Origin of the sequence: Mycobacterium malmoense (assembly GCF_019645855.1) — a bacterium.
Lineage (GTDB): Bacteria > Actinomycetota > Actinomycetes > Mycobacteriales > Mycobacteriaceae > Mycobacterium > Mycobacterium malmoense.
Map to the genome: position 1 here is coordinate 1,254,851 of NZ_CP080999.1, position 55,452 is coordinate 1,310,302.

General features: G+C 68.9%; 57 protein-coding genes and 2 pseudogenes (2 of these 59 only partly in view). 29 read left to right on the forward strand and 30 right to left on the reverse strand.

From position 1 onward, the window contains the following. A protein-coding gene (locus K3U93_RS05910) for an Rv3235 family protein (protein WP_083012344.1) crosses the window boundary here: on the reverse strand, positions 1-292 show its 5' portion. Its footprint begins 203 nt before the window's first position; only the first 292 of its 495 coding nucleotides appear in the window; it begins with the start codon at positions 290-292; its stop codon lies beyond the left edge, outside the window. 249 nt (positions 293-541) lie between these two features. Here K3U93_RS05910 and K3U93_RS05915 point away from each other — a divergent pair, with 249 nt between their 5' ends. From K3U93_RS05915 to K3U93_RS05940, 6 genes are all read left to right on the forward strand, one after another. Beyond that, on the forward strand, positions 542-1,948 hold the full coding sequence (locus K3U93_RS05915) for a WS/DGAT/MGAT family O-acyltransferase (protein ID WP_083012310.1): 1,407 nt from the start codon (positions 542-544) through the stop codon (positions 1,946-1,948). Between the two features lie 43 nt (positions 1,949-1,991). Further along, complete coding sequence (ppk2, locus tag K3U93_RS05920) at positions 1,992-2,858, forward strand: polyphosphate kinase 2 (protein ID WP_083012312.1); 867 nt, start codon at positions 1,992-1,994, stop codon at positions 2,856-2,858. Further along, entirely contained in the window at positions 2,858-3,397 is a 540-nt protein-coding gene (locus tag K3U93_RS05925) for a DUF6912 family protein (RefSeq protein ID WP_083012315.1), read from the forward strand. The genes ppk2 and K3U93_RS05925 overlap by 1 nt, the downstream gene beginning before the upstream one ends. Before the next feature lie 121 nt (positions 3,398-3,518). Next, positions 3,519-4,655 carry a ferredoxin reductase gene (locus K3U93_RS05930; RefSeq protein WP_071510961.1) on the forward strand — a complete coding sequence of 379 codons (1,137 nt, stop codon included), beginning with the start codon at positions 3,519-3,521 and terminating at the stop codon, positions 4,653-4,655. A gap of 81 nt (positions 4,656-4,736) precedes the next feature. Continuing rightward, entirely contained in the window at positions 4,737-6,026 is a 1,290-nt protein-coding gene (locus tag K3U93_RS05935) for a fatty acid desaturase family protein (RefSeq protein ID WP_083012318.1), read from the forward strand. Positions 6,027-6,075: 49 nt separating this feature from the next. Further along, positions 6,076-6,282: a hypothetical protein gene (locus K3U93_RS05940; RefSeq protein WP_083012320.1), complete on the forward strand. Its 207-nt coding sequence runs from the start codon at positions 6,076-6,078 to the stop codon at positions 6,280-6,282. Positions 6,283-6,521: 239 nt separating this feature from the next. Here K3U93_RS05940 and K3U93_RS25620 read toward each other — a convergent pair whose 3' ends face one another. The 3 genes from K3U93_RS25620 to K3U93_RS05955 form a co-directional block, all read right to left on the reverse strand. Further along, a complete protein-coding gene (locus K3U93_RS25620) occupies positions 6,522-7,484 on the reverse strand; it encodes a hypothetical protein (protein ID WP_230981586.1) in 963 nt (320 codons plus the stop codon). 223 nt (positions 7,485-7,707) lie between these two features. Beyond that, positions 7,708-8,220, reverse strand: coding sequence for a DUF302 domain-containing protein (locus K3U93_RS05950; protein ID WP_083012323.1), 513 nt, complete (start codon positions 8,218-8,220; stop codon positions 7,708-7,710). 10 nt (positions 8,221-8,230) lie between these two features. Next, positions 8,231-9,406 carry a thiolase family protein gene (locus K3U93_RS05955; RefSeq protein WP_083012326.1) on the reverse strand — a complete coding sequence of 392 codons (1,176 nt, stop codon included), beginning with the start codon at positions 9,404-9,406 and terminating at the stop codon, positions 8,231-8,233. Positions 9,407-9,499: 93 nt separating this feature from the next. Between K3U93_RS05955 and K3U93_RS05960 the strand changes: the two genes are divergently transcribed. Beyond that, on the forward strand, positions 9,500-9,988 hold the full coding sequence (locus tag K3U93_RS05960; RefSeq protein WP_083012329.1) for a winged helix-turn-helix transcriptional regulator: 489 nt from the start codon (positions 9,500-9,502) through the stop codon (positions 9,986-9,988). A gap of 53 nt (positions 9,989-10,041) precedes the next feature. On the opposite strand, the gene rsgA is transcribed toward K3U93_RS05960, so the two are convergent. Both rsgA and aroA read right to left on the reverse strand, forming a co-directional pair. Beyond that, positions 10,042-11,034: a ribosome small subunit-dependent GTPase A gene (gene rsgA, locus K3U93_RS05965; protein ID WP_083012332.1), complete on the reverse strand. Its 993-nt coding sequence runs from the start codon at positions 11,032-11,034 to the stop codon at positions 10,042-10,044. Further along, on the reverse strand, positions 11,031-12,401 hold the full coding sequence (aroA, locus tag K3U93_RS05970) for a 3-phosphoshikimate 1-carboxyvinyltransferase (protein ID WP_230981587.1): 1,371 nt from the start codon (positions 12,399-12,401) through the stop codon (positions 11,031-11,033). The genes rsgA and aroA overlap by 4 nt, the downstream gene beginning before the upstream one ends. Before the next feature lie 55 nt (positions 12,402-12,456). Here aroA and K3U93_RS05975 point away from each other — a divergent pair, with 55 nt between their 5' ends. Next, positions 12,457-13,227: an SOS response-associated peptidase gene (locus K3U93_RS05975; RefSeq protein ID WP_083012337.1), complete on the forward strand. Its 771-nt coding sequence runs from the start codon at positions 12,457-12,459 to the stop codon at positions 13,225-13,227. A gap of 16 nt (positions 13,228-13,243) precedes the next feature. On the opposite strand, the pseudogene K3U93_RS05980 reads toward K3U93_RS05975, so the two are convergent. The 3 genes and pseudogenes from K3U93_RS05980 to K3U93_RS24760 all read right to left on the reverse strand — a co-directional run bounded on the left by K3U93_RS05980 (position 13,244) and on the right by K3U93_RS24760 (position 16,253). Then, a pseudogene (locus K3U93_RS05980) lies at positions 13,244-14,616 on the reverse strand (HNH endonuclease signature motif containing protein). 111 nt (positions 14,617-14,727) lie between these two features. Continuing rightward, positions 14,728-16,149 (reverse strand): phytoene desaturase family protein, encoded by a 1,422-nt coding sequence (locus K3U93_RS05985; RefSeq protein WP_083010245.1) that lies wholly within the window; start codon positions 16,147-16,149, stop codon positions 14,728-14,730. After that, positions 16,146-16,253 carry a hypothetical protein gene (locus K3U93_RS24760; protein WP_230981588.1) on the reverse strand — a complete coding sequence of 36 codons (108 nt, stop codon included), beginning with the start codon at positions 16,251-16,253 and terminating at the stop codon, positions 16,146-16,148. The genes K3U93_RS05985 and K3U93_RS24760 overlap by 4 nt, the downstream gene beginning before the upstream one ends. A gap of 15 nt (positions 16,254-16,268) precedes the next feature. Here K3U93_RS24760 and K3U93_RS05995 point away from each other — a divergent pair, with 15 nt between their 5' ends. After that, entirely contained in the window at positions 16,269-17,015 is a 747-nt protein-coding gene (locus K3U93_RS05995) for an HdeD family acid-resistance protein (RefSeq protein ID WP_230981589.1), read from the forward strand. Between the two features lie 5 nt (positions 17,016-17,020). On the opposite strand, the gene K3U93_RS06000 is transcribed toward K3U93_RS05995, so the two are convergent. Both K3U93_RS06000 and K3U93_RS06005 read right to left on the reverse strand, forming a co-directional pair. Next, positions 17,021-17,521: an aminoacyl-tRNA deacylase gene (locus K3U93_RS06000; RefSeq protein WP_083010246.1), complete on the reverse strand. Its 501-nt coding sequence runs from the start codon at positions 17,519-17,521 to the stop codon at positions 17,021-17,023. 10 nt (positions 17,522-17,531) lie between these two features. Continuing rightward, positions 17,532-18,380 carry an SDR family oxidoreductase gene (locus K3U93_RS06005; protein ID WP_083010247.1) on the reverse strand — a complete coding sequence of 283 codons (849 nt, stop codon included), beginning with the start codon at positions 18,378-18,380 and terminating at the stop codon, positions 17,532-17,534. A gap of 306 nt (positions 18,381-18,686) precedes the next feature. Between K3U93_RS06005 and K3U93_RS06010 the strand changes: the two genes are divergently transcribed. Together K3U93_RS06010 and rsrA are read left to right on the forward strand one after the other, a co-directional pair. Next, positions 18,687-19,319 (forward strand): sigma-70 family RNA polymerase sigma factor, encoded by a 633-nt coding sequence (locus K3U93_RS06010; protein WP_176219940.1) that lies wholly within the window; start codon positions 18,687-18,689, stop codon positions 19,317-19,319. Further along, positions 19,316-19,618, forward strand: a complete 303-nt coding sequence (gene rsrA / locus K3U93_RS06015; protein ID WP_071510947.1) for a mycothiol system anti-sigma-R factor — start codon at positions 19,316-19,318, stop codon at positions 19,616-19,618. Before K3U93_RS06010 ends, rsrA begins: the two co-directional genes overlap by 4 nt. Before the next feature lie 8 nt (positions 19,619-19,626). On the opposite strand, the gene K3U93_RS25625 is transcribed toward rsrA, so the two are convergent. Continuing rightward, on the reverse strand, positions 19,627-19,701 hold the full coding sequence (locus K3U93_RS25625) for a 50S ribosomal protein bL37 (protein WP_139796895.1): 75 nt from the start codon (positions 19,699-19,701) through the stop codon (positions 19,627-19,629). Positions 19,702-19,898: 197 nt separating this feature from the next. On the opposite strand from K3U93_RS25625, the gene K3U93_RS06020 reads away from it, so the two are divergent. After that, complete coding sequence (locus tag K3U93_RS06020; RefSeq protein WP_083010349.1) at positions 19,899-20,114, forward strand: biotin/lipoyl-binding carrier protein; 216 nt, start codon at positions 19,899-19,901, stop codon at positions 20,112-20,114. Positions 20,115-20,178: 64 nt separating this feature from the next. Then, the gene (locus K3U93_RS06025; RefSeq protein WP_071510945.1) at positions 20,179-21,681 is read left to right on the forward strand and encodes a sensor histidine kinase; all 1,503 of its coding nucleotides are present in this window, start codon (positions 20,179-20,181) and stop codon (positions 21,679-21,681) included. A 67-nt stretch (positions 21,682-21,748) separates the two neighbouring features. On the opposite strand, the gene whiB1 is transcribed toward K3U93_RS06025, so the two are convergent. Beyond that, complete coding sequence (whiB1, locus tag K3U93_RS06030) at positions 21,749-22,003, reverse strand: transcriptional regulator WhiB1 (protein ID WP_071510944.1); 255 nt, start codon at positions 22,001-22,003, stop codon at positions 21,749-21,751. A gap of 269 nt (positions 22,004-22,272) precedes the next feature. Beyond that, the gene (locus K3U93_RS06035) at positions 22,273-23,247 is read right to left on the reverse strand and encodes a diacylglycerol/lipid kinase family protein (RefSeq protein ID WP_083010249.1); all 975 of its coding nucleotides are present in this window, start codon (positions 23,245-23,247) and stop codon (positions 22,273-22,275) included. A 68-nt stretch (positions 23,248-23,315) separates the two neighbouring features. On the opposite strand from K3U93_RS06035, the gene K3U93_RS06040 reads away from it, so the two are divergent. Beyond that, a complete protein-coding gene (locus K3U93_RS06040; RefSeq protein WP_083010250.1) occupies positions 23,316-23,771 on the forward strand; it encodes a hypothetical protein in 456 nt (151 codons plus the stop codon). Here the strand turns inward: K3U93_RS06040 and K3U93_RS06045 are convergent. Genes K3U93_RS06045 through K3U93_RS06055 form a run of 3 tightly spaced genes read right to left on the reverse strand, consistent with a single transcriptional unit; the run spans position 23,723 to position 25,925 of the window. Continuing rightward, positions 23,723-24,205, reverse strand: coding sequence for a GNAT family N-acetyltransferase (locus K3U93_RS06045; protein WP_083010251.1), 483 nt, complete (start codon positions 24,203-24,205; stop codon positions 23,723-23,725). The two genes, K3U93_RS06040 and K3U93_RS06045, sit on opposite strands and share 49 nt — an antisense overlap. Next, complete coding sequence (locus K3U93_RS06050; RefSeq protein ID WP_083010350.1) at positions 24,202-25,299, reverse strand: isochorismate synthase; 1,098 nt, start codon at positions 25,297-25,299, stop codon at positions 24,202-24,204. Before K3U93_RS06050 ends, K3U93_RS06045 begins: the two co-directional genes overlap by 4 nt. Before the next feature lie 14 nt (positions 25,300-25,313). Next, positions 25,314-25,925: an acid phosphatase gene (locus K3U93_RS06055; RefSeq protein ID WP_071510940.1), complete on the reverse strand. Its 612-nt coding sequence runs from the start codon at positions 25,923-25,925 to the stop codon at positions 25,314-25,316. Between the two features lie 126 nt (positions 25,926-26,051). Between K3U93_RS06055 and K3U93_RS06060 the strand changes: the two genes are divergently transcribed. Beyond that, positions 26,052-26,852 (forward strand): ParA family protein, encoded by an 801-nt coding sequence (locus K3U93_RS06060; protein ID WP_083010252.1) that lies wholly within the window; start codon positions 26,052-26,054, stop codon positions 26,850-26,852. Positions 26,853-26,958: 106 nt separating this feature from the next. Here K3U93_RS06060 and K3U93_RS06065 read toward each other — a convergent pair whose 3' ends face one another. Together K3U93_RS06065 and K3U93_RS06070 are read right to left on the reverse strand one after the other, a co-directional pair. After that, complete coding sequence (locus K3U93_RS06065) at positions 26,959-28,173, reverse strand: Rv3212 family protein (protein ID WP_083010253.1); 1,215 nt, start codon at positions 28,171-28,173, stop codon at positions 26,959-26,961. A 15-nt stretch (positions 28,174-28,188) separates the two neighbouring features. Then, on the reverse strand, positions 28,189-29,685 hold the full coding sequence (locus tag K3U93_RS06070; protein ID WP_083010254.1) for a DEAD/DEAH box helicase: 1,497 nt from the start codon (positions 29,683-29,685) through the stop codon (positions 28,189-28,191). Between the two features lie 269 nt (positions 29,686-29,954). Between K3U93_RS06070 and K3U93_RS06075 the strand changes: the two genes are divergently transcribed. Next, on the forward strand, positions 29,955-30,662 hold the full coding sequence (locus K3U93_RS06075; RefSeq protein WP_071512463.1) for a ferritin-like fold-containing protein: 708 nt from the start codon (positions 29,955-29,957) through the stop codon (positions 30,660-30,662). 12 nt (positions 30,663-30,674) lie between these two features. Here K3U93_RS06075 and K3U93_RS06080 read toward each other — a convergent pair whose 3' ends face one another. Continuing rightward, positions 30,675-31,229, reverse strand: coding sequence for an MmpS family transport accessory protein (locus K3U93_RS06080; protein WP_420915405.1), 555 nt, complete (start codon positions 31,227-31,229; stop codon positions 30,675-30,677). A gap of 362 nt (positions 31,230-31,591) precedes the next feature. Between K3U93_RS06080 and K3U93_RS06085 the strand changes: the two genes are divergently transcribed. Further along, complete coding sequence (locus tag K3U93_RS06085; protein WP_071512464.1) at positions 31,592-31,855, forward strand: DUF3107 domain-containing protein; 264 nt, start codon at positions 31,592-31,594, stop codon at positions 31,853-31,855. On the opposite strand, the gene fasR is transcribed toward K3U93_RS06085, so the two are convergent. Further along, positions 31,852-32,538: an HTH-type transcriptional activator FasR gene (gene fasR, locus K3U93_RS06090; RefSeq protein ID WP_071512465.1), complete on the reverse strand. Its 687-nt coding sequence runs from the start codon at positions 32,536-32,538 to the stop codon at positions 31,852-31,854. The two genes, K3U93_RS06085 and fasR, sit on opposite strands and share 4 nt — an antisense overlap. Positions 32,539-32,747: 209 nt before the next feature. Between fasR and K3U93_RS06095 the strand changes: the two genes are divergently transcribed. The 3 genes from K3U93_RS06095 (at position 32,748) to K3U93_RS06105 (ending at position 36,194) form a co-directional block, all read left to right on the forward strand. Further along, a complete protein-coding gene (locus tag K3U93_RS06095; RefSeq protein ID WP_230981590.1) occupies positions 32,748-33,782 on the forward strand; it encodes a DUF3152 domain-containing protein in 1,035 nt (344 codons plus the stop codon). A gap of 276 nt (positions 33,783-34,058) precedes the next feature. Beyond that, positions 34,059-35,246, forward strand: a complete 1,188-nt coding sequence (gene moeZ, locus K3U93_RS06100) for an adenylyltransferase/sulfurtransferase MoeZ (protein WP_083010256.1) — start codon at positions 34,059-34,061, stop codon at positions 35,244-35,246. 93 nt (positions 35,247-35,339) lie between these two features. Continuing rightward, positions 35,340-36,194: a TIGR02569 family protein gene (locus K3U93_RS06105; RefSeq protein ID WP_083010257.1), complete on the forward strand. Its 855-nt coding sequence runs from the start codon at positions 35,340-35,342 to the stop codon at positions 36,192-36,194. On the opposite strand, the gene K3U93_RS06110 is transcribed toward K3U93_RS06105, so the two are convergent. From K3U93_RS06110 to K3U93_RS06130, 5 genes are all read right to left on the reverse strand, one after another. Continuing rightward, positions 36,191-36,499 (reverse strand): MGMT family protein, encoded by a 309-nt coding sequence (locus tag K3U93_RS06110; RefSeq protein WP_083010258.1) that lies wholly within the window; start codon positions 36,497-36,499, stop codon positions 36,191-36,193. The genes K3U93_RS06105 and K3U93_RS06110 overlap by 4 nt on opposite strands. Positions 36,500-36,501: 2 nt before the next feature. Further along, positions 36,502-37,287, reverse strand: a complete 786-nt coding sequence (locus K3U93_RS06115; RefSeq protein ID WP_083010259.1) for an alpha/beta fold hydrolase — start codon at positions 37,285-37,287, stop codon at positions 36,502-36,504. 403 nt (positions 37,288-37,690) lie between these two features. Beyond that, positions 37,691-38,020: a DUF5615 family PIN-like protein gene (locus tag K3U93_RS06120; protein WP_139796880.1), complete on the reverse strand. Its 330-nt coding sequence runs from the start codon at positions 38,018-38,020 to the stop codon at positions 37,691-37,693. Between the two features lie 8 nt (positions 38,021-38,028). Next, entirely contained in the window at positions 38,029-38,418 is a 390-nt protein-coding gene (locus tag K3U93_RS06125) for a hypothetical protein (RefSeq protein WP_071512472.1), read from the reverse strand. A gap of 189 nt (positions 38,419-38,607) precedes the next feature. Continuing rightward, positions 38,608-38,823 carry an Rv3202a family protein gene (locus K3U93_RS06130; protein WP_083010261.1) on the reverse strand — a complete coding sequence of 72 codons (216 nt, stop codon included), beginning with the start codon at positions 38,821-38,823 and terminating at the stop codon, positions 38,608-38,610. A gap of 112 nt (positions 38,824-38,935) precedes the next feature. Between K3U93_RS06130 and K3U93_RS06135 the strand changes: the two genes are divergently transcribed. The 4 genes from K3U93_RS06135 (at position 38,936) to nudC (ending at position 47,444) form a co-directional block, all read left to right on the forward strand. Further along, positions 38,936-42,070: an ATP-dependent DNA helicase gene (locus tag K3U93_RS06135; RefSeq protein WP_083010262.1), complete on the forward strand. Its 3,135-nt coding sequence runs from the start codon at positions 38,936-38,938 to the stop codon at positions 42,068-42,070. After that, positions 42,037-45,342 carry an ATP-dependent helicase gene (locus tag K3U93_RS06140; RefSeq protein WP_420915406.1) on the forward strand — a complete coding sequence of 1,102 codons (3,306 nt, stop codon included), beginning with the start codon at positions 42,037-42,039 and terminating at the stop codon, positions 45,340-45,342. The genes K3U93_RS06135 and K3U93_RS06140 overlap by 34 nt, the downstream gene beginning before the upstream one ends. A gap of 95 nt (positions 45,343-45,437) precedes the next feature. Continuing rightward, on the forward strand, positions 45,438-46,508 hold the full coding sequence (locus K3U93_RS06145; RefSeq protein ID WP_071512475.1) for a potassium channel family protein: 1,071 nt from the start codon (positions 45,438-45,440) through the stop codon (positions 46,506-46,508). A 3-nt stretch (positions 46,509-46,511) separates the two neighbouring features. Further along, positions 46,512-47,444, forward strand: a complete 933-nt coding sequence (nudC, locus tag K3U93_RS06150; RefSeq protein WP_071512476.1) for an NAD(+) diphosphatase — start codon at positions 46,512-46,514, stop codon at positions 47,442-47,444. Positions 47,445-47,470: 26 nt separating this feature from the next. On the opposite strand, the gene mrx1 is transcribed toward nudC, so the two are convergent. Next, positions 47,471-47,725 carry a mycoredoxin Mrx1 gene (gene mrx1, locus K3U93_RS06155; RefSeq protein WP_071512477.1) on the reverse strand — a complete coding sequence of 85 codons (255 nt, stop codon included), beginning with the start codon at positions 47,723-47,725 and terminating at the stop codon, positions 47,471-47,473. A gap of 130 nt (positions 47,726-47,855) precedes the next feature. Here mrx1 and K3U93_RS06160 point away from each other — a divergent pair, with 130 nt between their 5' ends. The 3 genes and pseudogenes from K3U93_RS06160 to K3U93_RS06170 all read left to right on the forward strand — a co-directional run bounded on the left by K3U93_RS06160 (position 47,856) and on the right by K3U93_RS06170 (position 50,675). Then, a complete protein-coding gene (locus tag K3U93_RS06160) occupies positions 47,856-49,991 on the forward strand; it encodes an ATP-dependent DNA helicase UvrD2 (RefSeq protein ID WP_230981591.1) in 2,136 nt (711 codons plus the stop codon). Positions 49,992-50,084: 93 nt separating this feature from the next. Then, a pseudogene (locus tag K3U93_RS06165) lies at positions 50,085-50,343 on the forward strand (hypothetical protein); the annotation flags it as partial. Next, positions 50,340-50,675, forward strand: coding sequence for a WhiB family transcriptional regulator (locus K3U93_RS06170; RefSeq protein WP_083010263.1), 336 nt, complete (start codon positions 50,340-50,342; stop codon positions 50,673-50,675). The pseudogene K3U93_RS06165 and the gene K3U93_RS06170, both read left to right, overlap by 4 nt. Here the strand turns inward: K3U93_RS06170 and K3U93_RS06175 are convergent. After that, positions 50,672-52,015, reverse strand: coding sequence for a macrolide-binding ATPase MABP-1 (locus K3U93_RS06175; RefSeq protein ID WP_071512478.1), 1,344 nt, complete (start codon positions 52,013-52,015; stop codon positions 50,672-50,674). The genes K3U93_RS06170 and K3U93_RS06175 overlap by 4 nt on opposite strands. A 134-nt stretch (positions 52,016-52,149) precedes the next feature. Between K3U93_RS06175 and K3U93_RS06180 the strand changes: the two genes are divergently transcribed. Then, positions 52,150-52,323: a hypothetical protein gene (locus K3U93_RS06180; RefSeq protein WP_176219932.1), complete on the forward strand. Its 174-nt coding sequence runs from the start codon at positions 52,150-52,152 to the stop codon at positions 52,321-52,323. 19 nt (positions 52,324-52,342) lie between these two features. On the opposite strand, the gene K3U93_RS06185 is transcribed toward K3U93_RS06180, so the two are convergent. Both K3U93_RS06185 and K3U93_RS06190 read right to left on the reverse strand, forming a co-directional pair. Beyond that, the gene (locus K3U93_RS06185; RefSeq protein ID WP_071512479.1) at positions 52,343-53,221 is read right to left on the reverse strand and encodes a cyclodehydratase; all 879 of its coding nucleotides are present in this window, start codon (positions 53,219-53,221) and stop codon (positions 52,343-52,345) included. 38 nt (positions 53,222-53,259) lie between these two features. Beyond that, entirely contained in the window at positions 53,260-54,630 is a 1,371-nt protein-coding gene (locus K3U93_RS06190) for a zinc-dependent metalloprotease (RefSeq protein ID WP_176219933.1), read from the reverse strand. Between the two features lie 78 nt (positions 54,631-54,708). Here K3U93_RS06190 and K3U93_RS06195 point away from each other — a divergent pair, with 78 nt between their 5' ends. Continuing rightward, on the forward strand, positions 54,709-55,452 hold the 5' portion of the coding sequence (locus tag K3U93_RS06195) for a YlbL family protein (RefSeq protein ID WP_071512481.1). 279 nt of this gene lie beyond the right edge of the window; only the first 744 of its 1,023 coding nucleotides appear in the window; it begins with the start codon at positions 54,709-54,711; the stop codon falls past the right edge of the window.

The following is a 55,452-nucleotide window of genomic DNA, read 5'->3' on the forward strand; positions in this document are numbered from 1 at the left end:
GGCCGATCGAGAGCACGGAATCCACCAGGCCCGGCGCCAGCATGGGCCGCAGCTGGGCAACGGGACGGCGGCGGTCGATGACTTCCAGCACCCGGCGCAGCGCGGCGTCGGCGAAGGCCGCGGCCCGTCGCATCGGCGCGGACGTGACCGGCGTCGGCGGTTTCGGTTCCCTGCTGGGTTGCCCGGTGTAAGGCCGGCGCGGCGTCCGCGCGGCGCGGCGCAGCGTCGCGCGGGACGACTGCCGGCACCGGGGCACGTCGCGCGTTGCCGGCTCGTAGTCGACGACGGGCATGACGGCGAAGGCGCCGCGGCCGTGCGGGCTCACGACGGGACTCATGGTCAACGCGCACTCTCCAATTCATCGGTGGAATGTGAGCCCGCTGGAGAGTGGCAGACGGTGGTTGGTCAGTGGTCATCATGGCACAACTCGAGCCCGCGCGTACCCGCGCTGAGCTGTGCCTCGCCCGGACGATTACCGTGGGCGGGTACATCGGTCCGGCCCACGAATCGAGGACGAATTGACAAGGAGGACAGCGCCGCAATGGTGACCCGGCTGTCTCCGGCGGACGCGTCCTTCTATCGACTGGAGAACACCGCCACCCCGATGTACGTCGGATCCCTGGCGATCCTGCGCCGTCCGCGCGCCGGATTGAGCTACGAGACGCTTTTGGCCACCGTCGAACAGCGGTTGCCTCAGATACCGCGCTACCGGCAGAAGGTCCGGGAAGTGCGAATCGGCATGGCCAGGCCCGTGTGGATCGACGACAGCGACTTCGACATCACCTATCACGTGAGGCGCTCGGCGCTGCCCTCGCCGGGCAGCGACGAGCAGCTGCACGAGCTGGTCGCGCGGCTGGCCGCGCGGCCGCTGGACAAGTCGCGGCCCTTGTGGGAGATGTACCTGGTGGAGGGCCTGGCCAAAAACCGGGTGGCCCTCTACACCAAGTCGCACCAGGCGCTGATCAACGGGATGAGGGCGCTGGAGATCAACCACGTCATCGCCGACCGGACCAGGCATCCACCGCCCTTCCCCGAAGACATCTGGATACCGGAACGCGACCCCGGCCACACTCGGCTGGTGTTGGGCGCGATCGGCGACTGGCTGGTGGGGCCGGGTACACAGCTCCAAGCCGTGGTGGGGCGGCTGACGAACTATGGCGAACTGCTGGACGCGGGCCGCCGCGTCCTCGACATCGCCCGCGCGGTGGCGCGCGGCACGGCGCCCAGCAGCCCGCTCAACGCGACCGTTTCGCGTCATCGGCGGTTCACGGTCGCTCGCGGCAGCCTCGAGGACTACCGCACCGTGCGCGCGCGCTATGACTGTGACGTCAACGATGTGGTGCTCGCCGTGGTGGCCGGCGCGCTGGGCAACTGGCTGCTGTCGCGTGGGGTGGCGGTGTCGCCGACCGCGACGGTCCGGGCGATGGCGCCGCTGTCGGTCTATGCCGATGGCCAACTCGACTCGGCCGGCCCGGGCCAGGCGATCAGTCAGGTCACGCCGTTTCTGGTCGATCTGCCGGTGGGGGAGCCGAATCCGGTGGTACGGCTGTCGCAGATCGCCCACGCCACCGAATCGAACCCGACCGCCGCCAGCCTGGTCGACGCCAGGACGATCGTCACCCTGTCGGGTTTTGCGCCGCCCACCCTGCACGCCATGGGTATCCGGGTCGCCACCAGCTTCCCGAGCTTCTCCAAGCGGACGTTCAACCTGTTGATCACCAACGCCCCGGGGGCCCAGTCGCAGATGTACATCGCCGGCACCAAGTTGTTGGAGACCTACGCGGTGCCGCCGCTGCTGCACAACCAGGCATTGGCGATCAGTGTGACGTCGTATAACGGCATGCTGTATTTCGGAATCAACGCCGATCGCGAGGCGATGAGCGACGTCGACCTGCTGCCGGGCCTGTTGGGCCAATCGCTGGAGGAACTGCTGGAAGCTTCCCGGTAGTAGTCGGGGTGAAAATTGCTGTGTGGATCTAGTATTCGTTGATGTGAGCACCGCGACAAACGACAGCGCGTCGGCGAGGGCGAAGAAAACGAAATCGACCCCGCCGGCCGCGCGCAAGATTTCCGACGCCGTCTACGAGGCCGAATTATTCAGGCTACAAACAGAATTCGTGAAGCTGCAGGAATGGGTGCGCCATTCCGGGGAGCGTCTGGTGGTTATCTTCGAAGGTCGTGACGCGGCCGGCAAGGGCGGCGTCATCAAACGGATCACCGAGTACCTGAGTCCGCGGGTGGTCCGGGTCGCCGCGTTGCCGATGCCGACAGAGCGGGAACACGGCGAGTGGTATTACCAGCGCTATATCGCCCACCTGCCGGCCAAAGGGGAGATCGTGCTGTTCGATCGGTCGTGGTACAACCGCGCCGGCATCGAGAAAGTCATGGGGTTCTGTACGCCGCAAGAGTATGTGCTGTTTTTGCGACAGACGCCGATTTTCGAGCAGATGCTCATCGACGACGGGATTTTGCTGCGCAAATATTGGTTCTCGGTCTCCGAGGCCGAACAGCTGCGCAGGTTCAAGGCGCGACTGAATGACCCTGTGCGGCAATGGAAACTCAGCACGATGGACCTGGAATCGGTGTATCGGTGGGAGGACTATTCGCGCGCCAAAGACGAGATGATGGTGCACACCGATACCCCCATCAGCCCGTGGTACGTCGTCGAATCGGATATCAAGAAGCACGCGCGGCTGAACATGATGGCCCATCTGCTATCCACGATCGAATACCACGACGTGGAATGGCCCAAGGTCAAACTGCCGAAACATCCGATCGTGAGCGAGAACTACCACCGCCCGCCGCGTGAGCTGTCGACCTACGTCGGCGACTACGCGTCCACCTTGATCGAGGAGTAATGATCCTGGTCTACATCCCGGCCACCCTGGCGATGTTGCAGCAGCTCGTCGACGAGGGGTCGTTGTGGCCCATCAACGGCACCGCGTTCGCGGTGACGCCGACGTTGCGGGAGGCCTACGCCCAGGGCGATGACGACGAGCTCGCCGAGGTGGCGCTGCGCGAGGCGGCCCTGGCGTCGCTGCGGCTGCTGGCGGCCCAGGCCGACGAGGCCGGCGAGGCTGGCGTCACCGGTGCCGCCCTGCCGCCCCGGCGCGCGGTGCTGGCCGCCGAGGTCGACTTGGACGAATCCGGGGCCAAGTACCGCCCCGATCTCGACGACGCCGTCGTCAGGCTCGGTGCGCCCGTCACGATCGACCAGGTGATCGCCGCGTACGTCGACAACGCCGCCGCCGAGGCGGCCGTCACCAAGGCGATCGAGGTTATCGACGCCGCCGACCTGGGCGACGAGGATGCCGACCTGGTCGTCGGCGATGCGCTGGACCACGATCTGGCCTGGTATGCGAACCAGGAGCTGCCATTTCTGCTCGACCTGCTTTGACGGTCGGATGTGACGCGTTTCTGGCCGTCGATCCTGGATACGGTGCCGTAGGTTACGGTACCGTAGCCTCTAGCCGGAGTGAGCGGAAGCCAAACGCCGCATCGTGAGCAGGAGCTTCCTAATGAGCAAGAAATACGCATCGATTACTGGCAATGTGGTCGACACCAGGCGCCCCACCGTCGCCGGCGCCGACAGGCATCCAGGCTGGCACGCGCTGCGCAAGATAGCCGCGCGCATCACGACGCCGTTGTTGCCCGACGACTATCTGCATCTGGCCAATCCGCTGTGGTCGGCGCGGGAATTGCGGGGCCGCATCCTTGAGGTCCGCCGGGAGACCGAAGACTCCGCGACCCTGGTGATCAAACCGGGCTGGGGCTTCAGCTTCGACTACCAGCCGGGCCAGTACATGGGGATCGGGCTGTTGGTCGACGGTCGCTGGCGCTGGCGATCGTATTCGCTGACATCGAGCCCCGTTGCCGCTGCGCGCACGGTGACCATCACCGTCAAGGCGATGCCCGAAGGGTTCCTGTCCACCCACCTGGTGGCCGGCGTCGAGCCGGGGACCATCGTGCGGCTGGCGGCGCCTCAGGGCAATTTCGTGCTGCCCGACCCGGCGCCACCGTCGATCCTGTTCCTCACCGCCGGTTCCGGGATAACGCCGGTGATGTCGATGCTGCGAACATTGGTGCGCCGCAACCAAATTGGTGACATCGCCCACCTGCATTCCGCGCCCACCGAATCGGACGTGATGTTTCGTGCCGAGTTGGCCGCGCTGGCGGCCGACCAGCCGGGCTATCGCTTGCAGCTTCGGGAGACCCGCACACAGGGTCGGCTCGACCTCGCCGCGCTCGACCAAGAGGTGCCGGACTGGCGCGAGCGCCAGACCTGGGCGTGCGGGCCGGAGGGCCTGCTCACCCAGGCCGAGAAGGTCTGGTCGTCGGCGGGCATCGGAGACCGGTTGCACCTGGAGCGATTCGCGGTGTCCAAGGCCGCGCCCGCCGGGGCGGGCGGGACCGTCACTTTCGCGCGAAGCGACCGTAGCGTGGCCGCCGATGCCGCGACGTCGTTGATGGACGCCGGTGAAGGCGTCGGCGTGCAGATGCCGTTCGGCTGCCGGATGGGCATCTGTCAGTCGTGCGTGGTGGGCCTGGTGGACGGCCACGTCCGCGATCTGCGGACCGGCGCCGAGCACGATCCCGGAACCCGGGTGCAGACCTGTGTATCGGCCGCATCCGGTGATTGTGTGCTCGACATTTAAAGGCTACTCACAGGTAACCTACGGGTTCGTAGGTTACGATAGCGTAGGTAGCGACCGGACAACGACCGCAGGGAGATAACGATGGCGATCACAGACGTCGACGTATTCGCCCATCTGACGGACGCCGACATCGAAAACCTGGCCGCCGAGCTCGACACTATCCGCCAGGACGTGGAAGACTCTCGCGGCGCGCGGGACGCCCGCTATATCCGTCGCACCATCGCGGCGCAGCGCGCTCTGGAGGTGGCCGGTCGGCTGCTGCTGGCGGCCAGTTCGCGGCGTTCGGCGTGGTGGGCGGGGACTGTGACCCTCGGTGTGGCCAAGATCGTCGAGAACATGGAGATCGGCCACAACGTCATGCACGGCCAGTGGGACTGGATGAACGATCCGGAGATTCATTCCTCGACGTGGGAATGGGACATGAGCGGGTCGTCCAAGCACTGGCGCTACACCCACAACTTCGTGCACCACAAGTACACCAACATCCTCGGGATGGACGACGACGTCGGCTACGGGTTGCTGCGCGTCACCCGCGACCAGCGCTGGAAGCGCTTCAACATTTTCAACCTGCTTTACAACACCTTGCTCGCGCTTCTCTTTGAATGGGGCGTCGGCCTGCAGCACGTCGAGATCGGCAAGATCCTTAAGAAGCGGTTGGGCCACGACGAAGCCCGGCAACGGGTCGACGAGTTCCTGGCCAAGGCCGGTCGGCAGGTGCTCAAGGACTACGTCGCGTTCCCGGCGCTGACCTCGCTGTCGCCCGGTGCGACGTACCGGTCCGCGTTGACGGCCAACGCGACTGCCAACGTGATCCGCAACGTGTGGGCCAACGCCGTCATCTTCTGCGGGCATTTCCCCGATGGCGCAGAGAAATTCACCAAGACCGACATGATCGGCGAAACGAAGGGCCAGTGGTACCTGCGCCAGATGCTGGGCAGTGCGAACTTCGAGGCCGGCCCGGTGCTGCGCTTCATGAGCGGCAACCTGTGCCACCAGATCGAGCACCACCTGTATCCCGACCTGCCGAGCAACCGGCTGCACGAGATCTCGGTGCGGGTGCGCCAGATCTGCGACAAGTACGACTTGCCCTACACCACAGGCTCATTCCTGCTGCAGTACGCCAAGACCTGGCGCACCCTGGCCAAGCTGTCGCTGCCCAACAAGTACCTGTTCGACGATGCCGACGACGCGCCGGAGACCCGCAGCGAGCGGATGTTCGCTGCGCTGGAGCCCGGTTTCGCCGGCACCGACCCGGCTACCGGACGCCGGCGTGGCCTGAAGACCGCCATCGCCACGGTGCGCGGTTGGCGCCGCGGCAAGCGTGCCAAGAGGCAAGCGCGGCGGCCGCTAGGCAACGACCTGGCGGCCTAGCCCTGCCCTAGCCCGCGAGCTCCCTGCCCTAGCCCGCGAGCGTGCGCAGATGTACGCCTCGCGCGGCGTGTCGGTGTACAGACACGCACGCTCGGCGACGCTTGCGCTCCGGTTGATCACCCCAACGATCGGATCCGTACAGCTCGGCGACCTGGTTTCTGTGACAGACCAAGTCACCCTCTATATTTCGGATTTCGAGGCGCTGCGTGCCTTCGGCGGACGACGCAGTGTCCTGCGACTGTTGGCGCTGCCCTGACATGGAGGTCCGGCAAGCCTGCTACCTGCCTGCAGCAATGACGCCATAGGGCCGCCAAACAACGACCTCGTCGAATGATCGAAGCGTTACCTAACGCGGAAGAATGATGCAGTGGTGCTGACCTACAGCATGGCGGTCGGGGACCCCGACGCGGCGCGACTGGCTCTGATTGACCGCTTCAGGGCGATACCGCTCTTCGCTTGACGGACGAGCCCAGTCCCTGCAGATTGCTGCACTCCTCAGCTATAGGCGGTGCTTCCCTCGATGGGGTGCGTCGTGCTGACGATCTTGGCGGCGCAGTGGTCGGAGTCGAGACCTTGGTTACTGCACCATGTCAGCGCACCGGACGACTCGGGGAAGGTGACGCCCGCAACGGTGACCCAGAAGTCCGGCGCGGAGAATGTCGACCAGTCGCCCGACCAAAGCAGTCTTACCCTGGGATATTGCTGGCGTAACTGAAGGTGTTCCTGCAGCGTTCGTACGTTATCCCACACGACGCCGTCGTCTACGACCCCCGGTCTCTTGGAGCTGAGTTGTGGGACCCACCAATTGGCAAGTTCGGCTTTAACGAAAGGGCTGTCTGAGCTCGCGAGTTGCTGCAGCTGTTGCAGGCTTGCCGCCTCGGGATCTTCGGCCTTCGCGGCAATGCTCGGAGATGAAGGGCTTGGGGGCGCTGGTGAGTTCGACGACTCCCCTAGATCGCGCTCCAAAATTTTTAGGACGTTGCCCATGTAGGTGTCCCCCTCGCTGACAAGGGTGGCCCCCTGTTGAAAGTCATCAATGTTGTGGTTTTCGACTGCCGTGGTGCAGATGCTCGCGGCGGCGTTGTAGTCGCTGAGGGCTTTCTGCAGTTGAGCGTTTAGCTCAGGATCGGGGCTTGGCAGGTGCTGCTGGAACTCCGCGACCGCATCGTGCACTTCCTGGCAAGCAATGCCCATGGTGGTGAGATCGCCAGCGTCTGCAGCCGTGGAGATCTTGCTCAGTCCATCGTGTACCTCTTGTGCTGGTACTAGCGTCGCGTCGTGCCACGCGGCGAGCGCGTCTCGCTGCGATGTGGTGGACGTGGTGGTGGGGGCTGCTGTCGCCGTGACCGTCTTGGTGGCGACAGTACCCGTATTGCCGGCGCAGGCGCCAAGCATTGGTACCGCTAGCGCCACACAGGTCGCAGCGAATGCAGTGCCAAGCCGAGCTCTGGTCGGCATGCTATGACAATAGGAGTTCACACTGTCTTGGACGAGCGTTCGACCAAATTTGCCCATGCTTCCTGTCCGCAGGGGCTCCGATCGCCTGGTCTCGGGGAGGAGTGGGGAGTGCTGCTCTGTCGTGTCGGGGACACTTAGATCAATCGCTCGGCGACGCTTGCGAGTCGTCCCGCCGCCTTCGCACATCTTCGACGGTCCGTACAGGCTGCGTGCTGTTTCAAGTTCAGTTACTTGCCACCTTTTCGGCCAGTGCTGCCAATTTGGCGTCAAGTTCCCTTGCCGCGCTGAGCAATTCGGGATTGGGCTCGACAACCATCAGCGACGACGGCTTGACGTAGGTCAGGCTGCTGCGGCTGTCGCCCTCGTCCATCACGAGCACCTCGACAGGGGCGAACAAGCCCGCTGTCACGTCGTGGCGCAACATCGTGATGGCGATCAGCGGGTTGCCGAGGATCACGCGCATCACCTTGCGCTCGATGCCGGCCTTGGTGATCCACGCCCCATGGTCGATGAGTGAGAAGAGCATGAATCCGCTTGGGCCGACGTAGGACTCGGCCCGTTGCTGATATTCCTGCCAGCCGCCGGCAGTGGTGGCGAACTCGTTGATCGGCACCGGCTTCTCGCCGATGTCGGCCAGCAACGCGGTGAGCAGTTCGTCGTAGCTCTTGTCACTGTCGTAGCGCACGCGCACACCGTCGAACCGGATCTCGTGTGCAACCGCCGAGGACAGGGTCATGGTGACCTCCTTAGCCCAGTCGCTCAATGATGGTGGCGTTGGCCATGCCGCCGCCCTCGCACATCGTCTGCAGCCCGTAGCGTCCGCCGCGCTGGTGCAGCGCGTTGACCAGCGTGGTCATGATGCGGGCGCCGCTAGCGCCCAACGGGTGGCCGAGCGCGATGGCCCCGCCGTTGACGTTGGTCTTGGCCAGGTCCGCCCCGGTGTCGCGCGCCCAGGCGAGCACGACGGGCGCGAATGCCTCGTTCACCTCGAACAGGTCGATGTCGGCCAGCGTCAGCCCGGCGCGGCGCAGCACCTTCTCGGTCGCGGGGATGATTCCGGTCAGCATGTAGAGCGGATCGGAACCCACCACGGTCGTGGTGTGGATGCGGGCCAGCGGGCGCAGGCCCAGCTCCTTGGCGACCGCGCTGGTGGTGATCAACACGGCGGCGCTGCCGTCGGACAGCGGCGAGGAGTTGCCCGCCGTAATCAACCAATTAATCTGCGGGAAACGGGTTTTCATCGCCTCGCTGTAGAATGACGGCTGCAGCGCGGCCAGCGTCTCGACCGTCGTTCCGGGCCGGATGATCTCGTCGGTGGAAAGCCCGGCGATCGGAATCAGCTCGTTGTCGAAAAGCCCGTCCTTGGTGGCGCGGGCGGCCTTGTCGTGGCTGCCGGCGGCGAACTCGTCGAGCTGGGCGCGCGAAAGGCCCCACTTCGCCGCGATCAGCTCGGCGCTGATGCCCTGCGGCACCAGGCCGTCGGGGTAGCGGTGCGCCATGTCCTCGCCGAACGGGTTGCTGCCCGGTAGCACCGAGGTGCCCATCGGGACGCGGCTCATCGACTCCACGCCGCCGGCGATCACCAGGTCGTAGGCGCCGGCGACGACGCCCTGGGCGGCGAAGCTGATGGCCTGCTGGCTGCTGCCGCACTGCCGGTCGATCGTCACGCCGGGAACGGACTCGGAGAATCCCGCACCCAGCAACGCGTTTCGCGCGATGTTGACGGCCTGGTCGCCGACCTGGGTGACGGCACCGGCGATGACATCGTCGATCTGGGCCGGGTCCACGCCGGTGCGTGCCACCAGCTCTCGCAGGCTGTGCGCCAGCAGGTCGGCGGGCAGCACATCGTGCAGCGCCCCGCCGGCCTTGCCCTTGCCGATCGGGGTTCGCACGGCTCCGACGATGACGGCGTCGCGAATCATGGCTCCTCCTCGAGTCCATCCTGGATATAGGAAGCTATACCCAGGTAAACACCTAGGTATGCTAAAAGCAACCCAGACCGGGAGGTGATTCGCATGACACTGCTGCAGGGCCCGCTGGCCGATCGCGATGCCTGGTCGGCGGTCGGCGAGTGTGCGATCGAGAAGACCATGACGGTGGTCGGCACCAAGTCCGCGATGCTCATCATGCGCGAGGCGTACTACGGCACCACCCGGTTCGACGACTTCGCCCGCCGGGTGGGCATCACCAAGGCCGCAACCTCGGCGCGGCTGGGCGAACTGGTCGAGCTCGGGCTACTGAGGCGGCAGCCCTACCGTGAACCCGGGCAGCGCGGCCGCTATGAGTATGTGCTCACCGAGGCCGGCATCGAGTTCATGCCGGTGGTGTGGGCGATGTTCGAGTGGGGCCGACGCCACCTGCCGGGCCGCAACAGGCTCCGGCTGACTCATCTGGGCTGTGGCGCCGACGCGGAGGTACAAATGCGTTGCACCAAAGGGCATCTGGTGCCGCCCGACGAACTGGGCATGCGATTGGTCGGCACCGGCCGGCGCGAGCGTGCGTAGTTGTACGGCTTTGGCGGCGTGTCGCTGTACCGACACGCACGCTCGGCAGGCCGTCAGGTCTGGTTGAGCGCGGCGAGCAGCCGACGGGCCGCGGCGACGCGGCGGACGGCGGGCCCGGACAGGGCGTCCAGCGCGCATTCGGGGTCGGCCGGCGGCCCCATGTGCCTGCAGCCGCGTGGGCAGTCGCGGATCGCCTCGGCGAGATCCGAGAACGCCATCAGCACGTCGTCGGGTTCGATGTGGGCCAGCCCGAACGAGCGGATTCCCGGGGTGTCGATCACCCAGCCGGTAGCCCCAAGGGACTCTCCCAACGGAAGGGCCACCGACTGGGTCGAAGTGTGCCGCCCCTTGCCGATCTCGGTCACCTCGCCGACGGCCCGATCAGCTTCGGGCACAAGGCGATTCACCAACGTCGACTTGCCCACCCCGGAATGCCCGAGCAGCACGGTGACCTTGCCGGCGAGCAGGTCGGCCACCGCCGGCAACGGATCGTCGCGGCCGGCGGCGACCACCGTCAGGTCCAGGTCGGCGAACTGCTCGGCGAACGGCTCCGGCGGGGCGAGGTCCGTCTTGGTCAAGCACAGGATCGGTGTCAGCCCGCCGGCGTAGGCGGCGATCAGCGCCCGGTCGACCAGGCCGGTGCGCGGCGGGGGATCGGCCAGCGCCACCACGATCAGCAGTTGGTCGGCGTTGGCGACCACCACTCGCTCGGTGGGGTCGGTGTCATCGGCGGTGCGGCGCAACACCGTTCGCCGCGGCCCCCGGCGCACGATGCGGGCCAGGGTGTCCGTCCGCCCGGACAGGTCGCCGACCAGATCGACCTCGTCGCCGACGACGATCGGGGTGCGGCCCAGCTCGCGCGCCCGCATGGCCGTGACCCGGCGGTTGGGGTCCCCGTCCAGCACGCACCCCCACCGGCCGCGGTCGACGCTGACCACCATGGCGGCCTCGGCGTCGGCGTGCTCGGGACGGGTCTTGGTCCGCGGCCGCGAGCCCCTGCCGGAGCGGACCTTGACGTCGGACTCGTCGTAATCGCCGGGCCTCAAACGCCGGGCTCCGGCTCGATTGCCCGCCTCCTTCTCGTGCCGCCACCGCGGCGCGCATCGTCGCCGGGCTCCAGCATGCGCGCCCACAGCCGCGGAAACTCGGGCAGCGTCTTGGTGGTGGCGCCGATGTCGTCCACCTGAACGCCGGGCACCCGCAGCCCGACGATCGCGCCGGCCATCGCCATTCGGTGATCGGCGTAGGCGCGCCAGATGCCGGGCCGCAGCGGAGTCGCGGTGATCACCAGGCCGTCGGGGGTTTCGGCGCAGTTGCCGCCCAGGCGGTTGATCTCGGTGCTCAGCGCGGCGAGTCGATCCGTCTCGTGACCGCGCAAATGGGCGATGCCGGAGAGCCGCGACACCGATCCCGGGGTCGCCAGCGCCGCCAGCGCCGCCACCGACGGCGTCAGCTCGCCGACGGCGCGCAGGTCGACCTGGAAACCGGGGTAGCCGTCGTATGCCGCCGGCCCACGCGCCTCAAGGAATGAATCCGATTGGTTCACAACGGCATTCATCTTGCCCAAGATGGCCAGGATGTCGCCGGCGGGTTGCACGCTGGTCGCCGGCCAGCCGGCGATGCGCACCGTTCCGCCGGTCACCACCGCCGCCGCCAGGAACGGCACGGCGTTCGTCAGGTCGGGTTCGACCTCCCAGCGCCGGGCCGCGACCGCGCCGGCGCGCACCCGCCAGCGGTCGGGGACCGAGTCGTCGACGTCGACCCCGGCCTGCCGCAGCATCACTATCGTCATCGCGATGTGCGGCGCCGACGGCAGCGCCGAACCGGTGTGTCGCACGGTCAAGCCCCCGGTGAACGAGGCCCCGCACAGCAGCAGGCCCGAGACGAACTGCGACGACGCCGACGCGTCGATGGCCACGGTCCCGCCGGCGACCGCCCCGCTGCCGTGCACCCGGAAGGGCAGACCGGTCCCGTCGATCCAAACACCCAGGCCGCGCAGCGCGTCCAGCAGCGGCGCGATGGGCCGGGCCCGGGCCTGCTCGTCGCCGTCGAACTCCACCGCCGAATCGGCCAGCGCCGCCAGCGGCGGAACGAAACGCAACACCGTGCCCGCCAGGCCGCAGTCCACCCGGGCTTCGGGGCCGGGGGCGATCCGACCGCTGATCGTCAGGTCGGAACCGTCCCCGTCGACGCGCAGGCCCAGTGTCCTCAGCGCTCCGATCATCAGGTCGGTATCCCGGCTGCGCAGCGCTCCGCTGATGGTCGAGGCGCCTTGGCCCTGCGCGGCGGCCAGCGCGGCCAGCACCAGCGCCCGGTTGGTCTGCGATTTCGAGCCCGGAACGGTCACGGTCGCGCACACCGGTGCCGTCGCGCTTGGCGCCGTCCATGTTTTGGGGGCCTCGGTACCGCTCACCCGCTTTATCCTGCCGTGTCGGCGCGCGTCATGCGTACCAGGCACCATGGCAGATATGTGCGGACGGTTTGTGGTCAAGACGGACCCGGCGCAGCTGGCCGAAAAAATCGACGCGATCAACGAGGCGACGGCGGCCGCCGCCGGGGCGCCCAACTACAACGTCGCTCCCACCGACACGATCGCGACCGTGGTGACCCGCCACAGCGAGCCCGCCGACGAGCCGACGCGCCGGGTGCGGCTCATGCGCTGGGGATTGGTTCCGTCGTGGGCCAAGGCCCGCCCCGACGGCGGGCCGGACACCAAGGGGCCGATGCTGATCAACGCCCGCGCGGACAAGGTCACCACCTCGCCCGTGTTTCGTTCGAGCGCCAGGTCCAGGCGTTGCCTGGTCCCGATGGACGGCTACTACGAATGGCGCGTCAATTCGGACGCCGGTGCGGGTAGGAAGTCCCGCAAGACGCCGTTCTTCATGTACCGCGAAGACAGCGAGCCGCTGTTCATCGCGGGGCTTTGGTCGGTGTGGAGACCAGAGGGGAAGCCGGCCGAGGACGGTCCGCCGCTCCTGAGCTGCACGATCATCACCACCGACGCCGTGGGCGAGCTCGCCGAGATCCACGACCGGATGCCGCTGGTCGTGCCCGAACGCGACTGGGACCGCTGGCTGGACCCGGACGCCCCGGTCGATGAGGAGCTGCTGGCCCGCCCGCCCGACGTGCACGGCATTTGCATGCGCGAGGTGTCGACGCTGGTCAACAGCGTGCGCAACAACGGGCCGCAGCTGATCGAACCGGCCCAACCGGAGGCCGAGCAGGCCACGCTGCTGTGAAGGAGCGTGACGCGCGCTACGGGTCGTCGTCGTCTTGGTCGTGGCGGAGGAGTTTTTCGGGGTGCCAGTAGGTGTTGGTGCGGGGTTGGCCGCGGTCGAGGTGGGCCGGGGGGATCCATTCGGTGTCGCCGTGGGCGTTTTTGCGGGTGCTCCAGCCCCCGGGTTGCACGATGTGGTGTTGGGTGGGACACCCGAAGGCCAGGTTGTTCACGTCGGTGTCGCCGCAGACGGCGAAGGGCTCGACGTGATGCACCTCGCACCAATACCCGGGCACGGTGCACCCCGGTGCGGTACAGCCACGATCCCGGGCATACAACACGATCCGCTGCGCGGGCGAAGCCAACCTTTTCGTGTGGTACAGGGCCAACGTTTTGCCTTTGTCGAAGATGGCCAAGTAGTGCCGGGCGTGGCGGGATAGGCGGATCACATCCGACATGGGCAAGATGCTGCCCCCACCGGTCAGGCCGCGTCCGGCGGCGGCTTCGAGCTCGCCCAGCGTGGTGGTGACGATGATGGAGGCGGGAAGCCCGTTGTGCTGACCCAGCTTTCCAGAGGCGAGTAGGGCGCGGTGGGCGGCCAGCAGCGCATCGTGTTGGCGTTGGGCGGGGCTGCGGGTGTCTTTGTCGATGGCGTCTTGGCTGGGGGTGCCGTCCACGGTGGGGGTCTGATCGGCCGGGTTGCACATGCCGGGGGCGGCCAGTTTGGCCCACACGGCTTCTAGGGTGGCGCGGGCTTCGGGGTGAGCCAGCCGCGCAGTGCGGACATGCCGTCGGCTTCCTGTTTACCCAACGTGACACCGCGCCGCCGGGCGCGGTCCTCATCGCTGTAGGTGCCGTCGGGGTTGAGGCAGTCGGCGAGTGTGTCGGCCAGCGCGGTCAGTTGTTCGGGCCGATGTTGGGTGCCCAGGCGGGCCAGGTGGTGTTCGGCGCGTTCCCGGGTGGCTTGGTCGATCCAACCGGGCAGGTGGTGGTAGAACCGGCGGATCGCCGCCACCTGCCCGCCCCCGAGTTTCCCGGACCGCTGGGCGGCCGCGGTGGCCGCCATGACCGGGGCGAGTGGTTCCCCGGTCAACGCGCGGCGGGGCCCGAGATCGGCGGCCTCGTGAATGCGGCGACCCGCCTCGGCGCGGGTGATCAATGTCCACTCGGCGATGGCATGGGAGAGCGTGTCGCCCAACTCCTCGGGCGTGGCCTGGCGGGCCAGCTGATTGATCAACGGATGCTCGATGGCCGGCACCCGCCGACGCACCCGCTCACAGCGCTCCAACAACGCCAACCGCTCCGGGGTGCTCAACGCCTCAAAATCCAACCCCACCACCGCGTCGACCGCGGCATCCAGCGCATCGAAGGCAGCCGTGATCGCCTCCCGATCCACCCCGCTGCCAGCCATGACCCGAAACTATCGAAGCCCACCGACAAAAAAGCCGCCCTTGAAACGCAAGTGACGCAAGTGATTTCGAAAACCGATCGCAAACTACGCCGAAGAGTTCCCGCGGCCGCGCTACGCCCGCCGGGCCAGATACGCGAGCGCGAGCTGGGCGGCGTTGGCGCCGCACATGCCGTGGGCGCCGGGCCCCGGCGGGGTGGCCGCCGAGCAGATGTACATGCCCGGCACCCCAATGGTATACGGCGACAACGTGATTCGCGGGCCAAACGTCAGCTGCCGAATGTCCTTGGCGCCGGTCATGATGTCGCCTCCGACGTAGTTGGGATTGTAGGTGGCCATCTGCGTCGTCGAGCGAACGGTGTAGCCGACGACGCGTTCCCGGAAACCCGGGGCGAACCGCTCGATCTGGGCGATGATCGCCTCGGTCGCGTCGCCGGTGTAGCCGTTGGGGACGTGTGCGTAGCTCCACACCGGGTGCGTATTGCCCACCGAGCGTTGCGGATCCGCCAGGTACTGCTGACCGACCAGCACGAACGGCCGCTCCGGCATGCGTCCGGCGTGGACGTCCCGCTCGGTCGCGGCAAGCTCGGTGTAAGTCCCGGCCAGGTGCACCGTGCCGGCCCGACGGGCGTCGGGGTTCGTCCAGGGCACGCCGCCCTCGACGGCAAAATCGACCTTGAACGCGCCGGGGCCACGCCGGAACCTGGCGAAGGCACGAGAAACCCTGCGCAGCAGGCGATCTCCCACAATCCCCGCGACCGCTTCGGGCGCCAGATCGAACATCGTGATGTCGGCGGGCGGCAGCTGCGCCGCCGCCTTGACCCGGACACCGGTCTCGATTTTGCCGCCCAGCTCGCCGAGCAGCGCCGCCATCGCGTTGGTGATCGACCGCGATCCACCCTCGGCGACCGCCCAGCCGTGCCGATGGCCGGCCGCGATGATGCCCATCCCGATGGCCGAGGTCATCGGGTAGTGCAGCGGCCGAAAGGCATGGGCCGCAACACCTCCGAACAGCGCCCGGCCTTCCTCCGTGCCGAACAGCCGCACGAACGTCGACCCGGGAAGCACGGTGGGCACACCGAACCGGGCCAGCATCAGCGGGTGATGCGGGAACCGCAGCAGGGGCCGCATGATGTCCTCGCTCAGGGTGTCGAACCGGGCGGCCGGGTAGCCGAACGCGAGCCGCCACCGCGACCCGTCGCGACCGAGACCGGCCGCGGTCCGTTCCACCGAGCGGTGCAGCACGCCGGCGCCGCCGCCGTCGAGGGGATGCACGCAATCGATCTCCGGCCAGCGCCACGACAGGCCGTACCGCTGTAGGTCGAAGCGGCTCAAGAATGGCGAGCCGACGGCCATGGGGTGAATCGCCGAGCAGTCGTCGTGCAGCAGGCCGGGGATGATCGCCTCGCCGCTGCGGGTGCCGCCGCCGACCTCGTCGGCGGCCTCGAGCACGGTGACCCGCACCCCTTCGGCGGCCAGGCAGACGGCGGCGGCGAGCCCGTTGGGTCCGCCACCGACCACCACCGCCGTGCTCATGCCGACGCCCCGCGCTCGTCGCCGCCAACGGCCTCCGGCTCCACCCGGGCGACGACGCGCTCGCCCGGCTCGAACGCAACTTGGCACCGCACGGCTTCGATCAAGTCTTCATTGTGCAGGTGATCGTCGCCGACGTTGAACCCGGTCAACGAAGTGCACGGCAGCGAGAACGGGCCGCCCTTGCCGAAACGCGGCGGCGCGCCGTCCTCTTCACACAGCGGTGCCTATACACGATGCCGAATTGTGTCGCCGCGGACATTTTATTGATGTCGATTTTGGCTAATGATGTTCAAATGACAAATAGCGATCAGACCGTTTTTGAAGGTCCGCTGCGCCAGCTTGCTCGCAGCGCGTGGCAGTTGCTGCTGCTCACCGGCGTCCTCGCGGTGGCGCTGGGCGTCATCGTGCTGGTCTGGCCAGGCAAGACGCTGGTGGTGGCCGGTGTCGTGTTCGGCATCTACCTGGTGGTGTCCGGAATTGGTTACGTATTTGCCGCATTCGGAACGCACGCCGGCGCCGCGATGCGAGTGCTGACGTTCGTCGGCGGCGTCGTGTCGGTGGTGCTGGGGCTCTTCTGCTTCCGCAACGAACTCGAGTCGATCATGCTTTTGGCGCTCTGGATCGGCATCGGCTGGCTGTTCCGCGGCATTACCCTGCTCGCTGCGGCGTTGTCTTTCGACCACCTACCCGCACGCGGCTGGCAGGCGCTGTCCGGCGTGATCATCGTGATCGGCGGCGTCGTGTTGATCGTCTCGCCGCTCGATTCGATCGCGATCCTGGCCCTAGTTGCCGGCTGGTGGCTGATCGTCATCGGCATCATCGACGTCATCACGGCATTCCAGGTCCGCGGCCGCGCGAAGGCGTGACCTGGTCATAGGTGGTCATGGGCGCGGATGTCCGCGGTGATCGCGCCGGTCAGCCGGATCAGGTCCCGTGGTGAGACCCCCACGTCCCAGCCGCGCCGGCCCGCGCTGCAGTACACCCGCTCCCAGGCGAATGCCCCCGAGTCGACGACGGTGGGCAGCGGCCGTCGCTGCCCGAACGGTGACACGGCGCCGACGACGTAACCGGTGGCCCGCTCGGCGGAGGCAGGTTCGGCCATGCTGGCCTTGGCCGCGCCCAGCGCGGCGGCGGCCGCCTTCAGCGACAGCCGGTCCGTCGCGGGCAATATCGCGACGGCGAGCCCGCCCGGCACCGCGATGATCAGCGTCTTGTAGATCTGCTCGGGCGCTATGGCGCCGGCCCGGGTCAGCGCGTCGACCGCCTCGACGCCGAACGAGCGCTCCCGCGAATCGTGATCGAACTTCACGACCTCGTGCGGCACACCGGCTTTGACCAGCGCGGCGATCGCGGGTGTAGCTGAGCCGGCCACGCTTGCGAGCTCAAGGCCCGGTGTACCCCGGCGGGTTGACGCCGTCCACCCAGAAGTCGACGCCGAGTTGCGAACCCGGCACGCAGTCGTACACCGACAGGTCGGTGACGCCGGATTCCACCAACACGTCCTCACACAGCAGCGTGTTGCCGGTGTACTCGCGGGCGGGCTTGTTGAGGATGACGTAGGCCGCGTCGGAGTACACCTCCGGCTTGCGGGCCCGCGCCATCGCCTCGTTCCCGCCGAGCAGGTTTTGCACGGCGGCGGTGGCCACCAGCGTGCGCGGCCACAACGTGTTCGACGCGATGCCCTCGTCGCGCATCTCCTCGGCGATCCCCAGCGCGCACAGCGTCATGCCGAACTTGGCCATCATGTACGCCGTCGGCTTGAGCCACTTGCTCTCCAGCAGGACCGGCGGCGACAACGTCAGGATGTGCGGGTTCTCCCGGCCCCGCAAATGGGGGATGCACGCCTGCGAGACCGCATAGGTGCCGCGCACCTGGATGCCGTTCATTAGGTCGAACCGCTTCATCGGCACCTCGGTGATCGACCCCAGGTTGATCGCCGACGCGTTGTTGACGCAGATGTCGATGCCGCCGAACTGCTCGACGGCCTTGGCCACCGCCGACTCGACCGAATCCGGGTCGCGGACGTCCCCGACGATCGGCAAGGCCTGCCCGCCCGCCTCCTCCAGCTCCTTGGCCGCGGTGAACACCGTCCCCGGCAGCTTCGGGTGCGGCTCGGCGGTCTTGGCGACCAGGGCGACGTTGGCGCCGTCCTGCGCGGCCCGTTTGGCGATCGCGAGGCCGATGCCGCGACTGGCACCGGAGATGAACATGGTCTTGCCGTTCAGGGGCATGGCGTCACACTAACGCGCTGCCGGGATCGGCCGGCCGCGATCCCGCCCCGGAAATAGCGCGCCGGCCGACGCTGTTAAAGGAGTTGGTTTCTGATGCGATTGCGACGGACCCGGGCAGACACTGTCGGGGCCAGCCTTTAGATTGGGAGGAGCAGTCTGGTGTCGACGGCGACGAGCCTGTTGAGCAGTCCGATGGGCGCTGAGCGGTTGACGAGCTTCCTTGCGAGTCCGGTGCTGTCCGGCGTTACCGCAGCAGAAGGGACCGGGTTAATCGAAATGGCCGACCCTGAAGATGTCCGAGACGGCATGACGGAACAAGAGGTTCCCGAGCCTGCGCAGCATGAGGAGACGGACGAGGAGCTGACGGCGCGTTTCGAGCGCGACGCGATTCCCCTGGTGGACCAGCTGTACGGCGGCGCGCTGCGCATGACGCGCAATCCCGCCGACGCCGAGGATCTGCTGCAAGAGACCATGGTGAAGGCCTACGCGGGATTCCGCTCGTTCAAGGCCGGCACCAACCTCAAGGCGTGGCTGTATCGGATCTTGACCAACACCTACATCAACAGCTACCGCAAGCGACAGCGCCAACCGGCGGAGTATCCCACCGAAGAGATCACCGACTGGCAGCTGGCGTCCAACGCCGAGCACTCCTCGACCGGGCTGCGTTCGGCCGAGGTCGAGGCGCTGGAGGCGCTGCCGGACACCGAGATCAAAGAAGCGCTGCAGGCGTTGCCGGAAGAGTTCCGGATGGCGGTCTATTACGCCGATGTCGAGGGTTTCCCTTACAAGGAGATCGCCGAGATCATGGATACGCCGATTGGGACGGTAATGTCACGGCTGCACCGCGGCAGACGTCAGCTGCGTGGCCTTTTGGCCGACGTAGCCAAGGAGCGGGGCTTCACCCGAGGTCAGCAGGCGCACGAGGAGGTGTCGTCATGAGCGAGTTTGCCGGCCCAGCCGGGCCGCGTTCCGACGACAGTCATTCCCACGGCCTTGGCTGTGCCGAAGTGATCGCCGAGGTATGGACCCTGCTCGACGGTGAGTGCACGCCGGAGGCCCGCGAGAAACTGCGTCAGCACCTTGAGGCATGCCCCGGATGCTTCCAGCATTACGGCCTGGAGGAACGGCTCAAGGCGTTGATCGCGACCAAGTGCAGGGGCGAGAAGGCCCCCGAGGGCTTGCGGGAGCGCCTCCGGCTCGAAATTCAGCGCACCACCATCGTCCGGCGTATGCAGTAGCCGTCCCGTCAGGAATTCGGGCGCTTGCCGTGGTTGGCTTTGCTGAACTTGCGGTCGCGCTTTTTACGGCCACGCTTGGCCATCGTCTTCAACCTCCGTTGATTGCTCGTCAAACCGGGCGCCCGGCGCCCGTTAGCTTGTCGCCCAGTGTCTCACGGCGAGCCGCTCGCGTTGTAACGGCCCGCGTGCCGCGGTCCCGACCTCTCCTGTGGTTCGATATACATGAGCTTGATGGACCGGCGGCCGGCATGCGCAAATGGCCGAAATGAGTGGAGTGAAGATGGCGGAGGATGTTCGCGCCGAGATCGTGGCCAGCGTGCTCGAGGTCGTGGTCAACGAGGGTGACCGAATCGGCAAGGGCGACACCGTCGTGCTGCTGGAGTCGATGAAGATGGAAATCCCGGTCCTGGCCGAAGTCGACGGCACCGTCAGCAAGGTGAGCGTGTCGGTGGGCGACGTCATTCAGGCGGGCGACCTCATCGCCGTGATCAGCTAGCCCCCAAAAAATTTGGACCCTCTCCACCTACCGCCGGGGAACGACTCGGACTCGGGAGTGATCGATGTCCACTCTCGGTGACCTGCTTGCCGAGCACACGGTGCTGCCGGGCAACGCGGTGGACCACCTGCACGCCGTGGTCGGGGAATGGCAGCTGCTGGCCGACCTGTCCTTCGCCGACTACCTGATGTGGGTTCGCCGCGACGACGGCGTGCTGGTGTGTGTGGCGCAGTGCCGCCCGAATACCGCGCCGACCGTCCTGCAGACCGATGCGGTGGGCAGCGTCGTTCCCGGCGAGCGGCTGCCGCTCGTCGCCGAGGCGTTCGTCTCCGGCACCGCCGCACGGGAAAGCGGTGCGAGCCAAGAACATTCGTGGCAACTGCCCGGCCCGCACGTCGAGGCCTCCCCGGTGCGGTATGGCGACCATGTGGTGGCGGTCCTGACGCGGCATCAAACCGCGGAAGCGGCCGACCGCACGTCCGGCCAGCTGGAGACCGCATACCGGGAATGCGCCACCGACCTTGTCCACATGCTTGCCGAGGGCACCTTTCCCGACGTGGGGGACGTGGTCATGTCGCGGTCCACCCCGCGAGCCGGCGACGGCTTCATCCGTCTCGATGTCGACGGCGTCGTGGCCTACGCCAGCCCCAACGCGCTGTCGGCCTACCACCGGATGGGCCTGGTGTCGGAGTTGGAGGGCCACAACCTCATCGACGTGACGCGGCCGCTGATCTCGGATCCGTTCGAGGCGCAGGAAGTGGCCGAGCACGTGCAGGACCTGCTGGCCGGCGGGAGGAGCATGCGGATGGAAGTCGATGCCGGGGGCGCCACGGTGTTGCTGCGCACGCTGCCGCTGGTGGTTCATGGCGCCAGCGCCGGTGCCGCGGTGCTGATCCGCGACATCACGGAGGTCAAGCGCCGCGACCGGGCGCTGATATCCAAGGACGCCACCATCCGGGAAATCCACCACCGGGTGAAGAACAACCTGCAGACCGTGGCGGCGCTGCTGCGCCTGCAGGCACGCCGCACGGTCAACGCCGAAGGACGGGAGGCGCTGATCGAATCGGTGCGCCGGGTGTCGTCGATCGCCCTGGTCCACGACGCGTTGTCGATGTCGGTGGACGAACAGGTGAACCTCGACGAGGTCATCGACCGGATCCTGCCGATCATGAACGACGTGGCGTCGGTGGACCGGCCGATCCGGATCAACCGGGTCGGTGACCTTGGCGTGCTGGACTCCGACCGCGCGACGGCCCTGATCATGGTGATCACCGAACTGGTTCAGAACGCGATCGAGCATGCATTCGACCCGGCGGCCCAGGAAGGGTCGGTGACCATCCGCGCGGAGCGCTCGGCGCGCTGGCTCGACGTCGTGGTGCACGACGACGGCCGCGGACTGCCCGACGGGTTCAGCCTGGAAAAGTCCGAGAGCCTGGGTTTACAGATCGTGCGGACCCTGGTGTCGGCAGAGCTGGACGGCACGCTGGGCATGCGGCAAGCCCCCGCCCGCGGCACCGATGTGGTGTTACGGGTGCCGATCGGCCGGCGGACCCGGCTGCTGCTGTAAACGCCGCACCCGAACGCAACAGTGCGGCCCCGACAATCGTCGAGGCCGCACGGTGCGCGAACTGGGGTCAGACCCCGCTGCGGGCCTTCGTCCGGGCGTTGCGACGCTTGAGGGCGCGCCGCTCGTCTTCACTCATGCCCCCCCAGACGCCCGAGTCCTGACCGGTATTCAGGGCCCAGGCGAGGCAGTCCGTGGTCACCGGGCACCGATTGCAGACCAGTTTCGCGTCAGCAATCTGCGCGAGCGCCGGGCCGCTGTTTCCTACCGGGAAGAACAGCTCCGGGTCCTCGTCGCGACAGACCGCCTTGTGGCGCCAATCCATACGTTATTACTCCTCACTGAGTGCGCAGCAAGGCGCACGGCCAATTTTCTTCGCTGTTAACGCGTGCACAAGAAAAGGGTCCGCACCCCTACGTAAGTTTCTGCATGCAACCTTTCGATCGTTTCACAGGCTCAACAGATGTCAATAGTGTGAGTTGCCTCGTGGGCTATCTCACTTCACTGATTTCTTAGTTAAGCCCTTACTCCGTTGTACTACACTAACCGGCCGTTTATCCCGAGGAATTTTCCCGTGAGGTCCGTTATCGCAGCTCAGATATGGTTTTTACCGGGTGGGGCGACCACCGGTAGCGCGTCGGGAACCGACCTGAACGTCATGGTTTCGCGCACGCCGAGGTAATCGCCGTCGAACTGACAGGCGGCTGGGGCGCCGGTCGAGGTGACCTTCAGGCAAGGCGCGTCGTCGTCGCGGACGAGCTGTTTGACGTTCGACTTCGGCCCCTTCGAGAGGATCTGGCCAAGCAGTCTCAGCGTGGGAAACACCTTCATGTTGGTGACCGCGAAGACGCCGAGACCCGACTCGAAGGTGCAGCCGGGGTTGGTCACCAGCGGCCGGTTGTTGCTGTAGGTCCACGGGCTGGTGTTGGACACCCAGGCGAAGTGCACGCCGGGAACGGGGTCGCGGCCGGGTAGCTCCAGCGAGAGCGTCGGTTCGCGTCGGCTGAAGGCAACGGTGATGGGCACCGCCACGCGCCAGTAGCGCAGCGGCGTGACCTTAACGCCCTTGTCGCGCTGCGCTTCCACCGCGGCCACCACCTCCGCGTCGACGCCCATCCCCGCGTTGAGCACGGCCCACCGCTCACCGCAGTCGATCAGCCCGATGCGGCGCCACGTCCGGTGACGGCGGTAATCGTCGAGCAGCTGGATCAGCTGGTTGGTGGCGGCGACCGGGTCCTTGGAAATGCCCAGCGATCGCGCCAGCACATTCGCCGACCCGCCCGGCACCACCGCAACCGCAGGTATCGGCCCCGCCGGCCCGTTGGTGGAGGCGCCCGGCCGCCCGAGCATGCCGTTGACCACCCCGCTCACCGTGCCGTCGCCGCCGTGCACGACGACCAGGTCCACGCCGTCCTCGACGGCGGCTTGTCCCAGTTCGGCGCCGTGGCCACGGTGACTGGTGTGCTCGACGGTGAGTTGCAGGCGGCTTTTGAGCGCGTGCGCCAGCAGGTCGCGGCCGGCCGGAGTGGTGGAGGTGGCTGTTGGGTTCACGATCAGCACGGCGCGCATGGTGCACGAGCTTATGGGGAGCCGCCCGTTCGCGGGGGTGCCGGGAGCCCGCTGACTACGCTGACGCTGTGAATCTCCCCCGTAGGCGGTCGGTCGGTCCACCCGCTCCGGCCGCCGTGCGCGGCGCGGGCCTTATCGTCGCGGCGCAGGGCGTGGCCGCGCTGGTGGTGGCCGCCGTGCTGGTGGCGCGGGGGATAGCCGGAGCCGACCAGCGTGTGGTCAACGGCCTGGGAACCGCGGCCTGGTTCGTCCTCGTGGGCGCCGTGGTGCTCGCCGCCGGCCGCGCGCTGGTGCTCGGCAAGCGCTGGGGCCGCGGGCTGGCGGTGGTCACCCAGCTGCTCCTGCTGCCCGTGGCGTGGTACCTGGCGGTGAGTTCGCACCGGCCGGCCTTCGGGATTCCGGCGGGCATCGTGGCGCTGGCCGCGTTGATCCTGCTCTTCAGTCCCGCGGCGGTGCGCTGGGCCGCCGGCGGCGATCAGCGCGGCCCGGCCAGCTCGGCCAACCGCGGCCCGGACAGCCGATAGGTGGTCCACGCGCTCTGCGGCCGCGCGCCGATCCCCTCGTACAGCGCGATGGCATCGGAGTTCCAGTTCAGCACCGCCCAGGACAGCCGCGTGTAGCCCTTGTCGAGGCATTCGGCGGCCAGCGCGGCCAGCAGCGCACGGGCCAGGCCGCGGCGGCGAAACCTCGGCCGCACGAACAGGTCTTCGAGGTAGATGCCCGCGACGCCGTCCCACGTGGAGAAGTTGACGAACCACAGCGCCATTGCGGCGATCTCGCCGTGAGCCTCGGCGACGTGTCCGTGCACGGTAGGGGGATTACCGAAAAGCGCTGCCGAAATTTGTGTTTCGGTGACGGTGCATTGATCGGCGGCGTGTTCGAATTCGGCCAGCGCGTGGATCATGTCGGTAATAGCGGCGGCGTCTCCCGGTGTGGCGCGACGAACATTGTCCTTCATTGTCCGACTTCTAGCGCGTTCAGTATCGTGGCGAATTTCGTTGTGGTTTCCGCGACTTCGTCGTCGGGGTCGGATTCGGCGACGATGCCGCCGCCGGCGCGCGCGAGGGCGGTGCGGCGGTCCGCCGACAGTTGCGCGCAGCGGATGGACACCACCCAGCGACCGTCGCCGTTGGCGTCGCACCAGCCGACCGCCCCCGCGTAGAAACCGCGGTCGCCTTCCAATTCGGCGATGAGCTCGGTCGCGGCCTTCGTCGGCACCCCTCCGACCGCCGGGGTGGGGTGCAGCGCCAACGCCAGATCGATTGCCGTCGTTGATGTGTCGCGCAGTCGGCCGCTGATCGGTGTGCATAAATGCCAGACCGCCGCGGTGCGGCTCAGTCGGGGCTCGGGGGCGATCGTCAGGTCGTCGCACAGTGGCTCCAGGGCGGCCCGCATGGTGTCGATCACCAACCGATGCTCGTGGCGGTCTTTGGCGGAACCGGCCAGCGCGGCGCCGTTGGCCGCGTCGACGCCCGGGTCGGCGGCGCGGGGGGCCGAACCGGCGAACGGCCGGCACACGACACGCTCGCCGGAGCGCGCGACCAGCAGTTCGGGGCTGGCGCCCACCAGCGCCACGCCCGCGTAATCCTCACCGGCGGCGGTCAGGTCGACGAGATAGCCGTAGGCGGCCGGATCGGCGGCGACGAGCCGGCGCAGGATGACGCGGGCGTCCAGCGGGGCGTCGGCGGCCAGCCGCAGCGCGCGGGCCAGCACCACCTTGCGCAGCGGGTTGCCCGGTGCGGCGAGCTCGTCTCGCGCGCGGCTGATCCTGCCGCGATAATCGGCCGGCGGCGGCACGGCGGCGGCGACGCGCACCGTGGGAAGCGGGCCCGTCGGCCAGTCGGGCGGTCCGTCGGCGGAATGCAGGGCGCCCGGAACCAGCAATGCCGCCGGCATGTCCACGTCGAAAGGCAACGCGCCCAACACTATTGGAGCTTCCCCGCAGCGTAGCGCGGCTTGGGCCGCCCTGACGTTGCCGTAGCGTCGCTGCACCCCGTCGGCGACCAGGGTCCCCTCCGGACCGCACAGTGTGAACGGCGGTTCGGTGTCCAATCGCTCGGCGGCGCTCACCCGGGCGCGATCGCCTGCGGGAGGCCGGTCAATCCGAGCGCGGCGAGCTGTCGCACGCCATGCTCGAACCCGCACACGGCGATCGAGCCGGCGAGCATCCAGAAGCGGCTGCCCTCGACGAGCGGCAGCTCGACCCAGCGCGTGATCACCGCGCGGGAAAAGTGGCTGTGGCCCACGAACAACACGTCGCGCGAGGCCATGTGCTCTAAGGCCAGCGCGACGGCCCGGTCAGCGCGGTCGCTGACTTGCGCCACACTCTCGCCGCCGGGGCAGCCGTGCGTCCAGATCAGCCAATCAGGAACCGATTCCCGAATCTGCGGGGTCGTCAACCCCTCGTAGGAACCGTAATCCCATTCAGCAATCAGCGGAGATACCTCGTCGACGGTGAGCCCGGCCAACTTGGCGGTGATCAGGGCGCGTATTCGCGGGCTGCTGATCACCAGCGGGTCAGCGAGTTTCAGTTCACGCAGAACGCGCCCGGCAAGCTCGGCCTCAAGCCGGCCGACATCGGTCAGCTCGATGTCGGTGCGGCCCGTGTGCTGGCCGGATTTCGACCACTCGGTCTCGCCGTGGCGGAGCAGCACCAGTCGGTGGTTATGCAGGCCCATGTCGACCGATTCTGCCGGATGACATATCGGGCCCCGCGGGAGTCACTGCCCGAAGCGCACGGCGACCGAACATGCCAGGATGGGCACTGTGACCGCGCGGCGACGATGCAGAGGGGAGCTGCGCTCGTGACTAAGACCCGGGTACTGGCGGTGGCCAACCAGAAGGGCGGCGTGGCCAAGACGACGACGGTCGCCTCGCTGGGTGCGGCGATGACCGATGCGGGTCGCCGGGTGCTGCTTGTCGACCTGGACCCGCAGGGTTGTTTGACCTTCTCGCTGGGCCAAGATCCCGACAAACTGCCGGTGTCCGTGCACGAGGTCCTGCTCGGTGAGGTCGAGCCAAACGCCGCGCTGGTCTCCACGATCGAGGGAATGACGTTGCTGCCCGCCAACATTGACCTGGCCGGCGCCGAGGCGATGCTGTTGATGCGGGCGGGCCGTGAATATGCGCTCAAACGCGCGCTGGCCAAGCTCTCCGGCCAGTTCGACGTGGTCATCATCGACTGCCCGCCGTCGCTGGGTGTGCTGACCCTCAACGGGCTGACGGCCGCCGACGAGGTCATCGTGCCGCTGCAGTGCGAGACGCTCGCGCACCGCGGCGTCGGCCAGTTCCTGCGTACGGTCGCCGACGTCCAGCAGATCACCAACCCGGATCTGCGGCTGCTGGGCGCGTTGCCGACGCTGTACGACTCCCGCACCACCCACACCCGTGACGTGTTGCTCGACGTCGCCGACCGCTACGACCTGCCGGTGCTTGCCCCGCCGATCCCGCGCACGGTGCGATTCGCCGAGGCCAGCGCCTCGGGGTCGTCGGTGATGGCGGGGCGGAAGAACAAGGGCGCGGCGGCGTACGCCGAGCTGGCGCGGGCGTTGCTCAAGCACTGGAAGACGGGCAAACCGCTGCCGACGTTCGCCGTCGAGGCCTAGTTCAACCGCGAGCTGCGGGCCCACCCGCTCGCGAGCAGACGCAGAGTCGCACGCTGACGCGCGATTTCGTGCGACTCTGCGTCTGCTCGGCCGCGCCCCAGAAGCGTCAGCCCAGGGCCACCACGGTGTCGCCGCGCTGCTCGAAGACCCTGGATCCCGAAACGGCCGGGATCACCGCCGAACCGCTGGGCGCGCGGTGCACCGGAATGTAGCGTTCGTTCGCGCCGCTGACCGGGTCGTAGACACCGATCGCGCCGGTGACCGGCACCAGCAACCGGCCGGCCATCATCGCGGCGGGCCCCAGCGGCGCCGTCGTCTCGCCCGCGGCGATGGTGTAGCGCAGCGTCAGGTTGCTCGCCTCGAAGACCATCAGCGAATCGCCCGTCCACCAGGTCACCAGGTTGCCCGCCTGCGACACCGCCGCCGAGCTCGACGGCGGCTTGGCCAGCAGCGTGCTCGACACGGTGGTGCCGGCCTCGTCGACGACCTCAACCCGGGGCTGCGGCGCGGGTAGATACACCGCCGTGTTGTTCTCCCAGACGGTCAGCACGCGGGCACCCGAATCCGCCCGGATCCCGGGTTCGGCCACGACGTGCTGTTGGGGCTCGTCGTCGTCCTTGCCCGGGCGCAAAAGGACAAGCCGCAGGTCCGCCTCGTTCGCGCAGCTCTCCAGCACCGACACCGCCGCCGAGCTGGCCGCCGCCGAGACCAGTCTGCATCCGGAGTGCAGTCCCCGCGCCGACGGTTTCACCCGCGCGTCGGTCTCGCCGTAGGCCAGCATCCTGACCATGTCGGAGCGCCACAGTTCCAGGCGGGTGTCGCCGACCGACAACACCGTGGTGCCGTCGGAGGAGAGGCGCACGCGCGGATCGGCGTAGCCGCTGCGGGCGGCCCCGCGGCGACCCGTGGCCCCATCGAGGGTGCTGACCTGCCCGCATCCGCGGTCGTCGCGGTAGACCGCGACGGCGTAGTGGTAGACCCAGGAGATCCCGCACAGGCCGCTGTCGCGGGCGTAGCTCCAGCGGGACTGGCCCGTGCCGGGGTCGCGCCCGTCAACTTGGCGGCCGTCGCCGGTGGCCACCGTCCCGCTCACCACCACAGGCGCGGTGGTGGCGGGGCTGGCGGCGGTCCACAGCTGATTCAGGGTGGCCGGCACCTGCCGGGCCGGGGTCGGGGTGGGCGCCGGAACGGCGGCCGGCCGGCTGATGGTGGCCCGGGCGTCGCTGGTCCACCAGATCAGCGAGGCGGCTACCGCAACGGCGACCGCGATCGCCGCGGCGGCCACAAGGTCGCCCTTGGTCCGGCGTTCGGGTCTGACCATGCGCCAGCGCGAAACTCAGTTGGCGTGCGCGGCGGCTGCGGGGGCTTGAGCAGGCTTGCGGCGCCGTCGGCGGCGCCGGCTGGTTTCGGGATTACCGGAGGCGGATGGCGTGCTCGCGGCCGCCTCACCGCCGGTGGGGTGTCCGGTCACGGGCTGGCCACCGCGGGTGCGGCGACGCCGGGAGCCGTTGCGGGTGCGCGACTGCTCGTCACGCTCGGTGTCGCGGCGCTTGACCGGCGACTTGCGCGGCGCGCCGACCGTGCCGTCCGCTTCGGCGGGGATGCCCAACTCGGTGTACAGGTGCGGCGAGTTGGAGTAGGTCTCGGTCGGATCGGGGGAGTCCAGGCCCAGCGCCTTGTCGATCATCGTCCAGCGGGGCAGGTCGTCCCAGTCGACCAGGGTGACCGCGACCCCGGTGCGGCCGGCGCGGCCGGTGCGCCCGATGCGGTGGACGTACATCTTCTCGTCCTCGGGGCACTGGTAGTTGATGACGTGGGTGACGTCGTCGATGTCGATGCCGCGGGCTGCCACGTCGGTGGCGACCAGCACGTCGATATTGCCGCCGCGAAAAGCCTTGAGCGCCTTCTCGCGGGCGATCTGACCAAGGTCACCGTGTACGGCGCCCACCGCGAAACCGCGCTCGGCCAGTTCGTCGGCGACCTTCTGCGCGGTGCGCTTGGTGCGGGTGAAGACCATTGTCGCGCCGCGCTCGCGGGCCTGCAGCACCCGGCTGACCAGCTCCACCTTGTCCAGCGCGTGGGCGCGGTAGACGAACTGCTCGGTGGTGTCGTGCACCGCCAAGGAGTGCGGCGCCTCCGCCCGGATATGGGTGGGCTGGTCCATGAACGTGCGGGCCAGCGTGATGATTGGGCCCGGCATGGTCGCCGAGAACAGCATCGATTGCCGGTCGGCGGGGATCTGCCGCAGGATGCGCTCGATGTCGGGCAAAAAGCCGAGGTCGAGCATCTCGTCGGCCTCGTCGAGCACCAGCATCGACAGCCCGCCGAGTTGCAGGTGCCCCTGCTGGGCGAGGTCGAGCAGCCGGCCGGGGGTGCCGACCACGACGTCGGCGCCGGCGCGCAGCGCCTCGATCTGCGGTTCGTAGGGGCGTCCCCCGTAGATGGGCACCACCGACAGTGCCCGTTCACCGGCGGCTCCGTCTTTTTGGGCGGTCAGGTACTTGGCGGCGGTGGCCAGGTCATCGGTGACCTGCAGGCACAGCTCCCGGGTGGGCACCACGACCAGCGCGCGGGGTGTGCCGGTGAGCGGCATGGCGCCGGTCGTGATGCGCTGCAGGAGCGGCACGCCGAACGCGAAGGTTTTGCCCATGCCGGTGCGGGCCTGGCCGATCACGTCGTCACCGGCCAGGGCCAGCGGCAGGGTCAGTTCCTGGATGGCAAAAGGATGCTCGACGCCTTCTTCGGCCAGTGCGCGGACAATTTCGTCGCGAACGCCAAGCGTGGCAAATGTTGTTTCAGGGGTCAGTTCAGTTGTGCTTGTCAATGCGGTCATATGTGGATAACGGGCCTCTCGGTGACGGTATCGGTGTTGTGTCGGTGTTTCTCTGTCGCGGTCACGCGCGCACAAGTTCCGACTCCGAATACGTCGCCGAGGCGCGGCCCCTGCTCAGCCCGGGCGGGCTCAGGCCAGGTGGGCCAGCTGTGCACGCACATTTCGCCGGTAGTGGCGGTAGGAAGAAATACAGCCATTACCTACTTGCATGATAGCCGGTCGACAGCTGGTGCCCATTTTCCTCTAACTTCGCCGACTAGAGTGTTGCCATGACCTCGCCCTCCCCGGCGCCCTCCTCGGCCGATCAAGTGGACCAGTCGCCCACGTCACGGCTGCCGGCGGATCATCCGGGCGTCAACGAACTGTTCGCGGTGCTGGCCTACGGCGAGATAGCCGCGTTCTACCGGCTCACCGACGAGGCGCGCATGGCCCCCGACCTGCGGGGACGGATCTCGATGGCGAGCATGGCCGCCGCCGAGATGCAGCACTACGAGCTGCTGCGCGACGCCCTGGAAAGCCGCGGTGTCGACGTGGTGGCGGCGATGTCGAAATACGTCTCGGCGCTGGAGAACTACCACCGGCTGACCATGCCGAGCACCTGGCTGGAAGCTTTGGTGAAGACCTATGTCGGCGATGCCCTGGCCGCCGACCTCTACCTGGAGATCGCCGACGGGCTGCCCGACGAGGTCGCCGACGTCGTGCGGGCGGCGCTGGCCGAGACCGGGCACTCGCAGTTCGTCATCGGCGAAGTGCGCGCCGCCGTGACCGCCAGCGGCAAACAGCGCAGCCGGCTGGTGCTGTGGTCTCGTCGTCTGTTCGGCGAAGCGATCACCCAGGCCCAGTATCTGCTGGCCGACCACGATGAGCTGGTCGACCTGGTGGTATCCGGTCCCGGTGGCCTGGGCCAGCTTGGCGCGTTCTTCGACCGTCTGCAGCAGACGCACGACCGGCGGATGCGCGAACTCGGCCTGAGCTAAGTCTCTATCCCCTTAGCGCGTGCAGGTCGCCACGATCCCGTTGCTGGCCGACGTCAGCACCGTTTGACCGGCGGCATTGACGATCGAGCAATTGAGCCGGCCATAGAAGCTGGTCGCGACGACCGACTCGGTCTGCACGCCGGGGTTCAGCACGATCATCTTCGACCATGGCAGCGACACGTTGAACTCGGTCTGCGGGTAGCCGCGGGCATCGGTGTAGACCACGTTCACCAGGTCCAGGAGCTGTTTGGTCCCGGTCACGGTGTAGATGACGGTGCGTGGATTCAGCGCGGCCGATGGCGGGCCCGTCGGCGGCGGCGCGGCCGTGGGCGTTAGCGCCGGCCGCGTGGTGGGCAGTGCGCTGGGCGGCGGCACCGTGGTGAAGGTCTCCGGCGGTAATTGAGGCGCCCGAACGGTGCTGGGCGGTGACGTCGTCTTGGGTGCCGGGGGCGCCGAGGTCAGCGTTCGGGGGGCCGGCGCGACGGTGGCCTTGGTCGAGGCGCTGTCGCCGCTGTTGATGATGACGGCGGTCGCGATCGCGCCGATGGCGACGACGGCGCCAAGAATCGCCGTGACCGGGCGCCAGCGAAACTCGGCCGGCCAGCCGGTCCAGCTGTAGTCGCCGTCGGGGTAGGAGTCGGGTTCGTAAATCTCGCAGGTGTCGTCGTCCGGGTAGTCCCGAACCTCGTCAAGATGGGGCAGTGTGGTACCCATGGTGCCGAAGTTAGCCATGCGAAACCACGGGTTGGGCATCGAACGCGGGTATGAGACCAGCTGGAAGCTAATCGTTATCTGCTCGCAACCGGCGTTTCGCTTACCGCGAACCCGCGGTGGGGGGCTGTCGGGGATGCGGGCCCGCCGCGTCCACTAGCCTGCTGCTGACACGTCTGACGACTTCAATGCCTTCAAAACCAACGGAAGGGGCCACCGTGGAGGTCAAAATCGGTATCACGGACAGTCCGCGCGAGCTGGTCTTCTCCAGTGCGCAGACACCCGCTGAAGTCGAGGAACTCGTTACGGCCGCGCTGCGCGACGGCTCGGGCCTGCTCGGCCTGAGCGACGAGCGGGGCCGTCGCTACCTGATCCATTCCACCAAGATCGCCTATGTGGAAATCGGTGTGGCCGACGCCCGTCGGGTCGGCTTCGGAATCGGGGCGGAATCGGCCACCAGGGCCGCGGGGAAAAGCCGCTAGGAGCGGGCAAGCGGCACGTGTGACAGCCCGCCCCAGGCGAACTGAACGGTGCCGTCGACGGCGTCCGACTTGGAAATCGGGCGGTTGGCGTCCAGCCAGTACCTGGCGCAGTCGACGCTGATGCCGACCAGGCCCACCGCGATCATCCGGGCGCGGTGGGGGTCGAGCCCGGAATCGGCGCTGATCAGGGCGAACACGGCGTCGGTGCACGACTCGGTGGCCACCCGGACCTGCGCGGCGACCTCGGGCTCGGTGACGTAGTCGTTCTCGAAAATCAGCCGGTACCCCTGGCTGTCGTGCTCGATGAAGTCGAAGAACGCCTGAACGGCCGCGTGCAACCGCCGCCGGTTGTCGGTGGTCGTGCGCAACGCCTGCCGCACGCCCGACACCAGGTTGTCGACGTGCCGCGCAAGCACCGCCAAATACAGCTCCAGCTTGCTCGCAAAGTGTTGATACAGAACGGGTTTACTGACCCCCGCCCGTTCGGCGATCTCGTCCATTCCGGTCGCGTGGTAGCCGTGGTCGACGAAGACGTCGCTGGCGACAATCAGCAATTGGCCACGACGCTCGTCCCGGGGCAACCGGTTGCCCCGGCGGTTGGCGGGCGCCACGCCGCCTTTCGGCCGACCGCGGTCAGCCGGTTTGACGGCGTGCCGGGCGTCTGCCTTGGCGAGATCGCTCATCGAGTCCTCATCTGATCGTTGGCAACTGGCCGTCGGACACCCCGGGGCCAGTCGCGCGCGGCTCGTCGCACAGACATTACTACCCGTGCCGGCTTTGTGACCGACATCATCGTCGTTGCCGCTGGCAGAGACGGTGTCGGGCGGTGCATTCGGGCGCGCCACGGGCGGCCTTGAGCTTCGGTGGGTGCCGGCTGTGCCATCCTGGGGAAATGACGTCCGAGCGACCTGTGCACGGCACCGGTCGAGTGCCCATGCTGCGCGACGAGTGGCGGGAACCGCTTCGCGCGCTGCGCGACCCGATCGGCCGGGATGCCGGCCGGACCCGGGCCGACCGTGACCGACAGCGTCGGTGGCGCAAGCAAACGTGGCTGGGACGGTTCGTCTCCACCTATGGCTGGCGCGCGTACGCGCTGCCCCTGCTGGCGGTGTTGACCGCGTTGGTCATCTATCAGACGGTGACCGGCACCGCCGCGCCGAAACCGACGGCGAGCCAGGCCGTCCAGGGCTCGCCGGACATCGGCGCGGTGGGCACCGCGATCATCGACGCGCCGCCTCGGGGGCTCGCCGCCTTCGACGCCAATCTGCCGGCCGGCACGCTGCCGGACGGCGGCCCCTTCACCGAGGCGGGCGACAAGACCTGGCACATCGTCCCGGGCACGATGCCGCAGGTCGGTCAGGGCACGGCCAAGGTGTTCCGGTACACCGTCGAGGTCGAGAACGGCATCGACCCGACGATGTTCGGCGGCGACGACGCGTTTGCCCAGATGGTCGACCAGACGCTGGCCAATCCCAAGGGCTGGACGCACAACCCGCAATTCGCGTTCGTCCGGGTCGACGGGAACAGCGGGGGCAAGCCCGATTTCCGGATCACGCTGGTGTCCCCGGTGACGGTGCGCGAGGGGTGCGGCTACGAATTCCGGCTGGAGACATCCTGCTACAACCCGGTGTACGGGGCCGACCGGCAGGCGCGGGTCTTCATCAACGAGGCGCGCTGGGTGCGCGGCGCCGTGCCTTTCGAAGGCGACGTCGGTTCCTATCGGCAGTATGTGATCAACCACGAGGTCGGCCATGCCATCGGGTACGTGCGTCACGAGCCCTGCGAGCAGCAAGGCGGTCTGGCGCCGGTGATGATGCAGCAGACCTTCTCCACCTCGAATGACGACGCCGCCAAGTTCGACCCCGATTTCGTCAAGGCCGACGGGAAGACCTGCCGGTTCAACCCCTGGCCGTATCCGATCGCCTAGCGGCGGCCCGGTCTGGCTCCGCCGAGCGTCCCGGGCGCCGCTTCGGGCCGGCTTCGGGCGGCTTCGGGCCGCTTCGAGCGCCTTCGGGCCGCTTCGAGCGTCACGCCAGCGCGGCATTCGGCGCCGAGTGCCACGCCAGCGTGACGCTCGACGACGTCATCCCGGGAAGTAACACCGGCGGTCCGGGTGTTGATCTCATTGCCGTCGTTTCGGACAGCTGCTGTGATGGTTGTTGGGACGAGAACTTGATCGCGAAGCCAACCGAGGAGATGTTCGGTGTCGACACCCCAGGCATCACTGCCGCCGCTGGTCGAGCCCGCACCCCAGCTGAGCCGCGACGAGGTGGCCCGCTACAGCCGCCACCTGATCATTCCCGACCTGGGTGTCGACGGCCAGAAGCGGCTCAAGAACGCGCGGGTGCTGGTGATCGGCGCCGGTGGGCTCGGTGCGCCCGCGTTGCTGTATCTGGCCGCGGCCGGCGTCGGCACCATCGGCATCGTCGACTTCGACGTCGTCGACGAATCGAACCTGCAGCGCCAGATCATCCACGGCATCGCCGACGTCGGACGCTCCAAGGCGCGGTCGGCGCGCGACTCCATCGCCGCGATCAACCCGCTGGTCGACGTGCGACTGCACGAGTTCCGGCTGGACCGCGGCAACGCCGTCGACCTGTTCAGGCAGTACGACCTGATCGTGGACGGCACCGACAACTTCGCCACCCGGTATCTGGTCAACGACGCCGCGGTGTTGGCCGGCAAGCCGTACGTGTGGGGGTCGATCTACCGGTTCGAGGGCCAGGTCTCGGTGTTCTGGGAGGACGCCCCCGACGGGCGGGGCCTCAACTACCGGGACCTCTACCCGGAGCCGCCCCCGGCCGGCATGGTGCCCTCGTGCGCCGAGGGCGGCGTGTTGGGCATCATCTGCGCCTCCATCGCGTCGGTGATGGGCACCGAGGCGATCAAACTGATCACCGGCATCGGCGAACCGCTGCTCGGCCGGTTGATGATCTACGACGCGCTGGAGATGACCTACCGCACGATCAAGATCCGCAAGGATCCGTCCACGCCGACGATCACCGAACTAGTCGACTACGACGAATTCTGCGGCGTGGTGTCCTTGGAAGGCGCTGCTGCCGCCGCCGATTCCACCATCACCCCCCGCGAGTTGCGCGAATTGTTGGACTCCGGCAGGAAGCTGGTCCTGATCGACGTGCGTGAGCCCGTGGAATGGGACATCGTGCACATCGACGGGGCCCAGCTGATCCCGCAGTCGTCGATCAACTCGGGCGAGGGTCTGGCAAAGCTGCCGCAGGACCGCATGCCGGTGCTGTATTGCAAGACGGGCGTGCGCTCGGCCGAGGCGCTGGCCGCGGTGAAGAAGGCCGGATTTTCCGACGCGGTCCATTTGCAGGGCGGCATCGTCGCGTGGGCCAAACAGATGCAGCCCGACATGGTGATGTACTGACCCGATACGGCGGTGTTTGTTTGGCGGTGACCCGCCGCGCCCGGCTTCGCCGCGCTTGCGGTCGCCGCTGGTGGGCTCGTCTAGGCTACCCGTGTGACTGTCGAACCACCGCCGGAGCACGTGCTCGCGGCGTTCGGTTTGGCCGGTGTGAAACCCGTCCCCCTGGGCTCCAACTGGGAAGGCGGCTGGCGATGCGGCGAGGTCGTGCTGTCGATCGTGGCCGACCACGCCCGCGCGGCTTGGTCGGCCCGGGTGCGGGAAACGTTGTTCGTGGACGGCATTCGGTTGGCCCGGCCGGTTCGCTCGACCGACGGGCGATACGTGGTGTCGGGGTGGCGGGCGGACACCTTCGTCGCCGGCACGCCGGAGCCCAGGCATGACGAGGTCGTCTCGGCGGCGGTGCGGCTGCACGAGGCGACCGGCAAACTGGAACGCCCACGATTCCTGACCCAGGGACCGACCGCGCCCTGGGGCGAAGTCGACGTCTTCATCGCCGCCGACCGCGCCGCGTGGGAGGAGCGGCCGCTGGCCTCGGTGCCGCCCGGCGCGCGGACGGCACCGCCGACGGCGGACGCCCAGCGATCGGTGGAGCTGATCAACCAGCTCGCCACCCTGCGCAAGCCGACCAAGAGCCCCAACCAGCTGGTGCACGGGGATCTTTACGGGACAGTGCTTTTCATCGGCACCGCGGCGCCGGGGATCACCGACATCACACCCTACTGGCGGCCCGCCTCGTGGGCCGCGGGCGTGGTCGTCGTTGACGCGCTGTCCTGGGGCGAGGCCGACGACGGGCTCATCGAACGCTGGAACGCGCTGCCGGAGTGGCCGCAGATGTTGTTGCGGGCGTTGATGTTTCGCCTGGCGGTCCACGCGCTGCACCCGCGGTCGACGGCCGAGGCGTTCCCGGGTCTGGCCCGCACCGCGGCCCTGGTCCGGCTGGTGCTCTAAATGCCGGACGGGAACTCGTGGCGCACGTCGTTCAGCGCCACCCTGCCGTCGACGGCGAGGACGCCTTCGGCGCGCAGCAACTCCAGCTGCCGGGTGGTCAAATGCCGCGCCGGGCGCCCGGACGCGGTGATCACGCGGTGCCAGGGCAGGTCCGAGGAGTCGGTCCGCATGATCCATCCGACGATGCGCGGACTGGAAAGCCCCGCGACGGCCGCGATGTCGCCGTAGGTGCAGACCCGGCCGGGCGGGATCGCCGCCACCAGCGCACGCACCCGCTCGACCTGCTCGTCGGTCACCGCCGCCACGGTCAGGGGGCTCCCAACAGGTTGCGGATCAGCGCCGCGACCTCGGCGGGCCTGGCGTGCGGCACCATGTGGTTGCAGTCGAAATCCAGCAGCTCGAAATCGGGTCCCAGGCGATCCCGGAGTCCGGCGATCAGTCGGTCGCCGACATAAGGCGGCGAGGTCCGCTTGGCCCGCACCAGGGTCGTCGCCGTTCCGGCCGGCGGGAGCACGATCTCGCGGGCCAACTCGCTCCAGTACGACATCATCGCCGGCATGCTGACGCGCCAGCCGTACCGCCCGTTCGGCAGCTCGATCAGGTGCTCGTCGATCTCGGCGCCGAGGACCGCGGGGTCCACGTCCGCCCAGGAGCCGGTCGCCTTTTCCGCGCGGGCCTCCTCGGCGTTCGGGTAGTCGGGGGAGGAAAACATCGCCTGGGCGATGTCGCGCGTCCACCTACCGTCCAACCCGACCGCCGGGTCGAGCAGCAGCAGCGCGGCCACCCGGTCCTGGCGGGCCGCGGCCAGGTGCATCGCCAGCGCGCCGCCGAACGAGTGCCCGACCACCAGCACCGGCGCGTCGGCCTCGTCGTCGAGCAGCGCGGCCAGCGCCGAGACGTTGGCGTCGATGGTCCACGGCGCCGCCCACGACGACCGGCCGTGGCCCAGCAGATCGGGTGCGGCGATGGCGATTTCGGGCAGGTAGCCGCCCAGGTGTCGCCAGCGCCCCCCGTAACCGGTCAGCCCATGGACGGCGAGCATCCGGACCGGACCGGCCGGACCGTAGCGGTGCACGTACAGGTCGGCGGTCACCCGTCGATGGTGCCAGTCGCCGCTACGGGCGTTGCCGGGTGCCCGGCTTCGCTAAGCACGTCACCGGCCAGCCGCCAGCATGCGGCGCGCGGCCACCAGGCGCCGTTCGATAGAACTTAGGCCACCCGATTCTGAATCAACGCGCCGGCGAGACCAAGGTAACTCCGTTAGCCACAGGGACGAAAGGCGCCCAGCCAGCGCCGCTGGCGGTGGCCGATGCCCATCGACCCGCAGTTCAGGCCGAATTGCCAGTAGCCCTGTCACCGCCGCCTCACTGATCACGACAGGGGCGCCGACGCCCGCCGATACGTCATCTGGTGCGGGAAACCACGTAAACGCCCGGTAAGGCGTCTGGCCGCGGCCGATAGCACAGTGCTGGTGTTGGCATTCCTCATGAGGTTGGTTACTTCAAGTAGACGACGCGGTCGTCAAGCGACTGTTGGGCGGCTTCGGTCACCGCGACCAGCGCTGCGGAACCCGCTGGCTGGCGAGAAAACCGCGACGACAGCGTGATCAGCAGTCCGTGATGATGACCGCCGGCGATACTGTGTTCGGCGGCCAGGCGGGTGAAATCGCCGACATTCTCGGTCAACACCGCATAGCCTCTGGCGACCGCCGCAGCGAACACATCCGGGTCTGCGCTGCCGGCCAAGCCAAGCTCGGCCACGGTCGTCGCCTCGATCCCCTCTGCACACAACGTGGCCGCTAGCCTGGTCGGGTACATCTCGTCCAACAACACCTTCACCGCGAACTGGCTGCGGTCGTCTCTTCACGGTGCAGATCGATCCGCGCCTGAATCTCCTCCGGATACGCGGCGCCGTAAGCCAGCGCCGCATCGACCTGCGCGCGCGTGATGGCCCGATCCGAAACCAGATCCGTAGCCGGGTCATCGACTGGCCCCAGATCGTGGATCCACATCACGATTTCCCACACATCCGGCCCGCCGATCACCCCGGCACGCCGACCGGTCGGCCCATCACGAAACGTGATTAACGGATGCTCGTCGCGGCGCGCACCCTCCTCGGCGTAGCGACGCAACCGGTCGGACAGCGTCTCGCCAGCCGCACGCGCCCGAAGACGCAGCCGCTCAGCAAGGCGGTCATCGAGACGAACCGACACATTCACCGACATGCTTACACTGTAGTACATTGTCAACGCTTGTTAGGCAGGCGCTGTCGGTGCGGTGTTCGCCAGGCGGCACCTTTTGCTGGAAGCTCGGAATTTTCACCAGATAGTCTGTCGCGCAAGGGAATTGGCGACGAGTCGATGCTTTCGGCCGGTGGTGCCGGTCGCCGCTACGGGCGTTGCCGGGTGCCCGGCTTACTGATCGTCGTCCCAATCGTCGTCGGGGACGATGAAAGCCTGCTCGATCACGTCGGCTTCGTTAGCATCGCGATCCGTGGCGCCGGTATTTAAGTACGTGGTGTCCAAGCCGGCCTCGTCGTCGAAGTCGACGGCCTGGTGTTGTTCCGCCGCATCCGCTTCGGGCACTCCGTCATCTGGACCAAGAGAGTACGAGCCCTCGACGTCGTTCACGATCTCCGATTCCTCCTTGGCTAGCGGGTGTTGGGGCTTTCTGAGTCCAGTATCCGGCTCCAGTATCCGGCGGGCGGACCGGCTTGTCAGACCCCCGTGATTGCATGCAGCCATGTCATACACCTGGGACGACGAGGCCCGTGCCGTCCTGGCGCCCGGCGCACGCGGCCTGGTGCGTGTGCTCGGCGGGCCCGGCACCGGCAAGAGCAGCCTGCTGGTCGACGCCGCGGTCGCTCGGATCGGCGCCGGTGCCGATCCGGAATCGGTTCTGCTGCTTACCGGTTCCGGTCGGATGGGGATGCGGGCGCGCAGCGCGTTGACGACGGCGTTGCTGCAGTCCGCCTCCACCGATACCCGCCGGGCGGCCGTTCGCGAGCCGTTGGTGCGCACCGTGCACGGCTACGCATACGCGGTGTTGCGGCAGGCCGCCGAGCGTGCCGGCGATGCGCCGCCGCGGCTGGTCACCAGCGCCGAGCAGGACGCCATCATCCGGGAGTTGCTGGCCGGCGACCTCGAAGACGGAGCGGCGGCATGGCCGGCCCACCTGCGGCCCGCCCTGAGCACCGCCGGCTTCGCCACCGAGCTGCGAAACCTGTTGGCGCGTTGCGCCGAACGCGGCGTGGACCCGCAGGAGCTGGAGCGGCTGGGCCGTCGGTGCCGGCGCCCGGAATGGGCCGCGGCCGGTCAATTCGCGCGACAGTACGAGCAGGTGATGTTGCTGCGGGCGGCGGTCGGGATGGCGGCGCCGCAGGCGACGACGCCGGCGCTGGGCGCCGCCGAACTTGTGGGCGCCGCGCTGGAGGCTCTCGCGGTCGATCCCGAATTGCTGGCGGCCGAACGCGCCCGGGTCCGCGTCCTGCTGATCGACGACGCCCAGCAACTAGACCCGCAGGCGGCGCGCCTGGTCCGGGCGTTGGCCGCGGGCACCGACTTGACCCTGGTCGCCGGTGACCCCAACCAGGCGGTGTTCGGGTTCCGGGGCGGCGAGGCCTCCGGGTTGTTGGCCGACGATTCGCCGGCGGTGACGCTGACGGTGTCGCATCGCTGCGCGCCGGCCGTGGCGCGCGCCGTCAGCGGCGTCGCGCGCCGGCTGCCCGGCGGCAGCGCCGGCAGGCACATCGAGGGCACCGGGGCCGAGGACGGGTCGGTCACCGTGCGCGCGGCCGCCTCGGCGCACGCCGAGGCGGCGATGATCGCCGACGCGCTGCGGCGCGCGCACCTGATCGACGGGGTTCCCTGGTCGCAGATGGCGGTCATCGTCCGATCCGTGCCGCGGGCCGGGGCGCGGTTGCCGCGCGCTTTGGCCGCCGCCGGGGTCCCGGTCGCGGCACCCGCGGCGAGCGGAGCGTTGTCCGAGGAGCCCGCGGCGCGGGCGCTGCTCACCGTTCTGGCGGCCACCGCGAACGGACTGGACGGCGAACGGGCGCTGGCCTTGCTGACCGGGCCCATCGGTCGCGTCGACCCGGTGACGCTTCGGCGGCTGCGCCGAACGCTGCAGCGCGCCTACCCGGATCGTCCGCCGGGCGACCTCGGAGGCCTTCTGGTCGAGGCACTGCACGCCGACGCGCCGTTGCCCGGGGCGCAGTCTCGCCCGCTGCGGCGGGTGCGCGCGGTGCTGGACGCGGCCGCGCGCTGCCACCGCGAGGGCCAAGACCCCCGCTACACGCTGTGGGCGGCGTGGCATCGCTGCGGTCTGCAGCGTCGCTGGCTGTCCGCCAGCGAGCGCGGCGGCCCGGTCGGCGCCCAGGCCACCAGGAACCTGGCGGCGGTGACGGCGCTGTTCGACATCACCGACCAGTACGTGTCCCGCACGGCCGGCGCGTCATTGAGCGGACTCGTCGAGCACGTCTCGGCGTTGCAGCTGCCGGGCGCCAACCCCGAGCCGGTGTTCGAGCTCGAGCAGGTCAGGGTGCTCAGCGCGCACGCGGCGCTGGGGCATGAATGGGATCTGGTGGTCATCGCCGGCTTGCAGGATGGATTGTGGCCCAACATGATTCCGCGCGGCGGCGTGCTGGGCACCCAGCGGTTGCTCGACGTGTTGGACGGTGTCACCGAGGAGGCCTCGGTGCGGGCGCCGCTGCTGGCCGAGGAGCGCAGGCTGCTGATCGCGGCGATGGGCCGGGCCCGGTGCCGGCTGTTGGTGACGGCCGTGGATAGCGACACGGGCGGGGCCGGCGGGGAGGCGGCGCTGCCGTCGGCGTTCTTCTCCGAGGTCGCGCAGTGGGCCACCGACAACGGCGAACCCGTTGCGGAGCAACCGGTCTCGGCGCCGCGGGTGTTGTCCGCGGCGGCGCTGGTGGGCCGGCTGCGCGGGGTCGTGTGCGCGCCCGACGGCGCCATCGACGACGCCGCCCGCCGCTGCGCGGCAACGCAATTGGCCCGGCTGGCCAAGGCCGGTGTGCCGGGCGCCGACCCGGCCGGCTGGCACGGCCTGATCCCGGTCAGCACGAGCGAACCGCTGCGGGGCGGCGACGATCCCGTCACGTTGACGCCCTCGACCCTGCAGACCCTCAACGATTGCCCGCTGCGCTGGCTGGCCGAACGGCACGGCGGCACCAACGCCCGCGATCTGCGGCCGGCCATCGGCTCGCTGCTGCACGCGCTGATCGCCCAACCGGGCAAAAGCGAATCGGAATTGTTGGCCGAGCTGGACCGGGCCTGGAAGCACCTGCCCTTCGATGCCGACTGGCACTCGGCCAATGAGCTGGCCCGGCACCGCGCCATGATCGAGGCGTTTGTCGAGTGGCGAGCGCAGACCCGGGGCGAACTCACCGAGGTCGGCGTCGAGGTCGACGTCGACGGAACCCTGGAGACGCCGCGCGGTGACGGCGGCGGAATCCGGCTGCGCGGCCGGGTCGACCGGCTGGAACGCGACGCAGCCGGCCGGCTGGTGATCGTCGACGTCAAGACCGGCAAGACGCCGGTCAGCAAGGACGACGCCCAACAACACGCCCAGCTGGCGATGTACCAGCTCGCCGTGGCCGAAGGCATGGTTCCCGGCGGCGCCCCCGATACCGAGCCCGGCGGCGCGCGGCTGGTCTATTTGGGCAGGACGGGGGCCGCGGGCGCCACCGTGCGCGAGCAGGATCCGCTGACAGAGGCCGCCCGCGACGAATGGCGCAACCTCGTCCGGCTGGCCGCCGACGCGACGGCCGGGCCGCGGTTCATCGCCCGGCGCAACGACGGTTGCGCGCACTGCCCGATACGGCCGTGCTGCCCGGCGCACGCCGAGGGGGCACCGCTGTGAACCCGCGCTACAGCCCGGACGAATTGGCTTGCGCGCTAGGGCTTTTCCCGCCCACCGCGGAGCAGGCCGCCGTCATTGCCGCGCCGCCGGGCCCGCTGGTCGTCATCGCGGGGGCCGGCGCCGGCAAGACCGAGACGATGGCCGCGCGGGTGGTGTGGCTCGTCGCCAACGGCTACGCCGAACCCGGCCAGGTGCTGGGGTTGACGTTCACCCGCAAGGCCGCCGGCCAGCTGCTGCGCCGGGTCCGGTCCCGGCTGGCCCGGCTGTCCGGCATCGGCCCCGCGGCCGTCGAATCGGTGGGCGCCCCGGTGGTCAGCACCTACCACGCCTTCGCCGGGTCGCTACTGCGCGACTATGGCCTGCTGCTGCCCGTCGAGCCCGACACCCGGCTGCTCGGCGAGACCGAGCTGTGGCAGCTGGCCTTCGACGTGGTCAACGGGTACCGCGGGGAGCTGTGCACCGACAAGACCCCGGCCGCGGTCACCTCGATGGTGCTGCGGCTGTGGGGCCAGCTGGCCGAGCACCTGGTGGACACCCGCCAGCTGCGCGATACCCACGTCGAGCTGGAACGGCTGATCCACGCCCTGCCGGCGGGCCCCTACCAGCGCGACCGCGGACCCAGTCAGTGGCTGCTGCGGCTGCTGGCCACCCAGACCGAACGCGCCGAGCTGGTGCCGTTGCTCGACGCGCTGCATGAGCGCATGCGGGCCACCAAGGCGATGGACTTCGGAGCGCAGATGGCGTCCGCCGCACGGCTGGCGGTCGCCTTCCCGCAGGTCGGCGAGGACCTGCGGAGCCGCTACCGGGTCGTGCTGCTCGACGAGTACCAGGACACCGGGCACGCCCAGCGCATCGCGTTGTCGGCGCTGTTCGGGGGTGGCCGTAACGACGGGTTGGCGCTGACCGCCGTCGGCGACCCGATCCAGTCGATCTATGGCTGGCGCGGCGCCTCGGCGACCAACCTGCCGCGGTTCACCACCGACTTCCCCCGCTCCGACGGCACCCCCGCGCCGGTCCTGGAGCTGCGGACCAGCTGGCGCAACCCGCCGCGCGCCCTGCAGGTGGCCAACGCCATATCCGCCGAGGCGCGGCGGCGGTCGGTCGCGGTGCACGCGTTGCGCTCGCGCCCGGACGCCCCGCCCGGCACCGTCCGCTGCGCGTTGCTCGCCGATGTGCGGGCCGAACGCGAGTGGATCGCCGACCACCTCGACGAGCGGTATCGGCGGGCCCGAACCGGCGGCGTCAGCCCGCCGACCGCCGCGGTGCTGGTGCGCCGCAACGCCGACGCCGCCCCCATCGCCGACGCCCTTCGCGCGCGCGGAATCCCGGTCGAGGTGGTGGGGCTGGCCGGGCTGCTGTCCGTCCCCGAGGTCGCCGACCTCGTGGCCATGCTGCGGCTGGTCGCCGACCCGACGGCCGGCGCGGCGGCGATGCGGGTGCTGACCGGCCCACGATGCCGCCTCGGCGGCCGGGACGTCGCCGCGCTGTGGCAGCGCGCGCTGGCCCTTGGCGGCGGGCCGCACCCGGGTGAGTCGCCTTCGCCCGAGGCGATCGCGATGGCGGCCGGACCGGACGCTGATACCGCGTGTCTGGCCGACGCGATCAGCGATCCCGGCCCGGCCCGCTCGTTTTCGGCCGCGGGATATCAGCGCATCACCGCGCTGGCCGCCGAACTGAGCGCCCTGCGCGGCCACCTCGGCCATTCCCTGCCCGACCTGGTCGCCGAGGTGCGCCGCGTGCTGGGCGTCGACTGCGAAGCCCGGGCCGCCGCTGCCGCCGGGCAGCCCTGGGCCGGCGCCGAGAACCTCGACGCGTTCGCCGACGTCGTCGCCGGTTACGCCGGACGGGGGTGCGCTACGTCGGCCTCGGCTACCCCGCCGTCGGTATCCGGCCTGCTGGCGTATCTGGACGCGGCCGAGGCGGTCGAAAACGGTTTGCCGCCCGCCCCGTCGGCGGCCGCGCCGGATCGCGTCCAGGTTTTGACGGTGCACTCCGCGAAGGGTTTGGAGTGGCAAGTGGTCGCCGTGGCGCACCTGTCGGGCGGAATCTTTCCCTCGACCGCGTCCAGGAGCACCTGGCTCACCGACGCCGCCGAGCTGCCGCCGCTGTTGCGCGGCGACCGCGCCTCGGCGGGCTCGCTCGGCATCCCCGTGCTGGACACCTCCGATGTCACCAACCGAAAACAGCTGTCGGACAAGATCTCCGAGCATCGCCGCCAGCTCGAGCAGCGGCGCGTCGACGAGGAACGCCGATTGCTGTACGTGGCCGTCACCCGGGCCGAGGACACCCTGCTGGTGTCCGGCCATCACTGGGGGTCCACCGGGATCAAACCGCGGGGCCCGTCGGAGTTCCTGTGCGAACTCAAGGCCGTCATCGACCGTTCGGCCGAGGCCGGCGATCCGTGCGGGGTGGTGGAACAATGGGCACCCGAACCCGCCGGCGGTGACCAAAATCCCTTGCGCGACAACGTTGTCGAAGCGATCTGGCCCGCCGACCCGTTGGCCGCGCGCCGCGCGGACGTCGAACGCGGGGCGGCGCTGGTGGCCAAGGCCATGTCGGCCGATGACAAGGCAAACGCCGACGTCGACGGTTGGGCCGCCGACGTCGATGCGTTACTGGCCGAGCGGGCGCGGTCGGAGTCTTCGGCCGTCCGCACCCTGCCCAGCCAGCTCTCGGTCAGCGGCCTGGTGGACCTGGCGCGCGACCCGGCGGGCGCGGCGCAGCGGCTGATGTATCGGCTGCCGACGCGTCCGGACCCTCATGCGTTGCTGGGCAACGCTTTTCACGCCTGGGTTCAGCAATTCTACGGCGCCGAAAAACTGTTCGACCTCGGCGACTTGCCCGGCGCGGCGGACTCGGACGTCGGCGATACCCGGGAATTGGCGGCGTTGCAGGCGGCATTCCTCCAATCGCGGTGGGCGACCCGCACTCCCGTCGCCGTCGAGGTGCCCTTCGAGATGCCGATCGGCGACACCGTGGTGCGCGGCCGCATTGACGCGGTCTTCGCCGACCCCGATGGCGGCGTCACCGTCGTCGACTGGAAGACCGGTGAGCCGCCGCACGGGGCGGAAGCCATGCGGCAGGCCGCCGTCCAGCTCGCCGTCTACCGCCTGGCCTGGGCCGCGTTGTCCGGGATCCCGGAATCGTCGGTGCGCACCGCCTTCTATTACGTGCGCACCGGCGCCACGGTCGCCCCCGCCGAACTGCCCGACCCCGCCGAGCTGGCCGGGTTGTCGGCGGACCCTGCCGGCCGCGGCCCCGCGGAGGTGTGACGTGCGCTGCCCGAGTATTGGGCGACCCGCCACCGCGGTTACATTGTGAGTCGTGCCTGTCTCGTGCGCCGGGGTGAAGCCGATGACGGACCGCCGTGGGCAACGGTAGGTCGCGCAAGCTGAGCGGTCTGGACGAGACGCTAACCGCCCAACCTGGTCATCAGCTGGTCGGTGTTCTGCGTATCCCCGAAGATCACGCCAGCCCCATCCGCGTGATCACGCGCCGGGTGGCCATCGCACTGGTGGTGTTGTTCGGTGCCGCCGTCATCGTCTACCTGGACCGCCACGGATATCGCGACGTGCGGGGCCAGCCGCCGACATTCCTGGACTGCCTGTACTTCTCCGCGGTGTCGCTGTCGACGACCGGTTACGGCGACATCACCCCCTACACCGAAACGGCGCGTCTGGTCCACACCGTGATCTACACGCCGCTGCGCATCGCGTTCCTGGCCGTGTTGGTCGGCACGACGCTCGAGGTCCTCTCGGAGCGGTCCCGGCAGGCGTGGAAGATCCAGCGTTGGAGGAGCAAAGTGCGCAACCACACCATCGTGATCGGTTACGGCACCAAGGGCAAAACGGCGGTCGCCGCGATCCTCGGTGATGAGGCCGCCCAGGGCGAGGTCGTCGTCGTCGACACCGACCAGAGCGCCCTCGAACACGCCGCGACGGCCGGGCTGGTCACCGTGCACGGCGACGCCACCAGATCCGATGTGCTGCGGCTGGCCGGGGCGCAACACGCGGCGTCGATCGTCGTGGCCACCAGCCGCGACGACACCGCCGTGCTGGTGACGTTGACGGCGCGAGAGATCGCGCCCAAGGCCAAGATCGTGGCGTCGATCCGGGAGGCCGAGAACCAGCACCTGTTGCAGCAGTCGGGCGCCGACTCGGTGGTGGTTTCCTCCGAAACCGCCGGTCGGCTGCTCGGCCTTGCCACCACCACGCCGAGCGTCGTGGAGATGATCGAGGATCTGCTGACTCCGGACGCCGGGCTGGCCATCGCCGAACGGCAGGTCGAGCAGACCGAGGTCGGGGGGTCCCCGCGGCATCTGCGCGACATCGTGCTCGGCGTGGTGCGCGACGGCCACCTGCTGCGCATCGGCGCGCCCGAGGTGGACGCCATCGAGGCCAGCGACCGGCTGCTCTACATCCGAAACGCGGGGCATTAACCCGTGGACTTTCGGCTGCGCAGCGTTCCCTTGCTCTCGCGCGTCGGCGCCGACCGGGCCGACCAGCTACGCACCGACGTCGAGGCGGCTACCGCGGGATGGGCGGAAGCGGCCCTGCTGCGGGTGGATTCGCGCAACCAGGTGCTGGTCGCCGACGGCCGGGTGGTGCTCGGCGCCGCGGCCGCGCTGGCCGACAAGCCGCCACCGGACGCGGTGTTCCTGGGCCGCGTCGAGGGCGGCCGCCATGTCTGGGCCGTCCGGGGCGCGCTGCAAGCGCCCGAGGATCCCGACGTGCACGCCGAGGTGGTGAACCTCCGCGGCCTTGGCCCGATCCTCGACGACACCAGCGGCCAGCTGGTGTCCTCGGCCGTCGCGCTGCTGAATTGGCATGACAGCGCGCGATTCAGCGCGGTGGATGGCTCGCCGACAAGGCCGGCCAGGGCGGGCTGGTCGCGGGTCAACCCGGTCACCGGTCATGAGGAGTTCCCGCGCATCGATCCGGCGGTGATCTGCCTGGTCCACGACGGCGGTGACCGTGCGGTGCTGGCTCGCCAGGCCGCGTGGCCGGAGCGGATGTTCTCGCTGCTTGCCGGATTCGTCGAGGCCGGTGAGTCTTTCGAGGTCTGTGTCGCCCGCGAGATCCGCGAGGAAATCGGACTGACCGTGCGCGACGTGCGGTACCTGGGCAGTCAGCCGTGGCCGTTCCCGCGCTCGCTGATGGTCGGCTTTCACGCCCTGGGCGACCCGTCCGAGGACTTCTCGTTTAACGACGGCGAGATCGCCGAGGCGAAATGGTTCACCCGCGCCGAGGTGCGCGCGGCGCTGGAAGCCGGCGATTGGAGCAGTGCCTCGGAGTTCACGGAGTCGAAACTGCTACTGCCCGGGTCGATTTCGATCGCGCGCGTGATCATCGAATCCTGGGCCGCCATCGAGTGAGTCGCCACGCCGGGTGCTGGCCGCCCTTAGCCGCCGGCTTCGGCCAGCCTTGCCTTGACTTGGGCCGCGCTCGGGTTGGTCAGCGTGGAACCGTCGGCAAACTTCACCGTCGGGACCGTCCTGTTGCCGCCGTTCACCGAGCCGACGAACTCCGCCGCCGCCGGGTTCCGCTCGATGTCGACCTCGTCGAAGGGGATTCCATCGGACTTGAGCACCGTCAGGAGCCGACGGCAGAAACCACACCATGACGTCGTGTAAACGGTGAGCGGAGCGTTGGCCATAGCCCGTCCAACATAGCCCGGCACCGGCGCATTCCACGGACACCGGGGTTCGAGGGTTGTCGGCCGCTCCTGCCACTATGGAAGCCAAGCATTATGGAAGCCAAGCACTATGGAAGCCAAGATGAATGCCATGCCGTCGGTCCCCGCGCCGATCGTTCCCGACCCATTGATCGCCGAGCTGGACGACGAGCAGCGCGAAGCCGTGCTGGCCCCCCGCGGTCCGGTTTGTGTGCTCGCGGGCGCCGGAACGGGCAAGACTCGCACCATCACGCACCGGATCGCCCAGCTCGTCGCGAGCGGTCATGTCGCCGCCGGACAGGTGCTTGCGGTGACGTTCACCCAGCGCGCGGCGGGGGAGATGCGCTCCAGGTTGCGGACGCTCGGCGCCGCCGCGCACACCGGCGTCGGCGCGGTGCAGGCCCTGACCTTTCACGCCGCCGCGCACCGCCAGCTGCGCTATTTCTGGCCGCGGGTGGTCGGTGACACCGGCTGGCAGCTGCTCGACAGCAAGTTCGCCGTCGTGGCCCGGGCCGCCGGCCGTTGCCGGCTCAATACCAGCACCGACGACGTGCGCGACCTGGCCGGCGAGATCGAGTGGGCCAAGGCGTCGCTGATCGGCCCCGAGGAGTACGCGTCCACCGTGGCCGCCGCCGGCCGAGACATTCCGATGGACGCCGCGCAGATCGCGGCCGTCTACTCCGCCTACGAGGCCGTCAAGGTCCGCGACGAATCGGTGACGTTGCTCGACTTCGACGACCTGCTGCTGCACACCGCGGCGGCGATCGAGAACGACGCCGCCGTGGCCGAGGAATTCCGCGACCGCTACCGCTGCTTCGTCGTCGACGAGTACCAGGACGTCACCCCGCTGCAGCAGCGCGTGCTCGCGGCCTGGCTGGGCGACCGCGACGACCTGACCGTCGTCGGCGACGCCAACCAGACCATCTACTCGTTCACCGGGGCCTCGCCGCGCTTCCTGCTCGACTTTTCGCGGCGATTTCCCGACGCCACGGTGGTGCGCCTGGAACGCGACTACCGCTCCACTCCGCAGGTGGTGTCGCTGGCCAATCGGGTGATCGCCGCCGCCCGGGGCCGGGTGGCGGGCAGCAAGCTGCAGCTGTCCGGCCAGCGCGCGCCGGGTCCGGAGCCGTCGTTTCGCGAGTATCCCGACGAGGCCGCCGAAGCCGCCGCGGTGGCCGCGTCGATCGCCCGACTGATCGAATCCGGCACCCCGCCGGCCGAGATCGCCGTCCTCTACCGGATCAATGCGCAGTCCGAGGTCTACGAGGAAGCGCTGACCGAGGCCGGCATCACCTATCAGATCCGCGGTGGCGAGGGGTTTTTCCACCGTCAGGAGATCAAGCAGGCGCTCTTGGCGCTGCGACGCGCGGCCGAGCGGGGCCCCGAAGGCCCACAAGGCCCACAAGGGCCATTGCCCGACGTGGTGCGGGCGGTCCTGGAACCGCTGGGGCTGACGGCCGAGCAACCGACCGGCTCCCGGGCCCGGGACCGCTGGGAGGCGCTGACCGCGCTGGCCGAGCTGGTCGACGACGAAGTGGCGCAGCGCCCCCAGCTCGAGCTTTCGGGGCTGCTGGCCGAGCTCCGGATGCGCGCCGACGCGCGGCACCCACCGGTGGTACAGGGCGTCACGCTGGCTTCGCTGCACACGGCCAAGGGCCTGGAGTGGGACGCGGTGTTCCTGGTCGGGTTGGCCGACGGCACGCTGCCCATCTCGCACGCGTTGGCGCACGGCGCCGAGAGCGAGGCCGTCGAGGAGGAGCGTCGACTGCTCTACGTCGGAATCACCAGGGCCCGAGTCCATTTGGCGCTCAGCTGGGCATTGGCGCGGAGCCCGGGTGGACGGCAGAGCCGCAAGCCGTCGCGGTTCCTCAACGGGATCGCGCCACAGACCCGTTCCGATCCGGCGCCGAGCAAACCCCGGCGCCACCGCGGCACCGCAACCCGGTGCCGGATCTGCAACAACGCCCTGACCACCCCGGCGGCCATCATGCTGCGGCGGTGTGAGACGTGTGCCGCCGACATCGACGAGGAGTTGTTGCTGCGGCTCAAGGCGTGGCGGCTGGACGTCGCCAAGCAACAGAACGTGCCCGCGTATGTCGTCTTCACCGACAACACGCTGACCGCGATCGCCGAGCTGCTTCCCGACGACGAGACGGCCCTGATCGCGATCCCGGGTATCGGCGCACGCAAGCTGGAACAGTACGGACCGGACGTGCTGGAGTTGGTCAGGCAAGCCCACCAGGGGTAAACACGCAGATCAGAAAATCGGTTGTGGCCACCGGCCGTCACCGTTTACCCTCGAAACCGCATTCCGCTGCCGGCTGAGAGGAGGGTTGCCACGATGTTCACCAACGCGTTGGGTGCGGGCGTGGCCGCCGCGGTGTCGACCGCGGTTACCTCCCATGCCGCCCACACCGCCGCCGCGACTGACGCGTCCGTGGATCGGGGCCATACCTAACCAGCCCCCTTCTCCCCAGATGGCCACGGACCCGAAGTCACAAGGATCCGTGGCCACAGTTTTAGGGTCGACAGCCTGCCAAACCTGGTCCGGATCGCAACAGGACAGCCACCCGACCAGGAAGCAGGTGAACAGGACATGTCGGCACCGCCAGTCCCCAGACCGATGCCGCCGGTGTTGCCGTGTCATGCCGGCGATCCCGACCTGTGGTTCGCCGACGCGCCGGCCGACCTCGAGCGCGCCAAGACGCTCTGTGTGGGCTGCCCGGTCCGCCGGCAGTGTTTGGCGGCGGCGCTGGAGCGGGCCGAACCCTGGGGTGTGTGGGGCGGTGAGATCTTCGAGCGCGGTTCGATCGTGGGCCACAAGCGTCCGCGCGGACGTCCCCGTAAAGAAGTTAGGCCGCGAAAGTGCAACGGCCGACGCATTTTCCGGGAGACCGCGTCGGTGGTTGCACTCTCGGGCACTCGGGCCTAGACGACCGCCGTGTCGGGCTCGGTGAAACCCGGGATCAGTTCTTCCGACAGCGCCTTGATCGGCACATGCGCATCCAGCTGGCACAGGATCGCGGCCACCGACGCGATGACGCGCATCGGTATCGCGAGCTTGGGCGGCAGGTCCATCTGCCGGGCCGTCCTGATCTGCGACACCGACCGGTCTATCTGGCTGACGGTCATCCTCTGCAGCCATTTGCGGGTGTAGTGGAAGACCTCGACCTCGATGGGCTCGACGTACTGGCGCAGCATCTCGTCGATGTCGCGCACCGACACCTGCCGGCCCTTCTGGATGAAGCCGACCTTCTCCATCGTCGGCAACAACAGGTCGTAGTTCTTGTCGCGGGCCAGCCTGATCGTCATGCCCAGCTCTATGGGAAAGCCGCCCGGTAGCGGCGCCACGGCGCCGAAGTCGATGACGCCCATCCGGTCGTCGGGCAGCAGCATGAAATTCCCCGGGTGGGCGTCGCCGTGCAGCATCCCCAGCCGGCGCGGCGCGTCGAAGGTGAGCTCGAGCAGCCGGGTGCCGATCAGGTCGCGCTGCTCGGGGGTGCCGTGGCGGATGATCTCCGCCATCGGTATGCCCTCGATCCACTCCTGGACCACCACCTTGGGCGCGCTGGCCACGACGTGCGGCACCGCGAAGTGTGGGTGGCCCTGATATGCCTTGGCGAACGCCCGCTGGTTGTCGGCCTCCAGCCGGTAGTCGAGTTCCATCTCGGTGCGCGCGACCAGTTCGTCGACCACGCCCTGGACGTCGGCTCCCGGAGAAAGCTGCTTGAGCACCCCGACCATCCGCTGCATGGTCTTGAGGTCGGCGCGCAGCGCTTCGTCGGCGCCGGGGTACTGGATCTTGACGGCCACCTCGCGGCCGTCGGACCACACCGCCCTGTGCACTTGGCCGATGCTGGCCGAGGCGACGGGGGTGTCGTCGAACGAACTGAACCGGTCGCGCCACTTGGTGCCCAGTTGCGCGTCGAGCACCCGGTGCACCTTGGGGGCGGGCAGCGGCGGCGCGTCCTTCTGCAGCTTGGTCAACGCTTCGCGGTAGGGCTCGCCGAACTCCTCCGGAATGGCGGCCTCCATCACGGACAGGGCCTGGCCCACCTTCATCGCTCCACCCTTGAGCTCACCCAGGACGGTGAACAACTGGTTGGCGGCCTTTTCCATCAACTCGGCCTGGACTTCGTCTTTCGACTTACCGGTCAGTCGTTTCCCGAAGCCAAGCGCCGCCCGGCCGGCAAAGCCGACCGGAATGGTGGCCAGCTTCGCGTTGCGCGCAGCACGGCCGCGTTTGATGTCCGCCACACGTCCATCATCCATGACGGCCAGCTCCCCGTGGTGTCGATCTGGCGACAACTAATGCCAGGGCAAGGCGTCGAGCCATAGGTTGTCCTTGCATGTTGTCGTCCCGCGACTCCCGAAACGCGCATCCGAAGGGTGGTAGGAGAAAAGTCATGGCAGCAAAGCAAACGCAGCACGATGCGGCCGACGCCTTGTTCAGGGCGATCATCGAAACGCTGGACAAGAGCCGCAACGAGGGCACCTTGACCGCGGCGATTCTGGAGGAACTCGCCCGGGCGTATGCGTCGGTGGCGGCGAGCGTCCCCGACCAGGGACGGCTGGGATAGCCAGCGGGGCGCATCCGCGTCAGCACGAGCACAGTGCGCACAGTGGGTGCCTGGTCCACTGGCGCGCGACGATGGAGCCGGCGTTGAGGTCGAACTCCAACGTGGCGTTGAGCGCCGGGGGCGGCGCCGGATCGGGCACCGCCTGCTGCCCGCGCACCGCCGCGATCACCCGGTTCACCTGGCTGAGCGCCAGGGCCGCGGTCGCCAGCAGGGTGGCCCGGTCGGCCACCCCGACGGTGTCGCGCAGCTGGGCGGCGATGGCCGGCCATGCGGCGTCGCGGTCGCTGCGGTGCAGGTCCGCGCACCCCAAACAGCTGGTCACTCCGGGGATGACCAGCGGGCCGACCAGGCCGGTGCCGTCGCGCACCCGGACCGGAAGGTGCGCGACGCCCTGGCGGTGCAGGTCGCGCACCATGCGCGGGTCGGCCACGAGGTAGTCCGACAGCACCACCAGATCCACGGCGGCGGGCGACACGGTGGCATGTGGCTGGCTGCTGTGCGCGACGCGGGCCCCCGAGCAGCGCAACGCCTGCACGAGCAGCTCCGACAGCGGCCCCCGGCCGTGGATGCGGATCGACGCCGCCCGGCCGCGGGACTGCCGGCATTCGGTCGCGACACCCGCGGTGACCAGTTGCGCGACGAGGTTGGTCAGGCCGTCCACGTCCTTCAGCCCGCGGTCGACGGCCTGCCGCCGCAACTCGGATATCGGCGTCGGTGATCGCATGGACCGCAGCAGCATGGCCAGCCCGGCGGCGGGCAGGCCGCACGGTGGACGGACCAGCACGGCGCGGCGGGGATCCCAGCCGATTTGGACAACGCCGTCGGGCCGCAGCAGGACCGGCATCGCCGGGTCCAGCGCATACAGGGAAAGCGCGGCCCCCGACATGGCCTGAGTCATGGGTCGAGACTGTGCCACGCCGGCGGCACACGCCGCGCTCAGTTATCCACAGGACCGTCGGTGTCGGAGTCCTCGAGTTTGGCGATCGCCTCGTCGATGCCGCTGGTGTCCCCGCCGATGATGCGGTCGATGAAGCCGGCCGGCTCGTCGAGGTCGTCCGCGCCGGGCAGCAGATCCGGGTGTTGCCAGATGGCGTCGCGCGCGTCGGCGCCGGCGGCCTGGGTCAGCCGGTCCCACAGCGCGGCGGCTTCCCGCAGCTTGCGGGGCCGCAGCTCGAGGCCCACCAGCGTCGCGAAGGTCTGCTCGGCCGGGCCGCCGCTGGCCCGGCGGCGGCGCAGCGTCTCGCCGAGCGCGGCCGCGCCCGGAATCCGGTCGCCCAGCGCCGCGGTCACCACCACCTGCACCCAGCCGTCGATCAACGCCAGCAGCGTCTCGAGCCGTTCCAGCGCCTGCTTCTGCGCGGGCGTCGCCTTCGGCTCGAAAACCCCCTGGCCGAGCAGGTTTTCGATGGCCGCCGGGTCAGACAGCGACGCCGGATTGAAGTCGCGGGCCAGCTCCTCGATGCCGGTCATGTCGATCTTCATGCCCTTGGCGTAGGCCTCCACCGCGCCGAGCAATTGACTGGACAGCCACGGCACGTGGCTGAACAGCCGATGGTGCGCGGCCTCGCGGGCGGCCAGGAACGTCAGGATCTCGCTGCGCGGCTGCTCGAGTCCGGCGGCGAACGACTCGACGGCGTCCGGCAGGATCGCGGCCACCCCCTTGGGCCCCAGCGGCAGGCCGATGTCGGTGGAGGTCAGCACCTCCCGGGACAGGCGTCCCAGCGCCTGGCCCAGCTGCGAGCCGAAGGCCATGCCGCCCATCTGGGACATCATCGCCAGCAGGGGGCCGGCCATGCTCTTGGCCTCTTCGGGCAACGACGACGCCCACACCGCCGAGATCTGCTCGGCCATCGGATCGCACAGCCGCTTCCAGGTCTCCAAGGTGTTGTCGACCCAGTCGGCGGGGGTCCAACCCACCGCCTTGGTGGTGCCCGCCGGCAGCGCCGTCGCCCCGTCGAGCCAGGTTTCGGCCAGGTGGACCGCGTCGGCGATCGCCTTGTTCGTCGTGGCGGGAACCGGCGCGACAAACCCGATCGAGCTGGACGCGACCCGTCGTGCCAATTCGTAGTTGACCGGTCCCGACGTTTTGCCGCCGGCCATGACGGTGCCCGCGCTGCTGAACATCTGGCCCAGCTGGGTGAAGATCTGCCCCAGATCGCCCACGCCGAAATCCCCGCCTATGCCGAAAGCGCCCAGGGGGTCGGACGCGCCCGAGCCGGGATCGGGATCTTTCTTCCCGTGTTTCTCAGGGTCGTCTCCGGAGGAGAAGCCGAAAGGCAGGTCAGCCATACCCTCAACGGTACTCACCGCCGGACCGGGACGCGCGGTCCCCGGTCACGCTCGTAGCTAAACGAGCCTGAGCGGGGTCCGTCTAGTGTAATCGGCGTGAACAGGCGGATTCTGACCTTGATCGTCGCGCTGGTGCCGATTGTGGTTTTCGGCGTGCTGCTCGCGGTGGTGACGGTGCCGTTTGTGTCGCTGGGCCCCGGCCCGACCTTCGACACGCTCGGTGAGGTCGACGGCAAGCAGGTGGTCGAGATCGAAGGCGCCCTGACCCACCCGACGACGGGTCACCTCAACATGACGACGGTGTCCCAGCGCGACGACCTGACCCTGGGCGAAGCGCTGACGCTGTGGCTCTCGGGACAGGAGCAGCTGATACCGCGCGACCTCGTCTACCCGCCGGGCAAGTCACGGGAGGACGTCGACAAGGCCAACGACGCCGATTTCAAGCAGTCCGAGGACAGCGCCGCCTATGCCGCGCTGGGATATCTGAAGTACTCGCCGGCGGTGACGGTCGCGACGGTCACCGATCCGGGTCCGTCGGCGGGCAAGCTGAAGGCCGGCGATGCGATCGACGCGGTCAACGGCACCCCGGTGATCAACGTCGGGCAGTTCACCGGACTGCTGAAGAACACCAAACCCGGTCAGGCGGTGATCATCGACTTTCGGCGCAAAAACGAGCCCGCCGGCGTGGCGCAAATCACGCTGGGCGCCAACAAAGACCGCGACTACGGCTTCATGGGTGTCGCGGTGCTCGACGCGCCGTGGGCGCCGTTCACCGTCGACTTCAACCTCGCCAACGTCGGCGGGCCGTCTGCCGGGCTGATGTTCAGCCTGGCGGTCGTC

What these genes read in the sequence shown, in the direction of transcription:
- K3U93_RS05915 (WP_083012310.1), top strand. Translation starts at nt 542, where the DNA reads ATGGTGACCCGGCTGTCTCCGGCGGACGCGTCCTTCTATCGACTGGAG.
- K3U93_RS05925 (WP_083012315.1), top strand. Translation starts at nt 2,858, where the DNA reads ATGATCCTGGTCTACATCCCGGCCACCCTGGCGATGTTGCAGCAGCTC.
- K3U93_RS05930 (WP_071510961.1), top strand. Translation starts at nt 3,519, where the DNA reads ATGAGCAAGAAATACGCATCGATTACTGGCAATGTGGTCGACACCAGG.
- K3U93_RS05935 (WP_083012318.1), top strand. Translation starts at nt 4,737, where the DNA reads ATGGCGATCACAGACGTCGACGTATTCGCCCATCTGACGGACGCCGAC.
- K3U93_RS05940 (WP_083012320.1), top strand. Translation starts at nt 6,076, where the DNA reads ATGTACGCCTCGCGCGGCGTGTCGGTGTACAGACACGCACGCTCGGCG.
- K3U93_RS25620 (WP_230981586.1), bottom strand. Translation starts at nt 7,484, where the DNA reads ATGCCGACCAGAGCTCGGCTTGGCACTGCATTCGCTGCGACCTGTGTG.
- K3U93_RS05950 (WP_083012323.1), bottom strand. Translation starts at nt 8,220, where the DNA reads ATGACCCTGTCCTCGGCGGTTGCACACGAGATCCGGTTCGACGGTGTG.
- K3U93_RS05955 (WP_083012326.1), bottom strand. Translation starts at nt 9,406, where the DNA reads ATGATTCGCGACGCCGTCATCGTCGGAGCCGTGCGAACCCCGATCGGC.
- K3U93_RS05960 (WP_083012329.1), top strand. Translation starts at nt 9,500, where the DNA reads ATGACACTGCTGCAGGGCCCGCTGGCCGATCGCGATGCCTGGTCGGCG.
- K3U93_RS05975 (WP_083012337.1), top strand. Translation starts at nt 12,457, where the DNA reads ATGTGCGGACGGTTTGTGGTCAAGACGGACCCGGCGCAGCTGGCCGAA.
- K3U93_RS05985 (WP_083010245.1), bottom strand. Translation starts at nt 16,149, where the DNA reads ATGAGCACGGCGGTGGTGGTCGGTGGCGGACCCAACGGGCTCGCCGCC.
- K3U93_RS06005 (WP_083010247.1), bottom strand. Translation starts at nt 18,380, where the DNA reads ATGCCCCTGAACGGCAAGACCATGTTCATCTCCGGTGCCAGTCGCGGC.
- K3U93_RS06010 (WP_176219940.1), top strand. Translation starts at nt 18,687, where the DNA reads ATGACGGAACAAGAGGTTCCCGAGCCTGCGCAGCATGAGGAGACGGAC.
- rsrA (WP_071510947.1), top strand. Translation starts at nt 19,316, where the DNA reads ATGAGCGAGTTTGCCGGCCCAGCCGGGCCGCGTTCCGACGACAGTCAT.
- K3U93_RS06020 (WP_083010349.1), top strand. Translation starts at nt 19,899, where the DNA reads ATGGCGGAGGATGTTCGCGCCGAGATCGTGGCCAGCGTGCTCGAGGTC.
- K3U93_RS06025 (WP_071510945.1), top strand. Translation starts at nt 20,179, where the DNA reads ATGTCCACTCTCGGTGACCTGCTTGCCGAGCACACGGTGCTGCCGGGC.
- whiB1 (WP_071510944.1), bottom strand. Translation starts at nt 22,003, where the DNA reads ATGGATTGGCGCCACAAGGCGGTCTGTCGCGACGAGGACCCGGAGCTG.
- K3U93_RS06035 (WP_083010249.1), bottom strand. Translation starts at nt 23,247, where the DNA reads ATGCGCGCCGTGCTGATCGTGAACCCAACAGCCACCTCCACCACTCCG.
- K3U93_RS06045 (WP_083010251.1), bottom strand. Translation starts at nt 24,205, where the DNA reads ATGAAGGACAATGTTCGTCGCGCCACACCGGGAGACGCCGCCGCTATT.
- K3U93_RS06055 (WP_071510940.1), bottom strand. Translation starts at nt 25,925, where the DNA reads ATGGGCCTGCATAACCACCGACTGGTGCTGCTCCGCCACGGCGAGACC.
- K3U93_RS06065 (WP_083010253.1), bottom strand. Translation starts at nt 28,173, where the DNA reads ATGGTCAGACCCGAACGCCGGACCAAGGGCGACCTTGTGGCCGCCGCG.
- K3U93_RS06070 (WP_083010254.1), bottom strand. Translation starts at nt 29,685, where the DNA reads ATGACCGCATTGACAAGCACAACTGAACTGACCCCTGAAACAACATTT.
- K3U93_RS06075 (WP_071512463.1), top strand. Translation starts at nt 29,955, where the DNA reads ATGACCTCGCCCTCCCCGGCGCCCTCCTCGGCCGATCAAGTGGACCAG.
- fasR (WP_071512465.1), bottom strand. Translation starts at nt 32,538, where the DNA reads ATGAGCGATCTCGCCAAGGCAGACGCCCGGCACGCCGTCAAACCGGCT.
- K3U93_RS06095 (WP_230981590.1), top strand. Translation starts at nt 32,748, where the DNA reads ATGACGTCCGAGCGACCTGTGCACGGCACCGGTCGAGTGCCCATGCTG.
- K3U93_RS06125 (WP_071512472.1), bottom strand. Translation starts at nt 38,418, where the DNA reads ATGTCGGTGAATGTGTCGGTTCGTCTCGATGACCGCCTTGCTGAGCGG.
- K3U93_RS06135 (WP_083010262.1), top strand. Translation starts at nt 38,936, where the DNA reads ATGTCATACACCTGGGACGACGAGGCCCGTGCCGTCCTGGCGCCCGGC.
- mrx1 (WP_071512477.1), bottom strand. Translation starts at nt 47,725, where the DNA reads ATGGCCAACGCTCCGCTCACCGTTTACACGACGTCATGGTGTGGTTTC.
- K3U93_RS06160 (WP_230981591.1), top strand. Translation starts at nt 47,856, where the DNA reads ATGCCGTCGGTCCCCGCGCCGATCGTTCCCGACCCATTGATCGCCGAG.
- K3U93_RS06170 (WP_083010263.1), top strand. Translation starts at nt 50,340, where the DNA reads ATGTCGGCACCGCCAGTCCCCAGACCGATGCCGCCGGTGTTGCCGTGT.
- K3U93_RS06175 (WP_071512478.1), bottom strand. Translation starts at nt 52,015, where the DNA reads ATGGATGATGGACGTGTGGCGGACATCAAACGCGGCCGTGCTGCGCGC.
- K3U93_RS06180 (WP_176219932.1), top strand. Translation starts at nt 52,150, where the DNA reads ATGGCAGCAAAGCAAACGCAGCACGATGCGGCCGACGCCTTGTTCAGG.
- K3U93_RS06185 (WP_071512479.1), bottom strand. Translation starts at nt 53,221, where the DNA reads ATGACTCAGGCCATGTCGGGGGCCGCGCTTTCCCTGTATGCGCTGGAC.